This is a genomic window from Sphingobacterium sp. UBA7631, from assembly GCF_002483935.1.
In the GTDB taxonomy this organism is placed as follows: Bacteria; Bacteroidota; Bacteroidia; order Sphingobacteriales; family Sphingobacteriaceae; genus Sphingobacterium; species Sphingobacterium multivorum.
The window spans coordinates 230,687-286,442 of record NZ_DLIX01000005.1; the positions used below are offsets into that span (position 1 = coordinate 230,687).

68 protein-coding genes and 2 tRNA genes (2 of these 70 cut by a window edge) are annotated in these 55,756 nt (G+C 38.3%); 15 read left to right on the forward strand and 55 right to left on the reverse strand.

Translation table 11 applies throughout. The features are described from left to right. On the forward strand, window positions 1–343 hold the 3' portion of the coding sequence (locus B3P16_RS09415) for a VOC family protein (protein ID WP_046674543.1). The gene continues 23 nt to the left of window position 1, outside the view; 343 of the gene's 366 nt are visible here — the last part of the coding sequence; its start codon lies off the left edge, out of view; the stop codon is at window positions 341–343. A 72-nt stretch (window positions 344–415) separates the two neighbouring features. On the opposite strand, the gene B3P16_RS09420 is transcribed toward B3P16_RS09415, so the two are convergent. The 3 genes from B3P16_RS09420 to B3P16_RS09430 form a co-directional block, all read right to left on the reverse strand. Beyond that, on the reverse strand, window positions 416–1,642 hold the full coding sequence (locus tag B3P16_RS09420) for a DEAD/DEAH box helicase (RefSeq protein WP_046674542.1): 1,227 nt from the start codon (window positions 1,640–1,642) through the stop codon (window positions 416–418). A gap of 143 nt (window positions 1,643–1,785) precedes the next feature. After that, window positions 1,786–2,973 carry a Na+/H+ antiporter NhaA gene (nhaA, locus tag B3P16_RS09425; protein WP_115045740.1) on the reverse strand — a complete coding sequence of 396 codons (1,188 nt, stop codon included), beginning with the start codon at window positions 2,971–2,973 and terminating at the stop codon, window positions 1,786–1,788. A gap of 496 nt (window positions 2,974–3,469) precedes the next feature. After that, window positions 3,470–4,450 carry a hypothetical protein gene (locus B3P16_RS09430; protein WP_115045738.1) on the reverse strand — a complete coding sequence of 327 codons (981 nt, stop codon included), beginning with the start codon at window positions 4,448–4,450 and terminating at the stop codon, window positions 3,470–3,472. A gap of 569 nt (window positions 4,451–5,019) precedes the next feature. Between B3P16_RS09430 and B3P16_RS09435 the strand changes: the two genes are divergently transcribed. The 5 genes from B3P16_RS09435 to B3P16_RS09455 all read left to right on the forward strand — a co-directional run bounded on the left by B3P16_RS09435 (window position 5,020) and on the right by B3P16_RS09455 (window position 7,771). After that, window positions 5,020–5,316 carry a hypothetical protein gene (locus B3P16_RS09435; protein WP_286842644.1) on the forward strand — a complete coding sequence of 99 codons (297 nt, stop codon included), beginning with the start codon at window positions 5,020–5,022 and terminating at the stop codon, window positions 5,314–5,316. Window positions 5,317–5,730: 414 nt separating this feature from the next. Next, the gene (locus tag B3P16_RS09440; protein ID WP_286842646.1) at window positions 5,731–6,003 is read left to right on the forward strand and encodes a hypothetical protein; all 273 of its coding nucleotides are present in this window, start codon (window positions 5,731–5,733) and stop codon (window positions 6,001–6,003) included. Window positions 6,004–6,136: 133 nt separating this feature from the next. Next, window positions 6,137–6,454 (forward strand): hypothetical protein, encoded by a 318-nt coding sequence (locus B3P16_RS09445; protein WP_286842649.1) that lies wholly within the window; start codon window positions 6,137–6,139, stop codon window positions 6,452–6,454. Next, window positions 6,451–6,771: a hypothetical protein gene (locus B3P16_RS09450; protein WP_286842652.1), complete on the forward strand. Its 321-nt coding sequence runs from the start codon at window positions 6,451–6,453 to the stop codon at window positions 6,769–6,771. Before B3P16_RS09445 ends, B3P16_RS09450 begins: the two co-directional genes overlap by 4 nt. Window positions 6,772–6,967: 196 nt before the next feature. Then, window positions 6,968–7,771, forward strand: coding sequence for a DNA cytosine methyltransferase (locus tag B3P16_RS09455; protein WP_286842653.1), 804 nt, complete (start codon window positions 6,968–6,970; stop codon window positions 7,769–7,771). Window positions 7,772–7,857: 86 nt separating this feature from the next. On the opposite strand, the gene B3P16_RS09460 is transcribed toward B3P16_RS09455, so the two are convergent. Beyond that, window positions 7,858–9,243, reverse strand: coding sequence for an ATP-dependent nuclease (locus tag B3P16_RS09460; RefSeq protein WP_286842654.1), 1,386 nt, complete (start codon window positions 9,241–9,243; stop codon window positions 7,858–7,860). 218 nt (window positions 9,244–9,461) lie between these two features. Between B3P16_RS09460 and B3P16_RS09465 the strand changes: the two genes are divergently transcribed. After that, window positions 9,462–9,917 (forward strand): hypothetical protein, encoded by a 456-nt coding sequence (locus B3P16_RS09465; protein WP_286842656.1) that lies wholly within the window; start codon window positions 9,462–9,464, stop codon window positions 9,915–9,917. A gap of 119 nt (window positions 9,918–10,036) precedes the next feature. Here the strand turns inward: B3P16_RS09465 and B3P16_RS09470 are convergent, their stop codons facing one another. Beyond that, a complete protein-coding gene (locus B3P16_RS09470) occupies window positions 10,037–10,459 on the reverse strand; it encodes a hypothetical protein (protein WP_286842658.1) in 423 nt (140 codons plus the stop codon). 2 nt (window positions 10,460–10,461) lie between these two features. After that, window positions 10,462–10,731 carry a hypothetical protein gene (locus tag B3P16_RS09475; protein WP_286842660.1) on the reverse strand — a complete coding sequence of 90 codons (270 nt, stop codon included), beginning with the start codon at window positions 10,729–10,731 and terminating at the stop codon, window positions 10,462–10,464. Window positions 10,732–10,765: 34 nt separating this feature from the next. On the opposite strand from B3P16_RS09475, the gene B3P16_RS09480 reads away from it, so the two are divergent. Then, entirely contained in the window at window positions 10,766–11,452 is a 687-nt protein-coding gene (locus B3P16_RS09480) for an SOS response-associated peptidase (RefSeq protein ID WP_286842662.1), read from the forward strand. On the opposite strand, the gene B3P16_RS09485 is transcribed toward B3P16_RS09480, so the two are convergent. Further along, window positions 11,445–11,633 (reverse strand): hypothetical protein, encoded by a 189-nt coding sequence (locus B3P16_RS09485; protein ID WP_286842664.1) that lies wholly within the window; start codon window positions 11,631–11,633, stop codon window positions 11,445–11,447. The two genes, B3P16_RS09480 and B3P16_RS09485, sit on opposite strands and share 8 nt — an antisense overlap. Window positions 11,634–11,738: 105 nt before the next feature. On the opposite strand from B3P16_RS09485, the gene B3P16_RS09490 reads away from it, so the two are divergent. Beyond that, the gene (locus tag B3P16_RS09490) at window positions 11,739–12,158 is read left to right on the forward strand and encodes a hypothetical protein (RefSeq protein WP_286842667.1); all 420 of its coding nucleotides are present in this window, start codon (window positions 11,739–11,741) and stop codon (window positions 12,156–12,158) included. 781 nt (window positions 12,159–12,939) lie between these two features. Here the strand turns inward: B3P16_RS09490 and B3P16_RS09495 are convergent. The 9 genes from B3P16_RS09495 to B3P16_RS09535 all read right to left on the reverse strand — a co-directional run bounded on the left by B3P16_RS09495 (window position 12,940) and on the right by B3P16_RS09535 (window position 27,015). Beyond that, window positions 12,940–13,590, reverse strand: coding sequence for a hypothetical protein (locus B3P16_RS09495; RefSeq protein ID WP_286842670.1), 651 nt, complete (start codon window positions 13,588–13,590; stop codon window positions 12,940–12,942). Window positions 13,591–13,734: 144 nt separating this feature from the next. Beyond that, entirely contained in the window at window positions 13,735–14,070 is a 336-nt protein-coding gene (locus B3P16_RS09500) for a hypothetical protein (RefSeq protein WP_115046185.1), read from the reverse strand. Then, window positions 14,070–14,711: a glycoside hydrolase family 19 protein gene (locus tag B3P16_RS09505; protein WP_286842672.1), complete on the reverse strand. Its 642-nt coding sequence runs from the start codon at window positions 14,709–14,711 to the stop codon at window positions 14,070–14,072. Before B3P16_RS09505 ends, B3P16_RS09500 begins: the two co-directional genes overlap by 1 nt. A gap of 12 nt (window positions 14,712–14,723) precedes the next feature. Further along, complete coding sequence (locus B3P16_RS09510; RefSeq protein WP_286842675.1) at window positions 14,724–17,285, reverse strand: phage tail protein; 2,562 nt, start codon at window positions 17,283–17,285, stop codon at window positions 14,724–14,726. Window positions 17,286–17,288: 3 nt separating this feature from the next. Beyond that, window positions 17,289–17,630 (reverse strand): hypothetical protein, encoded by a 342-nt coding sequence (locus B3P16_RS09515; protein ID WP_286842678.1) that lies wholly within the window; start codon window positions 17,628–17,630, stop codon window positions 17,289–17,291. A 6-nt stretch (window positions 17,631–17,636) separates the two neighbouring features. Further along, window positions 17,637–20,747, reverse strand: coding sequence for a hypothetical protein (locus B3P16_RS09520; RefSeq protein WP_286842680.1), 3,111 nt, complete (start codon window positions 20,745–20,747; stop codon window positions 17,637–17,639). A gap of 2 nt (window positions 20,748–20,749) precedes the next feature. After that, entirely contained in the window at window positions 20,750–20,947 is a 198-nt protein-coding gene (locus B3P16_RS09525; protein ID WP_286842683.1) for a hypothetical protein, read from the reverse strand. A gap of 1 nt (window position 20,948) precedes the next feature. After that, window positions 20,949–21,863 (reverse strand): hypothetical protein, encoded by a 915-nt coding sequence (locus tag B3P16_RS09530; RefSeq protein ID WP_286842685.1) that lies wholly within the window; start codon window positions 21,861–21,863, stop codon window positions 20,949–20,951. Between the two features lies 1 nt (window position 21,864). Beyond that, complete coding sequence (locus tag B3P16_RS09535; RefSeq protein WP_286842688.1) at window positions 21,865–27,015, reverse strand: phage tail tape measure protein; 5,151 nt, start codon at window positions 27,013–27,015, stop codon at window positions 21,865–21,867. A gap of 162 nt (window positions 27,016–27,177) precedes the next feature. Between B3P16_RS09535 and B3P16_RS09540 the strand changes: the two genes are divergently transcribed. From B3P16_RS09540 to B3P16_RS09560, 5 genes are all read left to right on the forward strand, one after another. After that, on the forward strand, window positions 27,178–27,450 hold the full coding sequence (locus B3P16_RS09540; RefSeq protein ID WP_286842690.1) for a hypothetical protein: 273 nt from the start codon (window positions 27,178–27,180) through the stop codon (window positions 27,448–27,450). 58 nt (window positions 27,451–27,508) lie between these two features. Continuing rightward, window positions 27,509–27,582 (forward strand) — tRNA-Asp (locus tag B3P16_RS09545). A gap of 286 nt (window positions 27,583–27,868) precedes the next feature. Next, window positions 27,869–27,959 (forward strand) — tRNA-OTHER (locus tag B3P16_RS09550). Between the two features lie 282 nt (window positions 27,960–28,241). Next, window positions 28,242–29,009, forward strand: coding sequence for a hypothetical protein (locus B3P16_RS09555; RefSeq protein ID WP_286842693.1), 768 nt, complete (start codon window positions 28,242–28,244; stop codon window positions 29,007–29,009). Between the two features lie 3 nt (window positions 29,010–29,012). Further along, window positions 29,013–29,498: a PIN domain-containing protein gene (locus B3P16_RS09560; protein WP_286842695.1), complete on the forward strand. Its 486-nt coding sequence runs from the start codon at window positions 29,013–29,015 to the stop codon at window positions 29,496–29,498. A gap of 109 nt (window positions 29,499–29,607) precedes the next feature. Here the strand turns inward: B3P16_RS09560 and B3P16_RS09565 are convergent, their stop codons facing one another. Continuing rightward, the gene (locus B3P16_RS09565; RefSeq protein WP_286842697.1) at window positions 29,608–29,859 is read right to left on the reverse strand and encodes a hypothetical protein; all 252 of its coding nucleotides are present in this window, start codon (window positions 29,857–29,859) and stop codon (window positions 29,608–29,610) included. A 247-nt stretch (window positions 29,860–30,106) separates the two neighbouring features. Here B3P16_RS09565 and B3P16_RS09570 point away from each other — a divergent pair, with 247 nt between their 5' ends. Next, window positions 30,107–30,766 carry a DUF4145 domain-containing protein gene (locus B3P16_RS09570; protein WP_286842700.1) on the forward strand — a complete coding sequence of 220 codons (660 nt, stop codon included), beginning with the start codon at window positions 30,107–30,109 and terminating at the stop codon, window positions 30,764–30,766. A 96-nt stretch (window positions 30,767–30,862) separates the two neighbouring features. Here the strand turns inward: B3P16_RS09570 and B3P16_RS09575 are convergent, their stop codons facing one another. The 38 genes from B3P16_RS09575 to B3P16_RS09760 all read right to left on the reverse strand — a co-directional run. Then, window positions 30,863–31,612: a Rha family transcriptional regulator gene (locus tag B3P16_RS09575; protein WP_286842703.1), complete on the reverse strand. Its 750-nt coding sequence runs from the start codon at window positions 31,610–31,612 to the stop codon at window positions 30,863–30,865. Window positions 31,613–31,728: 116 nt separating this feature from the next. Further along, window positions 31,729–32,049 (reverse strand): hypothetical protein, encoded by a 321-nt coding sequence (locus B3P16_RS09580; protein ID WP_286842705.1) that lies wholly within the window; start codon window positions 32,047–32,049, stop codon window positions 31,729–31,731. A gap of 3 nt (window positions 32,050–32,052) precedes the next feature. Beyond that, complete coding sequence (locus B3P16_RS09585; protein ID WP_286842708.1) at window positions 32,053–32,265, reverse strand: hypothetical protein; 213 nt, start codon at window positions 32,263–32,265, stop codon at window positions 32,053–32,055. Next, the gene (locus B3P16_RS09590; protein WP_286842710.1) at window positions 32,255–32,548 is read right to left on the reverse strand and encodes a hypothetical protein; all 294 of its coding nucleotides are present in this window, start codon (window positions 32,546–32,548) and stop codon (window positions 32,255–32,257) included. The genes B3P16_RS09585 and B3P16_RS09590 overlap by 11 nt, the downstream gene beginning before the upstream one ends. Window positions 32,549–32,774: 226 nt before the next feature. Beyond that, the gene (locus tag B3P16_RS09595) at window positions 32,775–33,353 is read right to left on the reverse strand and encodes a hypothetical protein (protein ID WP_286842712.1); all 579 of its coding nucleotides are present in this window, start codon (window positions 33,351–33,353) and stop codon (window positions 32,775–32,777) included. A 116-nt stretch (window positions 33,354–33,469) separates the two neighbouring features. Beyond that, complete coding sequence (locus B3P16_RS09600) at window positions 33,470–33,934, reverse strand: hypothetical protein (protein WP_286842714.1); 465 nt, start codon at window positions 33,932–33,934, stop codon at window positions 33,470–33,472. Between the two features lie 40 nt (window positions 33,935–33,974). After that, window positions 33,975–34,109: a hypothetical protein gene (locus B3P16_RS09605; RefSeq protein WP_262885293.1), complete on the reverse strand. Its 135-nt coding sequence runs from the start codon at window positions 34,107–34,109 to the stop codon at window positions 33,975–33,977. A gap of 74 nt (window positions 34,110–34,183) precedes the next feature. Beyond that, a complete protein-coding gene (locus tag B3P16_RS09610; protein ID WP_286842718.1) occupies window positions 34,184–34,684 on the reverse strand; it encodes a hypothetical protein in 501 nt (166 codons plus the stop codon). A 66-nt stretch (window positions 34,685–34,750) separates the two neighbouring features. Next, window positions 34,751–35,299: a hypothetical protein gene (locus B3P16_RS09615; RefSeq protein ID WP_286842720.1), complete on the reverse strand. Its 549-nt coding sequence runs from the start codon at window positions 35,297–35,299 to the stop codon at window positions 34,751–34,753. A 39-nt stretch (window positions 35,300–35,338) separates the two neighbouring features. Next, window positions 35,339–35,779, reverse strand: coding sequence for a hypothetical protein (locus tag B3P16_RS09620; RefSeq protein ID WP_286842721.1), 441 nt, complete (start codon window positions 35,777–35,779; stop codon window positions 35,339–35,341). Between the two features lie 2 nt (window positions 35,780–35,781). Further along, a complete protein-coding gene (locus tag B3P16_RS09625; RefSeq protein ID WP_286842723.1) occupies window positions 35,782–36,099 on the reverse strand; it encodes a hypothetical protein in 318 nt (105 codons plus the stop codon). Between the two features lie 133 nt (window positions 36,100–36,232). Next, a complete protein-coding gene (locus B3P16_RS09630) occupies window positions 36,233–36,520 on the reverse strand; it encodes a hypothetical protein (protein ID WP_286842725.1) in 288 nt (95 codons plus the stop codon). Continuing rightward, window positions 36,514–36,843, reverse strand: a complete 330-nt coding sequence (locus B3P16_RS09635; RefSeq protein ID WP_286842727.1) for a DUF6706 family protein — start codon at window positions 36,841–36,843, stop codon at window positions 36,514–36,516. Before B3P16_RS09635 ends, B3P16_RS09630 begins: the two co-directional genes overlap by 7 nt. 13 nt (window positions 36,844–36,856) lie before the next feature. Further along, window positions 36,857–37,270, reverse strand: coding sequence for a hypothetical protein (locus B3P16_RS09640; protein WP_286842728.1), 414 nt, complete (start codon window positions 37,268–37,270; stop codon window positions 36,857–36,859). Then, window positions 37,263–38,369, reverse strand: a complete 1,107-nt coding sequence (locus tag B3P16_RS09645; RefSeq protein WP_286842730.1) for a major capsid protein — start codon at window positions 38,367–38,369, stop codon at window positions 37,263–37,265. The genes B3P16_RS09640 and B3P16_RS09645 overlap by 8 nt, the downstream gene beginning before the upstream one ends. A gap of 20 nt (window positions 38,370–38,389) precedes the next feature. Further along, window positions 38,390–38,761: a hypothetical protein gene (locus B3P16_RS09650; RefSeq protein WP_286842732.1), complete on the reverse strand. Its 372-nt coding sequence runs from the start codon at window positions 38,759–38,761 to the stop codon at window positions 38,390–38,392. Window positions 38,762–38,770: 9 nt separating this feature from the next. Further along, a complete protein-coding gene (locus B3P16_RS09655) occupies window positions 38,771–39,502 on the reverse strand; it encodes a hypothetical protein (protein WP_286842734.1) in 732 nt (243 codons plus the stop codon). 140 nt (window positions 39,503–39,642) lie between these two features. Further along, on the reverse strand, window positions 39,643–40,425 hold the full coding sequence (locus B3P16_RS09660) for a hypothetical protein (protein ID WP_286842736.1): 783 nt from the start codon (window positions 40,423–40,425) through the stop codon (window positions 39,643–39,645). Between the two features lie 475 nt (window positions 40,426–40,900). Beyond that, window positions 40,901–42,433 carry a phage portal protein gene (locus B3P16_RS09665; RefSeq protein WP_286842738.1) on the reverse strand — a complete coding sequence of 511 codons (1,533 nt, stop codon included), beginning with the start codon at window positions 42,431–42,433 and terminating at the stop codon, window positions 40,901–40,903. Window positions 42,434–42,456: 23 nt separating this feature from the next. Then, a complete protein-coding gene (locus B3P16_RS09670) occupies window positions 42,457–43,968 on the reverse strand; it encodes a terminase large subunit domain-containing protein (protein ID WP_286842741.1) in 1,512 nt (503 codons plus the stop codon). Continuing rightward, window positions 43,969–44,721 (reverse strand): terminase small subunit, encoded by a 753-nt coding sequence (locus tag B3P16_RS09675; RefSeq protein ID WP_286842744.1) that lies wholly within the window; start codon window positions 44,719–44,721, stop codon window positions 43,969–43,971. Beyond that, window positions 44,718–45,092, reverse strand: a complete 375-nt coding sequence (locus B3P16_RS09680; RefSeq protein ID WP_194932877.1) for a hypothetical protein — start codon at window positions 45,090–45,092, stop codon at window positions 44,718–44,720. The genes B3P16_RS09675 and B3P16_RS09680 overlap by 4 nt, the downstream gene beginning before the upstream one ends. A 56-nt stretch (window positions 45,093–45,148) precedes the next feature. Next, window positions 45,149–46,618, reverse strand: coding sequence for a replicative DNA helicase (dnaB, locus tag B3P16_RS09685; RefSeq protein ID WP_286842748.1), 1,470 nt, complete (start codon window positions 46,616–46,618; stop codon window positions 45,149–45,151). Next, a complete protein-coding gene (locus B3P16_RS09690; protein ID WP_286842750.1) occupies window positions 46,615–47,490 on the reverse strand; it encodes a Lin1244/Lin1753 domain-containing protein in 876 nt (291 codons plus the stop codon). Before B3P16_RS09690 ends, dnaB begins: the two co-directional genes overlap by 4 nt. Before the next feature lie 2 nt (window positions 47,491–47,492). Further along, window positions 47,493–47,669, reverse strand: coding sequence for a hypothetical protein (locus B3P16_RS09695; protein ID WP_286842753.1), 177 nt, complete (start codon window positions 47,667–47,669; stop codon window positions 47,493–47,495). A gap of 245 nt (window positions 47,670–47,914) precedes the next feature. Continuing rightward, window positions 47,915–48,349, reverse strand: a complete 435-nt coding sequence (locus B3P16_RS09700; protein WP_286842756.1) for a hypothetical protein — start codon at window positions 48,347–48,349, stop codon at window positions 47,915–47,917. Then, window positions 48,342–48,917, reverse strand: coding sequence for a hypothetical protein (locus tag B3P16_RS09705; protein ID WP_286842758.1), 576 nt, complete (start codon window positions 48,915–48,917; stop codon window positions 48,342–48,344). The genes B3P16_RS09700 and B3P16_RS09705 overlap by 8 nt, the downstream gene beginning before the upstream one ends. A 2-nt stretch (window positions 48,918–48,919) precedes the next feature. Further along, entirely contained in the window at window positions 48,920–49,099 is a 180-nt protein-coding gene (locus B3P16_RS09710) for a hypothetical protein (protein ID WP_286842760.1), read from the reverse strand. Beyond that, window positions 49,089–49,559, reverse strand: a complete 471-nt coding sequence (locus B3P16_RS09715) for an ASCH domain-containing protein (protein ID WP_286842761.1) — start codon at window positions 49,557–49,559, stop codon at window positions 49,089–49,091. Before B3P16_RS09715 ends, B3P16_RS09710 begins: the two co-directional genes overlap by 11 nt. Next, window positions 49,556–49,753 carry a hypothetical protein gene (locus B3P16_RS09720; protein WP_286842763.1) on the reverse strand — a complete coding sequence of 66 codons (198 nt, stop codon included), beginning with the start codon at window positions 49,751–49,753 and terminating at the stop codon, window positions 49,556–49,558. Before B3P16_RS09720 ends, B3P16_RS09715 begins: the two co-directional genes overlap by 4 nt. Further along, window positions 49,753–50,163 (reverse strand): hypothetical protein, encoded by a 411-nt coding sequence (locus B3P16_RS09725; RefSeq protein WP_286842765.1) that lies wholly within the window; start codon window positions 50,161–50,163, stop codon window positions 49,753–49,755. The genes B3P16_RS09720 and B3P16_RS09725 overlap by 1 nt, the downstream gene beginning before the upstream one ends. A gap of 176 nt (window positions 50,164–50,339) precedes the next feature. Then, window positions 50,340–51,026: a hypothetical protein gene (locus tag B3P16_RS09730; protein ID WP_286842767.1), complete on the reverse strand. Its 687-nt coding sequence runs from the start codon at window positions 51,024–51,026 to the stop codon at window positions 50,340–50,342. Window positions 51,027–51,036: 10 nt separating this feature from the next. Continuing rightward, window positions 51,037–51,771 carry an MBL fold metallo-hydrolase gene (locus B3P16_RS09735; protein ID WP_286842770.1) on the reverse strand — a complete coding sequence of 245 codons (735 nt, stop codon included), beginning with the start codon at window positions 51,769–51,771 and terminating at the stop codon, window positions 51,037–51,039. Beyond that, window positions 51,771–52,850 (reverse strand): recombinase RecT, encoded by a 1,080-nt coding sequence (locus B3P16_RS09740; RefSeq protein ID WP_286842774.1) that lies wholly within the window; start codon window positions 52,848–52,850, stop codon window positions 51,771–51,773. Before B3P16_RS09740 ends, B3P16_RS09735 begins: the two co-directional genes overlap by 1 nt. 171 nt (window positions 52,851–53,021) lie before the next feature. Beyond that, on the reverse strand, window positions 53,022–55,139 hold the full coding sequence (locus B3P16_RS09745; protein ID WP_286842777.1) for an AAA family ATPase: 2,118 nt from the start codon (window positions 55,137–55,139) through the stop codon (window positions 53,022–53,024). Between the two features lie 12 nt (window positions 55,140–55,151). After that, window positions 55,152–55,379, reverse strand: a complete 228-nt coding sequence (locus B3P16_RS09750) for a hypothetical protein (RefSeq protein WP_286842780.1) — start codon at window positions 55,377–55,379, stop codon at window positions 55,152–55,154. Continuing rightward, window positions 55,376–55,672 (reverse strand): hypothetical protein, encoded by a 297-nt coding sequence (locus B3P16_RS09755; RefSeq protein WP_286842783.1) that lies wholly within the window; start codon window positions 55,670–55,672, stop codon window positions 55,376–55,378. Before B3P16_RS09755 ends, B3P16_RS09750 begins: the two co-directional genes overlap by 4 nt. Next, on the reverse strand, window positions 55,644–55,756 hold the 3' portion of the coding sequence (locus B3P16_RS09760; RefSeq protein ID WP_286842785.1) for a hypothetical protein. 145 nt of this gene lie beyond the right edge of the window; the window shows 113 of its 258 coding nt (coding positions 146–258); its start codon lies beyond the right edge, outside the window; it ends in the stop codon at window positions 55,644–55,646. The genes B3P16_RS09755 and B3P16_RS09760 overlap by 29 nt, the downstream gene beginning before the upstream one ends.

Below are 55,756 nucleotides of genomic sequence, written 5' to 3' on the forward strand. Positions count from 1 at the left end.
CAAATTTGTCAACCAGCAGATCCAATACCTTGAGTTTGTATCAAGCGACCTTGAACGTGCCAAAGCATTCTACTCAACGAGTTTCGGTTGGGAGTTTACGGATTACGGACCAGCATATACGGCTTTTGGCGGAAAATATGTTGATGGTGGTTTTACACTTGGTGACCCCAGAAATGGCAGTATTCTCGTCGTTATCTATGCCGACGATCTACAGGCTACGCGTGATCAGGTTATCCGTGCTGGCGGGACCATATTAAAAGATATTTTTAGCTTTCCCGGAGGAAAAAGATTTCAGTTCCAGGATCCTGATGGATATGAATTGGCCGTATGGACTGTTGAATAAAAGTTAAATACAATATATACTCAAATACAAAGCCCCCATATTTTTCTCATATGGGGGCTTTGTATTTTAAAATCAGGCTCTTTTAGCTTTCTGATAGTTTTTATTTTTATTCCTATTGAAACGCTTCTTCTTATGCTGTGGATTCTTTTTGGCAGGATTGTAAGTAGGTCCCGCTTCAAACCCCTCTGGCAATGGAAGTTGTTCAATCGGATAACCTATTAAATTCTCGATCTGAGCGAAACGGTTTTGGTCTTTCTCATTGACAAAGGTAATGGCTGTTCCTGTAGTTGCTGCCCGTGCCGTACGTCCAATACGGTGTACGTAGTCTTCCGGATCCGGTGGAACATCGTAATTAACGACCAAACTGATCCCCACCACATCGATACCGCGAGATATCACATCTGTCCCTACCAGTACCCGTACCTGACGAGACCGGAATCTAGCCATGATATCTTCCCGTTTCGACTGCTCGAGATCCGAATGGAAACCCTCCGCATCAATCCCCTGCTTCTGTAATTCCTGAGCGAGAAGTTTGACCGTAGTTTTTTGGGACGCAAAAATAATAACAGATACATAGTTCGGATCCTTCAGTATATTCTTCAGAAGCTCCATTTTCTGTTGATCATACGCAAGATATACACGTTGATCTATCCCTTCCGAAGGTTTAGAAATGGCAATATTAACTTCCACAGGCTCTTGCAGAATTTTTCGGGCAAAAGATCTGATCTTCATCGGCATCGTCGCCGAAAACAAAAGCATCTGCTTTTTCTTCGGTAGATAACTTACAATACGTAAAATATCGTCTTGAAATCCCATATCCAGCATACTATCGGCTTCATCCAAAACAAAGTGCTTTAAATGAGAGAGATCAATCTTCATGGAGGTAAGATGGCTTATCAACCTTCCCGGCGTAGCAACAATAATATTTACCCCCTCTCGTATGGCCCGTTTTTGCTGTTCATACCCCATACCATCACCACCACCATAAATGGCTATGGATGTTGCACCCGTATAATAAGACATGCCCATAATCTGCTGGTCAATTTGCATAGCAAGTTCCCGGGTCGGAACAAGGATAATAGCGAGGATAGATTCCCTTGAATTCCGTGCTATTGCATCGAGGATCGGCAACATATAAGCTGCTGTTTTACCTGTACCTGTCTGTGCACAGGCAATCATATCTTTTCCCTCTTTAATAATCGGGATGGTCTGTTCTTGGATCGGCGTAGCCTCCTCAAACATCATACTTTCTAAACCTTCTTCCAAAGCCGGAACAAAGCCAAATTCATCAAATCTCAACGTATTGTTTTTATTGTTGTGCCCTAAATTACTAAATCTAATTCATAAAAGTCTAAAATTAATACCTATAGCTCGTTATCCGCTTTCAAATAGATGCCCAAATAGGATTAATCTTTAACCTTCGACTGCTATCTATTCAAAATCTAATCAATAACCCCTGTTTTCTTTGTAGCTGACACAGCGCTCAAAACGACGTAGCCTAGCAGGCCGGCGCATAAAGAAGCGATCAGAACCGCGAACTTGGCCTCTTCAATCAGCATGCTATCATCAAAAGACAGTATCGAGATGAAGATCGACATCGTGAAACCGATTCCCCCCAATAAGCCTACTCCAAAAATCTGTTTCCAGCCAGCCCCTTCCGGTAATTGCGCAATCTTCAACTTCTTCGCAATATAACAGATCAAAAATATACCAATTGATTTACCAGCGATAAGACCAAGGATAATACCAATCCCCAATTTTGAAGTCAAACCACCAATCATTTCCCCATGGATTGGAATAAGCGTATTCGCAAATGCAAACAGCGGAATGATAATAAAATTGACGGGTTTGGTCAATAGATGCTCCAATTTTTCCAGGGGAGATTCTTCCGCATCCGGTGTTGTTGGTAACGTCATAGCCACCAACACGCCAGCTATTGTTGCATGAATTCCCGAGTGGTGAACAAAGTACCAAATAAATAGACCCGGAATAAGGTAAGCCCATATCGCTTTAACGCCCAGTTTATTCAACACGATCAAAAACAGAAAGATGCCTAAAGCAATAAATAAATAGGTCGCATGAATACCATTGCTATAAAAGATCGCAATGACCAAAATGGCAAGTAAGTCATCAACAATGGCCAGAGCAGCCAAAAAGATTTTAAGACTGGCAGGAACCTTATTTCCCAGAAGCGTGATAACAGCTAAAGCAAATGCAATATCCGTCGCCATAGGGATACCCCAGCCGTTTGCCGTATTGGTTCCCTGATTTAATACAAAATAAATGATGGCTGGCAAAAGTGCCCCACCAACCGCAGCCAAAATGGGCAGGATTGCTTTACTTGGCGATGAGAGTTCACCCTCTACAATTTCACGTTTTATCTCGAGCCCCACCAGTAAAAAGAAAATAGCCATCAAACCATCGTTGAGCCACAATAACCACGAATATTTTAAATGAACATAATCGCTCTCAAAGCCTACTTCCTTGTTCAGGAATTCCATTACACTGGCATACAAAGGTGTATTTGCAACGATCAATGCTAGAATAACACAGGAAAAAAGTATAATTCCACCTGCAAAGCTGGATTTTAAGAATTCTCTAAAGACAGTTAAATTGATAAGTTTTGACATGATTTGAATATCTAAAAACGCTTACAAAGGTTCACAAGATACGATTTTTAGGACCATTTACCGAATTCGAGCGACGATATCCCGGGCTATATCCAATGTAGCTACCCTTTTATTTTTCGAACCTAACAAATCAAATGGGAGAAACAGACATTATACATTAAATTTTTATAAAAAGCTTTGTCATTTTTTAATGAAATAATTTGGCTTTGTTGCAAAAAATACTTAGCTTGCTACTATAGTTAATAAACCGTTTATTATGTGCAAGAAGTGGATTTTCATGGTACTTCTTTTCGTGGCAAATTTTACATATGCGCAGACGACAGAGGATAAAACCCAACATTCAGGTTCCCATTACATTATTTTAGCAATCATCGCTATTATTGTCATTGTTTATATATTATACAGGAGGCAAAAGAGGAAATTTAATGAATANNTATTCATTAAATTTCCTCTTTATACCCTTCTCTTTCCTATCGACCTTTCAATGCCTCACATCTTAATCACGAATCGGTTCATTCGTTTGTGCTAATCGTTGCGATCCCGTATTTGCCGGACATGCAATATCGTCTGTTGCATCGTATACAAGCTTCTTGCCATTCAATTTTGTAATCAACTCTTGAGGGACATACACCTGAACTTTGGTAATCGCATAACCACTTGGAAAATAGCGAACATAATAACCATCGGGGTGAAGCGTCCAAATACCACTTGGCACGTCCGTACGAGGTTCAGCCATACCAGCTAAGATTGCATATTGTTCAAAATCAGCGTACGAATAGTTTCCTGAGGAAACGAGCTGCCGAATATTATTTTCCGCTTCAAAGATTGTCTGTACTGCAGGAGGCATTTGGTCTTTTGCCTTTTGGACAACATCGAATGGCAAAACGCCGAGCGCACCACCTTCCAAATGCAAAATTTGTTCAGCTGTAAGCAATTTTAAGGCTGTCTCTTTCACCGGACCCGAATAATCAATAAATTTTGTCTTCGCTATGATCGTCCACAATAGCATCTGTATGTCAGATTGTGCAACTTCCGGGTGCTTTTCAGCACTTTTCAAAATTGCAATGACCACTTCTCTCTTCTTGCCCAATGTAGGTGCATACATATATCCATCACCTTTTGAAGGCGCATAAGTACCTGCTTTCAAGCAATAGCTCTTATTGGTCATTTCAAAATGTCCAGCCTCCAATAAGTAACCATCATTGCCATTCTTTTGCAAATTTTCTAAAGGTTTATAAACAGCCGTATTTTGAAAATCGGGCATTTGCTCCCCCTTCCTATTTACATCTTCAAAACTTGTACTAATCGCTTCTGGTTCCTTTAGTAGTTTATCCAAACCCAACATTTTGCTTCCCTTGGAAGCAACGGCTTTGCTTGCCTTATCCAATAGCCCTCCAAATTGAGCCGAGGCTCCTTGGATATTAAATAAAAAAGCAACTGTAAGTATAACGACACCGGTTATTCTATTTCTTTTCATAATTGATTTCATTTCAGCTCTTGTCCACAAAAAAGAAGCCAATTTAAATCACCAACACAATATTTATAATTTATTAATTCATTGTTTGCACACATTGCCGGATTTCACACGTCATTTCAAGATCCTCTTCATCCTTTGAAATTTCAGACCATACAGGTTTTCAAAAGAAGCTAAAAACAGTTGATTTCCCCAACATTACTCTCCGCAATTTCTCCTGAAACTGATCACCGTAAATAGTTAAAAATACAATATTAAAACGTATCTTTGCAGCATGATTAATGTGTCAAATCTCTCCTTTTAAATCATATATAACTAAAAATCAAACATATAATTTCAATAAAATTTACAGTTATAAATTATTTGTAAATTTTTCAATTGTATATCAATTACTTACAAAACAATACACATTATCCATTTGGATAATGTGATATAAGTTTCAATATTTGCATCATCATCATTCAAGAGTGCAGAAATTGAAATGATAACAGAAAGAAATTTAATAGCCTGATTGGGGGCGGAGGCTGCACTCCTCTAAACCCGATCAGGCTTTCATTTTTTAAACTTTAATTATGGGAACAACTAACCACAAAGGCATCCCAGTTACAAGTTCTGTTTATCCGGAAAACTGGAATCCAAATTCAGTAGACAGCTACAATGATTTCATCTCAAATGTGATCAAGCAAAACATGGCCAATGAGGGATTGATTGAGGATCCAAGCATAGTATTCTTTAAAATAAGAACTAGCCAGCCCCTACTTATCAAAGAACTCATAAGATTTACTTTATGTGACCAGGAATTGCAAATGAGTCAGTTGCTTTACTCAGCAAAATTATTATTGAAAGGAGGTTCTAATGGCCCTGTTTAATACTCTAAGAAAACCATTGCTAAAATTATCGGAGAAACGTGAAGCAAAACAACAAAGGATAAATGAATACAAATCACTCCTCTCTTTAATGTCTTCAGTTGGTATAGTAGTTTATGAAGGTGTCCCCTATCGATCAATAGCCGACTTTACTATAGATTTTTTCAAAAACTGAGTTGAAATGGAAGAGCAAAAAAAAGAAAGAGAAGTAGTGCTAACTACTCTTAGTGTCGAACCAATTGAAGTTAAACCAGGAGTATATGATATTGCTCCAGAACGAGAGGAGGTTATAAATGAATAATCTTCTGAAAATTTATAATATGGCCTACCTGATATCAGTAATTGGATCTTTTGTATATGGAATTACTGTATTGGTCGTGAAAACATTTATGTCATCGAGAAAGGAGACCAAAGGAAATGGATAGATCACAACAATTATCAAACTGGCTTACATCAAAAAAAGAATTAGCCAAAAATAATGGCGAGACAATGTTTCAAGGCATTCCAGATTCTTGGTTTGAATCTGCGAACTGGTGCTGTGAAAATGGGCATGTTTATTCAATGTACTTGAAATCAGAAAAATATGGATCTGTCTGTTTAGGATGTGGTAAACCAGTCTTTTTATTCCCAAAAAATGCAACAATTGAGGAATATAGTGAAGTTATTGAAAGTGAGGCAGGAAATGGCTAATCTATTTACCAATAGACTTTCCTAATTCTTCAATTATGTATGGAACTAAAAACAATGCATTAGCAATCATAATAATAGTTCCAAGTCGGTAAATAATTGTATGCCTTTTCATAACACCAAAATAAGAAAACAAATGGAAAAAATATATAGACAGGTAAGCGTAAAGGATCGTTTGCCTGAGAGAGATGGAATGGTTGTCTGCATAAGTGCCGACGGACAGCCGTTCATCACATTATACAATGTTGGATTTGTGATAAGTAGCTCTGCAGATTATTGGCTTGAAGTAGTAGATTTTCCCAACGTAAGCCACAAGAAGTATTCAGATCCTGATGAAGATAAGTACCGCGAACATAGTGATATATATGATGAAGGGTATGCAGATGGCGCAAATGATGGTTACATCGACGGATTTAAGGAAGCAATTGAAGCAATTAAAGGTGAAAATAGATGAACAAAGGAACTTTACAAGGTGGCAAGCCATGCTTATACTACCGAACGGAAGTAGTAATCACCATAAGCACATTTACAACAGCTTTAGCTGATTATTTATTTAGCCAAGGAGATGTAGGTGAATTGGACAAGTTGACCAAGAAGCGAGCAGAAGAAATTTTAAAGACGCAAATACGGCTGTATGGTAAACAAGGTGAACATCCTGATGGATTCTTTGAATCAACGGACGAGATCGGCGAGGAATATAATGAAACTGTAGATATTGTCCATAATTGGATAATGAATAAATATCCCCATTTGATAGAACAAACAGCATGACACCCCAGGAAATAGGCGAACTAATCGAATTAATAATAGGCGATATCCTCACATTGGAAGAAGCAGCGTCGATAGAGTGTGTGAGTGCGGATGCTTTACAGAGAGTGATACAAGAGGTGATGACTTTTCGGTCTAGCCATTCTCGTAATAATTCGGTGGTTTGCCTTGAACTTGGAAGTTTAGAAAGGAGAAAGGAATGACCCACGGATCATTATTCAGCGGAATCGGAGGATTTGATTATGCAGCCGAACAATCCGCCATAGAAAACATATTCCACTGCGAGTGGATATACAGCAAACGCAAAATATTAAAACATCACTTTCCAAACTCATTTAGTCATGGAGACATCACAGAAACAGACTTCACTGTTTACAGAAATAGAATCGACATCTTATCCGGAGGATTCCCCTGCCAAGACGCAAGTATTGCCAAACAAGACGGTAAAGGTCAACAGGGGTTGCAAGGCGAACGCACAGGCCTATTCTATCACATGTGCCGAGCTATTTCAGAAATCAGACCAAGATATGTTATTGCCGAAAATGTCTCTAACATTCTTAAAACTAACGGAGGGCAGGACTTTAGCGCAATACTCACCGAACTATCCGGAATGGGGTACAATGCAGAATGGAGAATTTGCCGCGCGTCAGATGTCGGTGCGCCCCATCACAGGGCTAGGCTGTATTTGGTTACTTACTCCAACAACATCAGACTCCAAAAGGGACAGACTTTCTTTTCCTATGTACGCGAAACGTCATCACAGATCCCCTGGGTCATTGGGGGAACATCTGTACAGACTTTTCGGGGCGGTGCCTGGAAGGATCAACCCCCAGTTCTATGCTTGGATGAAGGGATTTCCAAAGGAATGGATTACTCCGGACCATTTATAAGAGAGTGTTTTCATGGATATGGAAATGCAATAGTGCCTGAGATAGCAATCAGAATTTTTAAACGAATAAAGGAAATTGACGAAATGTTTAACCCCCACCCTAGTATAGTCTAGGGTGATAAAGAAGAAGAGAGACAGATGTGTTTAACTTTCTGTCTCCATTCTATATTTATTTGCGGTATCATTAAATCAAAAAAAATCTATTTGTCGTAATATTGATTTATTTGAGTAATTATCTGAATCATGTCAGCAATATATTCATCTTTCAATTTTTTTTTCTCAGTATCATATAATCCACTCATTGCCGGTCTTGCCTTAACTTCAGGTTTATCCCTCACATCATCTGTTGGAATAACTTGAAATTGATAATTTTTGAAGAGATCAGACAATTCCTGAACGTCTTTCTCAACGTTGTTATCAAATAAAACACTGATGCGTTCGTAGCCTAAATCGTTGAAGATTGATAAAATATGCTTAAGATTTTGTGCTCCACCTATACCCCATCCAAAAAAGCTTCCTTTTAATACAATACCTAAATCACTAAGTATTTTCTTATAATAAATAACATCATCTTGACCTTCCACTAATATTACATTATCTTGCAAAAAGAAAATTTCTTTTGCATCAATCCCTAGAATATGAGGATTATTTTTATTAGATAAAGTTGATGAGATAAACTTAACCCGATCTTTACTTAGTGGATATATCTCAGTGCTACTATTGTTTCTAACAATTCTAGCTAGGTTACCTCCATTTATTAAAGAATCCCAACTGATGAAATATCGAGAATGAGTTGAGATTATTATTTGTTTCGTTTTAGAAACTTCCAAAAGTAAATCGAGTAGATTTCGCTGTAAGCTGGGATGTAATGATAACTCGGGCTCGTCAATAACAATTACATCATTGTCTCCTGAATCGTAAATCGCATCTACAATCGTGAACACACTAAGAATCCCTTCTCCAGTACCTTCACTGCTGTGAGTATCCCCTTCTGAAATAAATTTTATATAATACTGACCTTGATCAGATTGCTCAATAGTCCAAATGGGAAGTGGATTTATAACTTTAGCTAAAATTTCATTAAAAAGCGTTGGATTTTCATGAATTTTAAAAAGTCTATAAGAAAAATGGTCATAATTAGCGGTGCGCTGCGGCTCCAAACCAAATGACGTTAAGAACATATTTCTGTCATGTTTTAACTGTCCAAAATATGGATTAAATGTTCTACGTGATTTTATAACGAACACACTAAGATCAATATTACCATGGCCAGAGAAATGCTTTTCAGTTTCGCTTCCACCTTGTTCACTAGACTTGATAATAAATTCATCATCGTTTTCAAACACTAATTTTAAACAAATTTTATAATCAGTATTCCTATTTCTTTTGCCTTCGGGAAAGCTAGGTAAATGGTTTCTGGAAATATTTAGTGCAGTCAACGCTTCTATAATAGTTGATTTCCCTGAATTATTAGGACCAACCAATGTTGTCAATCCGCTACCAGGCTTGCCATTTGGAATACTAATATTTAATTGCCCTTCTTTGGCAAATCCCCTTAACCCTGTTATTGATAAAGATTTAATCATAAATTTTATTTATTGATATTAATTTATAAAATAAAAATATTAATACTGAAACATTCAAGAAAATTATTAGTGGTATTATCCGTTAACGGTATGGATACAGCACACAATACAAATTTGCAAAGCGTTATGGATTAATCCAGGAAAAGTAGGTGGAGGTTATATTTTGGTTTGAAACTATTTAGTATGTTTGCGACATTTACCAAGATTTATAAATTTATATGATAAAGTTTTTAAAAAAATATCCTATAGCAATTTTTATTATAGTAATAATAATTTGGTTCGGAACCTACTTTTTAATGAAGCAAATTGACAGACCAAATGAGGTTGGCGATTCATACGGTGCATTAAATACACTATTTTCAGGGCTAGCATTTGCAGGTATAATAATATCTATTTTTATGCAAAATCAAGAGTTAGCTATGCAAAGGGATGAGATTAAATTAAATCGAGATGAATTGATTGAAACTAGAAAGGAAATTTCGAATCAAGCGATCCAAATGACAAGGCAAGCGGAAAATTTAAAGATATCAGCAAAACTGTCAGCTTTAAGCACGCTTCTTAATTACTATTTAGAAGAGCAACGGAAAAGTCCAATGTATCCCAGAAAACATCAAAATAAAATTGATAATTTGATTCGTGAAATAACTCAGATAAATGAGATTAAGATATTATAGTAGTTTGTTAAAAACATGTGCAAATTAATTCAGAATGTCGTATTACTCGAAAACCGAAAAAGAAACTATGTGATTTCTATTTGCAGCCGCGGTAAATAACAAAAGCCTAGACCAAAAATCTAGGCTTTTACTATTGGATCTACCCAATAAATCTCGTGGTCGGTCAAATTCAGCACCTCCATTGGCGAAACATTACATTCGATAATATCCTCCAATCCATCCCCAAGTATTACCGCCAAATCTCCAGAAGGCACTACTGAACCTCGCAATATTGTACCCTCATCCAACACATACAGGTCGGAAGTTATCATATTGACCCGATTCTTAGTGATCCATTCGCGAAACTCTTCCTTAAACATCTTCTTAACTCGGCCTGCAAGGTCACGTGCGGCTTGTAGTTCATCACTAGCAACGTCGGGAAATTCAACATTTAAAAATGCTTCGTACATATCCCATTTGCCTGTGCGGATTGCTTCATTTCTCAAATAAAGCTTGCGCCCGTATTCTCCGACTTCATTAAAGTATTGTTGCAATGTTTTCATATCTATAGTTCAATAAATACACTTCCTTTTAGGTCTTCTTCACGAATGTTGCTCAATGCATCTTGGATTACCAAAATATGAGGCTCCTTAAATGGTACTGCCGTAATTCCCTCACAATCTAAAGCAACCAGCCATTCAAAAACATTCGGTACCGTAATAGCTTTCCACGTTACATTTTCGTTATCCTCACAGTCGGATGGAGCAATTAGGACATTATATCCTTTTCGCTTTAGCTCTTTCAAGACTGAGTGAGTAACCTTTTCAAATCGCATTTTATTTGTTACTTTTAATTAAATATACAAAATTATGTGTTATCATACTTCCACGCCCAGCACAGCACAGTTAGTTAAAGAGTTTAAAAACCTTCAGGTGCATTACCAAAATGAGGAAATCTTTCATGTTAGTGGCTTTACTCGCCCCTACCTCCCTGTAACACTAAATGAGGACCAGGAAAGTGTGGTGCCTGCTCGATGGAAGCTTATTCCTTTTTGGGTAAAAACCGAAGATGATGCAGCCAAATATGCTAACACATTGAATGCCGAATCTGAGTCTATTTTTGATAAAGCATCGTACAAGCATTCCATACTCAAAACTCGTGGCTTACTCTACGTCAATGGCTTTTACGAACCCCACAAAGTAGCCGGGCAAAAAGACACTGAAAACTATTACATATACACGCCAACAAAGGAAATATTCACTATTGGGGTGGTCTATGCTAATTTTAAAGATTACGAGACGAATAACGTATATCCGACCTTTTCAGTTATCACTACAGCTGCCAATCCATTATTGGAAGAAATCCACAACGAGAAGAAGCGTATGCCATTAATCATACCTCCGGATCGTCGCGACGCTTGGCTAAACGCTAGCACCAAGGAAGATGTTCAGCAACTAATGATCCCTTACGACGGTGAACTTGGAGCGCATAAAGTTTTCCGTGTTACTGGAGCCAAAGGAGACACTAACCGCCCTGACATTCAGGACGCTATTTAAGCTTTTTTCTTCTCTCCTTCACAACCCATTTTATAGCGGCTTCCAATTCGTCAGGCCATTGCTTTAATCCTTCTTCCAGTATCTTAGCGCCAGTCTCAATTCCAACGTTTTGAGCGGCAAGTAAAGCCGATTCTCTGACATGATCGACATAGCCTTCAGGTGGTTGTTTGCTTATTTCCATAATTCAAATTTAAAATTATTCTTGACAATTTACTAAAAATGTTAGTAATTTTGTTTTATGAAACCTCTTGAAATCTTCTGCCGAAATCGTGTTATGTACGTTCAAATGAGCATACATGATAAGAGTATGGGCATGAAAGACTATCATCTTTACAACAAAAACGGTCTTGCTTTTTATGTTTTCAGGAAATCTCAAGGGTTTTGGGAACTAGCATACGGTGAACTTGCTGATGATATAAAGGAGGCGTGCATTGACGCCCTTATACTTCGCTTTGATACAGATGTGCCTGAGCTGTTTTATTACCAAGGCAAGCGCCAAGTAGTCGAAGTTCGCGCGAAAAAATATAGCCTTTGGCATATCTACCTAAACAACTCCTATGTTGGCAGCATCGAGCATGACAAGTATTCAAAGGCTTTCGATTATCATATTGAAGATAACAGCTTATTAACCGACGACCACGTCCAAAAGTATATTGGTATGATCCAGAGGGGCGAATTAAAGTGGATAAAGGATGATATTCGATAATTTTGAGGTCAATGGTGAGCCACAGGTATTAGAGATTTGCCCTCTCATGGGTGGCTATTTTCATGTGTACATCAATAGAAGGTTTGTGACCAGCATATCAATGACAACTGAAGGCTGGCGCGTTCATTTCAATAATAACTCTTGGCTTACCAAAGATGAAGCGGATATAATGATAGAGTTGATTAAATCGGGGGAAATTCCTACACAATAAAAAAGGACTAATCTTTCGATTAGCCCCTTAACTAAATTATAGACAGATCCATTTAGGACCGGAATATACATCTGAAAAATGGCCAGGCCTTAAAACTGACCATACAATTAAATCACTCAAATTGAACTGATACATTTTGAACGATCTTCAATAAATATACAAATCCTAAAAGGGATTGGTTTGAAAAAAATAAAAAAAAGCCTTGAGTGGGGAACCCAAGGCTTTAGCCATTATTAACCTATATTTTTGAAAAGTATCTATAGTACAAATCTAATTCCACTTTTGTTTAAAAAAAAGGCCGAGACTGAGAATCTCGACCTAGACATGTTTTATAGTTACCTATTATTGAGAATTTGTATAACAAGTAATATTTAGAATTGTTTTGCTAAATAAAAAAACCTTGAGTCTGGGAGAGATCTCAAGGTTTGTTAAATTCTGCCTACTTTGAAAAGTACCTATAATACAATATCGAATAACGTTTGGTTTTAATAAAATAAAAAAAGGCCGAGTTACCAGACTCGACCTTAACAAATGAAATGTATTTTACCTTTGATTCAGACTTAATAACAGCTAACTTGTTGTTTTGTTTTCTTCCTTTGGCTTTTTTGGTCGAAATCCGAAAAATAAAAGCAATCCAATAACAAAAACCAAAGCACCTATTCCTAGCCAAATCATCATTGAACCTTTTGGCTCTTTTTTCACATCCTCAATCTTTGCTGATTCTTTCTGCCGGTGTTCAATTGAAGTTGCTACCTGTTTTTCTATCTTCTCGTTTCCCTGCTTTTCGCTTTTCTCGCTGTAATCTTTATTCTCGGTTACAGTTTGCTTAGTATGCTGGGTAATCTTTTCTCCGGGAGATTCCGACCGCACGCTGAATACCTGCCGCAAAGTATCGAGCTGTACCAATATCTTAAAACCAGCGCTGTCTTTAAGTAATATCTCCGCTCCTGAAAGTGCCTTATCAACAGGTACCGATCCGCTTACTTTACCACCTTTTTTTTCGGTCGTTACCGTAGTTTCTGTTTCCGTAATGATTACACCCTTATCAACCGTTACCGTGCGTTGTAGGCTATCTTTTTGCGTTTTCTCGGACAAGGAACTGTCGCGCTTGCTGACCACTTCTAAAGAAGATTTTTCTACGTGCTTGGTTGACTTTCTAAATAGCCCACAGGAAGCAAAGGTGATCACTATGACCACCGATGCAATTAGTTTATTTAGCATACTTCAATATTGAATTAAGCTCGATAACCGACTGTTTCAGGCTGTCCAAGCTATTTACTAAATCAGGCTTATTAATCCTTTGCTTTCCATTTGATGAGATCAGGGTAACCGACCCTAATAGCATCAATAACAATACTAATTTTTTCATCTTATTACCTCTCTGATGATCTGTTTAATTTGACTGGTAGTCGTGTCTACCTGCTCACGCATAGGTGCTGTTTGTTTGCTTACCTCCTTCTCTACCGCTGGCCTAAGTTCAGCTGGTAATTGCTTACGAATCTCATCCTGCACCTGTTGGCTAGTAGACTTCAATAAAGCAATATTCTCATTCTTTGCTTCAATGTATAAGCAAATGAACAATATCAGTAATGCAGACACAAAAGCACATAAGAAAGCCATTGGATTGTCCTTTATCCATTGTGTAAACTTTCCTACACCATTAATCTTTCTGTCGATGAAATCATCTTTTTCCTCTGCCATTATTTCCACAAACTAGCATAATAATTAACCTTAGCCCGACGATCGTCAAGGCCGTTATATCCCCCATTTACTGCCTTGCATACCGCACGAATACTTGCTTCCGAAAGATCATTAGCCTTGGCCCAGATGTTCTTCGCATCGAACTCGCGAACTGCGGTAGTAAAGTAGTAGGCCGATTCTCCGATCAAATCGGGATTATCGTACAGATCTTGACCGCCGTACCGCTTGTAATCTGATCCACCTGTTATCTGTAAAGCTCCGCCACCTCGATACTTCCAGCCGTCACCCGGGAGAGTATTACCAAGCTCGGCCGCCTTGCGTGGATTACCCAATCCATATACTCGTTCCGCTAGTTCCCAAGGATTGCCTGCCAATCGCCCAGCTTCTGCCACGGTGACTTTTGCCGAATGCCGTCCAACACCGAATATTTCCATAATTCGTGGAGCTGTATAATTCATATTCTCCCGGACAATCGTAAATCCTCCGCTTTCGTGATGGATGTTCGCGAAGAAATGAATTGTCTGCACACGTGTTTTGCCGGACTTTGATGCAAACTTTGACAACGTTTCTTTTCCTATAATACCGTCGGCACTCGCACCCACGGATTTCTGTAATTCCCTTATTCTATCTTTTGCTGTCATTTTCTTTGTTTTTTATGATTCCCAAAATCTTTCTACCAACCATCCTTTTTTATATGTAAGCCTAAGGGTTCTAAAACCTCCAGCATCCTCTTTCCATGCTTGAACCTGGACAACAGTATCCAATCCTAAACTGCCTTCAACCTGAACATTTCCCTGTGGTACTCGTAACGCTATATCATCATTACTATTTGGAGATCCATATGCTTCTGTCGAAAACCCAACATTTGGACCGCGCCTACTTGGATCAGTATTCTTAGATTCTGATTGAATTTCAATACCAATTTGACTTGTTGGTGAAACGTTCATTAAAATGACCTTCTTAGATTTCAATGCATCTGAAGAAGCATCATCGCTCATATTAGTACGATAGAGAAGTGATCGTGGTGTGAAATATAGATTTGAATCGGTTTCATTTGGAGCTCCAAAATAGATCGCATTTTCCATGACGTTGAAAGTTCCAATAATTCCTCTCAAAGCTTTAAGTTGTCCATTGTTCAAAATTTGAAAAGGTGCGTTATAACGATCTTCTTCATTTGCACCGGCCCAGAACCGAATTGAATCATCCCCCTCGTCCGATAAACCACTAATGCCAGCATTTACAAAACCGTCGCTTCCGACTGTGATGATTTGCGCAAAAAGACCTATTACGTCAATAAATTCAGCCCCGATCTTCCCAGTGCGAATCGTATCTCCATTGATATAGGTCATTCCATTAGTGAAAGCGTAATCCCTACGTCCTTCTAAAACGTTATACAGCAAACCACAATTGAAGTGATAAAATCCAGCTTCCGACTCTGTGGGTATTGGAGTTTCAGAAAGTACCCATTGTCCTGTGAGTTGAGTGCGTGAACATTTAGCTGATAGGTAGTAGCTTTTGGTTGGGTCCAATCCTGCTTGCGTCATACCTCCAATCTCCCAGATATACCCCAACCCCTCAATCTGTACCTCTCGATGGATCAATTTGCCCGCAGTGATCTGAATCGCATTCGGATCATTACCGACATTTGGGATAATGCGAACTCCATCCAAATAGAAGTTTTGTGATTTGGCCCCAACCGAAAGCATGAGTGTTTCGATACTCAAAGGCTTAATGTTGACAGGATCGAAATAGTTCCCTTCAGGATCGAAAATCTTTCCCTGCAACTGACGCATACGCAAAGCCTGGCGACGTTGTTCTTCGGCTTTTTGACGATTTACCGTTTTCACCTCTTCCTTGACCTTGCCCGTATCGATCACGTTTTGCGTTTCCTGTGTATAAGTTATCTTATCAGAAATAACAACCGTACATTGGTTCGGATTGACAAGCGGGAACGAGACGGATGTAACACGAATCATGTCGTCTATTCCCAACTTATCATCCTTCAAACGCACTCGGTCTCCCGATTTTAAAGTAAAAGCATTTTCCCTCATGTACTTTTCGTCAATTTCAACTCGGTAAGGAGGTCGTGTGAGAGTTTTAAAGCTTTTCTCAACTTCTTTGAAAAGTCTGTTTTCTGCATCCGTGATATAAGATTGCGGCTGCTTGATTCCGATCAGGGTATATTTATCTCCTGCCTGTGGAGTAAAAGTCTCATTCGGGGTAACATATCCGTCTTGTTCGGTATTTGTTTTTATGCGGATCGTCTTAGAGGTGTTATTATAAGAGGAAATTTCAAATTCCTTACCGCCAAGTTCACCTGTCTTGAAAACTACTTTTGCCGTTTCGCCTTTGATAAAATTAGGATTTAGATCAAAATCAAGCGAGCTATCAGTAAGTGAAAGCCAATCAGTTGATACAGCTGTCAAACTTCCTGTGCGCTCTGGGAATATATCATCAAGAACAACACTTGTTTCTCGGCGACGCTCTCCAGTTGCAAGTGGGCGCTCAATCATTCCCCCTTCGAACTTTAAGCGTTTGGATTTGTTACGATAATCCGCAGGAATATTCTTGGTACCACCAAAACCATAGATTCTGTTGTACAACGGGGTATCCAAAATTCCGCGCTCTACGGAATATAATCCTTTTGTCCGTCCATAGGCAAAGCTGATATTTGTTTTCTGGCCTGCCTGTTTTGTAAGGTTAATGGTCTTCCCATCACCGGAAAACCAAAATTCAAGACCGAGTTCCTCGGCAATTTTCTGTAGGGCACCTTTACAGGAATATCCTTGGCTATCGGCGTAGAACTCGATGTTCTTTTCCTCCATTACCTCACAGGTTCCAACCATCCATCCGCTATCGTCTACATTCATACAATCAACGATCAGCTGCACAAATGTTTGCGGAGTTCCCGGAAAGGAAAACTCGATTGCACCAAGATGCTTGAAGGTGATATCTTTCAACCAGTAAGAAGGGTGCTCAAAAGTGATGTTATACTGGATGACGGCCGAACGTGTCAGCTGATATGGTACATTTATCGTGTAGCTTACGCCATTATAAATGATGTAATCATCGACTTTAATATCCAGGACAATTGGTGAAAAGAACTGACATTGAATATCAAATCGGCCCATACATTCATCAAAATAAACTGTATTTTCGTCTATCGGAACCACTACTGTAGCGGCACCCTGCCTATATAATTGAAGTGTATTCATAGCCTAGCAGTCCTCGCAGCCTTCAAATTCAGGCAGCGTTTTTAAATATTGATAACCCTGCCTACGAACATTTACATCAGTCTCCGATCCATCTTCGTTAACAGTAAAACGATATTTAGAAGGAGGAAAATTTAGCGGGACAACATCTTTATAGACCATAGATCCAGATTCAGTATCCTCACTCCGATCAATAGGCGAGTAATATCCTAGTGAGATATCAACCGTATTTGCATCTCCTAAATATCTATCAATACGAATATACACCTCTGATACACCCTCCAATTGCAATAAATTTATTATAAATCCAGGTGTATGGTTATTCTCCAAGTTTAATTTTAAAGCCATAATATTTTATATTAAAGATTGTTGCCCTGCCAACTTTTGATTTTCCAACTCTGTATTTTGAGAAGCTTTAATAGTGTTCACCAAAGGGATTATTTTAGTATTTATGAAATCAACCAATGTTGTAAGATCTGTTGATGATGTATATTCAAGATCAGGCAAAAGTATATTTGATTGGGCCATTGTAGCATTTACTATCCCCTTTAAAGAACTGGTTGCAGGTAATAAAGCACCTATTTCGTTCCTGCTTAATAACCCTATTTCTCTCAAAACAACATTATCTACAAGAGCATAAGAACTGTCTTGAAGATTGAGTCTTTTAACAGTTAAGCGACGGGAAATCGCCGAAAGAACTGGAAACTCGTAATATTTATAGGAATTTGTTAAAAGCATTGTTGTATCGGCTCCAATAAGCCCATCAACAGATATTGATATACCTGACTTTGAACCCTTTGCATACATAGAAAGATTGTATTTTCTGCCTTGAGTCATCACCAATTGATTAATATCAACGTAACTCCCTACTGAATCACACTGAATTTTACAAGCGTATTTACCACTGTACGCATCAGTAGATGCTGATATGGAAGAAGATCCCTCAACGATTTGGCCCCAGTTAGCAAATATCGGGGTTCCTAAACTTTCGAATCCGCCATTATTTATTGAAGGCGATATTATTGAATTTGGTCCTATTACAGAATCTGTACTAAATTGTTCGAATAAGATCTTAACAATATCCGATGATATATCATAGTTATAGACATTTAAAGCAGCTAACCTTCCAACGTAATTAGGCGAAGTGATAATTAAACCACCAAATATTACTTTACTACCATTAATTGATACTAAGGCCGCATTTATACTTCCTGTAGTGATAAAAGATACAGCGGTGCCATTTACAAAAATATTTACAGATCCTCCACCCCTACAGACAACTAAGCTGCAAATTCTTCCACCATTGTTGATTTGAAAGTTCTTTACTTCATATAGAGCGAAAACACTTAGTGAAGTGGAAATAAACTTTATAAACAAGCTTCCTCCATCAATATAGGCTCTAAGGGAATTTGGTGTTTCAGAACTTAAAGAGGAACTAACATTATAAAGAGATCTATTCCCTGTAGCAGGAATATCACATACTAGATTAATTGAGAAGCTGCCAGTACCTATCCCTGCAGTTAGATCACTCATAGTTTCTGTAGAATTTACGAGCTTAGAAGATCTGGATTGCAACAATATTGATTCTAAATGAGAGTCGAAAACAGACGTAACGCCATGTTCCGGTTTAACCTCTTTCGGTAATGCAAGATTTATTCCATGGTTAGTTTTATAGTTTAAAAATAACGGGTTGTCAGATAACTTTTTACAGGTAATTCTTGGCAATGCAACTACTCCACTGGGTTGGACTACTTTTAAATCCTGTATCGTAATTCCTGAATACTCACCTGCAAGAGCAGCTGCTTCTGAACCAATACTGAATTCTACACCACATTCTGAAGGTAACAGTGTTGAGTTATCCAAAAGCCCACTTATCTTAATATTCTTTAGAGAAGTCAAAGCACTATATGTCTGTGCAATTACACCATTTGTATATTTGGCACCTTTAGCGTAAAGTTTAACCGTCACACCTTCCATTTCTGCTGGATAGTCTATTTCATATCCCGATAAACCGACCATCCATCTTGTAGCATTTTCAGAATGCGAGATAGATGGTTTCATGTCACTTCCGGTATCTGTGATCGTTACATTTACGTTTTTGCAGCCAAAAAGAACATTTCCAACATTTTGGAAACCTATCAAACAGCCAGTAACATCATAATTCTTAAGATATAAATCAGCTGTAACATTTTCACAGCCGACAATATAACCTCCTCTATGAGTGTTTTCAGCAATTACTTTTACATTAGAATTTTTGCCTGATTTTGCTAAATAGAACGGGTACCCTATATCCTTTCCTGTAACAACAATACTTAGGTTTGAGGAATTTCCCCGATCGACTCCTGATTCTCCTGAAACAAGTCCATACGCCACTCCTTCACAGTTTATTGTTCCTTTTATATTTGATCCGCCTTGCAAGCGAACAACTGCCCATCCCATACGTGCCTGAATAGGCTGGGGTTGAACAGTACCTTTGAAATTTATAGTATTGATATTGATATCTTCACAATCAACAAACGAGAACAACCGTTTTGAAATTGAACGTACTCTTGCTTTTCCAGTACTCGAAGCAATATCCGGTTGATATTTTAGTATATATCTAAAAGATGTTGCGCTCACAATTTCGGATACAGGGTAATATCCAGAATATTTCGCATCATCCGTATCCTTTAGGCATACGACTACCCCGATTGATAAACCATGTGGCACACTACTCACGGCGGTTACAATAAATGATTCTCCAGAAGCCACATAGCTCAAATTTACCTCAAAGAAATCTTTGAGATCGTCTACTAGAAATACTGTTTGACTGGCCCTGATCTCAAATTTCTTAAGACTTTCCATAAAAAAAAGTGTTCCTTCATTATCATTTGAGACCTTCACTATCCCGCTAGGTAGACTTAATTCTCCAGTTTTTTTATCGTTAAAATACTCTAAAACTCTAGATAGCGCAACGTTGTTGTTCGCTTCTCCGTCGGCCTTAACACCGGCATAAAGACCATCTACAACATTGTCCTTAAAAAATGCTTCTAATTTGATACCGCTTGTCTGAATAATATTAAATCCATTATCCTCGCTGGTGTTATCAGTTAGATAATAATCTATAGGTGATGGTGTGTCCCCCTCAATATAGTAGCCTGATAACCTAATTCCTTTATAATACCTTACAATAAGTAAATGTTGATTGTATAAAGAAAGATTACGTAGATCAGCAATTGTTTTTATTTCTAAAAAGGTGTGCCCCCAATTAGGTTTATTTTCCCTTAAATATTCACCAGTCTCTTTATATTTACTATAAATACCCCACTGATCCACTTTTGAATCATCCATAGGACTTCCATCGTACCAGGTAAGCACAACAGTATAAGATGTGGTATTATTATCAATTTTGCTCTTTACATTACTGATAACAATAGAATCAGGATAAACCCTTCTTATCGGCTGGTCAATTAATACTTCTGCCATAACTATATTCCAAAATAATCATCATAATATGCTGGCGCCACGGTTGCATCAACAGCGATCTGTTCCGCTAATGTTGGTAATTCAACCTGTTGCACCTCCTTGGTTATTCCATTAACCAATAATAGCTTGTCAGCCGGCACTAAATCAGTCCTAACCTGTGCTTGACTTACGTCTTTTGTTCCTTCTCCTACTTCTGCCATGTTAAAAACCTTTCAATAATTCGGTCAAAGGCTGACCATGTTTATCCACTAATATTAAATTTGTGCTGTCCGTCAATAGATTCCAGTTCTCAAGCATTCTAATTTCTGCGATTGGCAGCGATAGGAATCCTGTTACCCTATTCTGAGTGACTCGCACGTCAGTAACTTTAAATCCGTCCTTAACAAAAAACTCCCTGGTCGTATTATCATCCAGTCTAAGCGTACGTGCATTGGGACGCGAAAACAGATATTGCAAGTTGTTAATGCATGACTTGAAACTGTTATAGCTGGGGTGATCTACAAAGAAATCAATTGTAAATTCCCTCATGTTCCGACGGACTGGGCCAATTCTTTCCACTCCGTATGCTGTTGTTTCCCATTGCTTAGATGCCGGACGGTTTGCCTGATCCTTGGTCAGCATTTTTACGATACCTAATTGCGAGAAGGAATAGTTGTCAATTCCAACACCGCCGGAAGTAATGGTCGGAACTGCACCTGCCATCTCCACGACCGGCTGACGAAATTTCAATTCAATATTTCCAAACCCTTGATTTAAGTATGATACTGGAGATGCTTCCAATAATTGTACATTCCAGGTCCCGAATTCGCTTGACAATGGGAATACCGATCCCTGTAAAGTGTCGATGTAATCGTAAAGAGACTGGATAGCGCCAATAAAATTCCCACGGTCGCCTTCAGCTAACCAACAGTACAAGGAAATATCCCTACCACCGAAAAAGATCTCATCTGCTCTCAAGTATGGTTCAACTCCGTTTTCATCTTCCCAATCATGGAATACTTTACCAATACGAACAGGCATATCCCAGCAGCCTGCAATAGCGATGTTACTACCAGTCTGTCGGCCTGCGACAAGTCCGAAATCCTCTATTGGTTTGTTGTTGATTTTGTATTCCATACTATCCTCCGTAAGCTCTATTAGATTGAGGTGATGTGTTTTTATTGATGCTTCTTAATTCGGAAACAGCATTTTTAAGTTCTGTAACGGTGTTTGCAGTATTTGTCTGGATTGCGTTCAGAGCAACGAGAGAATCATTGGCAATCATAACTTGCTTCACTAAAGTCAAACCTTGAGATTTGCTCTCATCAAACATCCGTTTGTTCAATTCAAAAGTTGAACGATATAATCCGGTCAATTCGCTAGCCGTTGCTTCTGTAAGTTCTCTTTTAATTGAGCTTTTTAAACCGGAACCACCTTCTTCCCCTTCATATCCGATGAGGTCCATCATAGCTTTGTATCTCTTATTGCCGGCTTCGGCTAGCGCTTTATATTCAGCCTTGAGAGCATCCGATTCTGTTTTTGTTAAATCACCATCATCCATGGCCTTTAGCACATTGTCATACCAAGACTGCATGCTTTCGGTCATTTTTCCATCTTGAACCAATCTGAGAACTGCTTTTTGCATGTGCTTGTAAAAAGAATCAGAAATGTCACCGAAAGTCAAATCAGCCTGTGAAAATAGATTCCCAAATTCATCTTTGATATCGTCAAGGGAAATTCCGGTTAGCGCTTCCTGAAGTGCGGTTTTTAATTCCTCCGCCTGTTCTTTGGCGTCGATCATACTATTACCAAACTTTTTCACCTCCTCAGGAAGTCTAGCCCATAATGTCGGCTGTTTTAACAGTAAATCAGACCACTCTTGACTTGACATATTGAGAAGTTTTTGCCGACTCAATACATCGCCTAGTTCCTTATCATACTTATACCAGTTCGAGCGTTTAAACAAGGAAGCCCCCTGGGAAAACCAAGCTTCAAGACTTTTTCTATTAGCAATTGTTTTAGAGTTTACAAGTTCAAGAGCTTCATTATAAGCATCGATCGCGCTTTTGCCGGACTTTACTGAAAACAATTCTTTTTGCTTATCAATTAGGATATCGAATGTCTCAGACAATGACTCATAGTACTCTTGCTCCTTTTTTAGAGCTTCGTTTCGTTTTTTTGCAGCGCCATCGATGAAAGAAAATACAGCTTGTACTACTGCTAAAGCAGCTTTAACGATAGCCAATATGACAGACGCATTTTCAGCCTGACTCACGGCCAATGCTACAGCTGTCGCTGTAATCTGAACAGCATCTAAAGTCGCTAGAGCAGCATCACCAGCATCCCCTAAAGCCTCTTTAAGAAAACTTGCAGAATTCACTGCCTCTGCGACAAAGTCAAAACTTTTTGCCGTTGCTTTAGAAAGGTCCCTCCAGTTTTTCTTAATTTCTTGCGAACTTTCTTTGCTATCTTTTGAAGTACCTTTAAAAATTGAACTTAATGCTTTTCCAAACTCTCTAAAAGGGTTCTTTTCAATTAACACACCTTGTGCTTCTTTCAACTGTCTTTTGATTCTAGCTAAATCCACTGGATCAAACTTGCCCTTAAGTCTTTCAAAGTCTGTTTCAATTTTTTTAAGCAATTTTTCAATCTCTTTCGCACCGATCTCATCCATACCAGAAAAAACCCTTTCCCATTCAATACTTCCGGTTAGTTCCTCGGCTGCGGTTTTAGAAACATCTAAATCTCGTTTCTTCGTAAGTTTTTCCTCCCTCTCAGGAGTAAGCTCGTTTGCATCTCGCAGCGCTTTAAGGTTGTCTTGGTATTCTTTCTCAACACCAAGAAGTTTATCATTTAAAGATTTAGCAGACTGCAAAGCACTAACAAGCTTCTTATTCTCTCTTTCGCGATCCTCTTTATCCAAAGCGTCCAATAGCAAACGAAGAGCTTTAGCCCTTTCCTCCTGGGCCTGTGTAAGCTTAACAGCAGATCCTTGAAAATCACCGGATGCACTCGATTTTTCAAGTGTGATCAAATCCATATACTCTTTCTGCAATCGCTCCTTATATCCCTTAAATGAAGCTAGTTGACCAGCATAACGCTTATCAGCTTCTGTCTTGGAAGTTTGCTCCGCATATGCATTATATTCATCCAGCAACTGTTTTTGAATTGTAAGGGATTCTGTTAAACTTTTAGTGTCTTGTCTCGTGGTTGCTTCAGAAACTTCAAAATTTTCCGAACGTTTTAGCCCACCTTCGTCAACTCGTAATCCTTTATTCTTTGGATCAGCATAAAATTTTCGGACCTCCTCCTTGATTTTGGCGTATTTGTCCTTTATAGAAGCTACTTCTGATTCATTTCGAGTAATTTGATTTCTAGACGCAGTCTCATTAATTTTATCAATTTCAAGCTGAAGAGATCTTTGGCGCTCTGTTGATCTTCGTGTTTCTTCAGCTGCCCTTCCAGCTGATTTAGCAGCAGACTCATCTTTGCTCAACGAATACTTATCCACATTCTTTTGAGCTTCAGCCAACTTTTTAGAAAGGGAATTCCAAATATCAGAACCTTTTTGAGAGACTTCTAATGCTTCTAACGCTTCCTGAGTATCATTAACGATCTTCTCCCAATACTCTTTGTTTTTCTTTACAACTTCGTCTTGTTTATTATTACCGGTGGGTTTAGGAGCTTCGCCAATTGTGAATTTTGCAAGGAATGCGGCATCTTCAGGCAATAAATTTCCACCTAAATCTTTGGTGCGTTGCATATTCGTCTTTAATTTATCAGTCAGGATAGCTATACGCTGCGTTCTATCTTCAATACCTTTTAATCTATCTTGCTCATTTTGACCTATTCCAAACAACTTAGAGATAAATGATGTGCCTTTTTGATTATTTAAACTGTTATTTTGAATACTAATTAATTGATCTCTCTGTCGCTTCAATTCTTGTCTTTCCTCACCTAAAGCATTCCTGTTAGATATATTCATATCCTTAACAAGCTGTTTTTGAGCATCATTGAATTGAGTAATTTTTGATTTATTGATATCAATTATTTCTCCATATTTATTGAACTCAGTGATAGCAGAAGGAATAAGCGTTGCTACTTTTTGAATTATATCTCGCAGTTCCGTATGTTCCTCTTTGTTGAGGTTGGTTTTCGATTTTAATTCATCATATCTTTTCAATAATGGCTTTACAGCACTTTCAGTATATTTTGTTTGATTTTCCAGCTTATAATAACTGTCTACCAGTTTATCTGATGCTAATGAATTGGTTGACATTCCGTCTATCACATCGGCAATAAAGCCAATAACAGCAACACTCGCTTTCCCAATACGGCCTTGTCCATTTTCAATGCCTAACACTAAGTTATCCCAAGCTATTCCAATACGCTGGGTTTGGTTTACTAATTTCTGGGCGGCAGTCGCGAATTCTGCATCCATAGCCCCATTAGCGTCTTTAACCTGATTCATAGCTTCAGCTAGAGTCGCATATCCTTTTGAAGCTAATGAGCCGATCACGTCACGATCCTTCTGAGCGGTAATTCCTACCGCTTCAAGACTTTTATTGAAATCAGCTGCGGTTGTACTGGTTCGATTTAAACCTCCAATGAAATCCATTAAAACGCCAGAAGCGTCCTCTCTAAAACGATTACTTAATTCAGTTTGGGTACCGCCAACTAATCTTAAAACTTCATCAACACCTTTCCCACTTCTTATTGCTTTTTCTAAAACTCCAAGGGTTCTTCCAATAGACGACCCTACAAGTTCAGCCTCCACTCCGACGGATTTTGTTGCAGTGGCATATGCAAGAATTTCTTGTCGACCAAGCTTATATATTCCGGTCGATTGAGCGATACGGGTAGCATTGGCAAGAATCTCAGATTCTGTTGCAGGGAAATTGTTTCCTAGCTGAACTATCTCGTCACCAAATGCTTTAATATTTTTAACACCTCCGTCAACAAGCTGCAGAAGCCTAGCTATCTGCGATGCACCTTCCTCGCCCGAAATATCAGATGCGGTCTCCAGTTTTGCCAAAGCTTCACTAAATGCCAGGATATTTTGAGAACCTTTAACCCCTAACTGGCCCGCAACTGAAGCATACTCAAGCAGCTTATCGGTAGAGACCGTTTTAAGTGATCGAGAAAGACTAATTATATCATCTGAAAAGGATTTTAAAGCAGAACCAGTAAGGCCAGTAGTTTTGCTTACATTTAACAGACCATCATTAAAATCAATAACTGTTTGCTTATTTGATTGGAACAGTTTGTATAAGGCTGTTAGAACAACTATGGCTATACCTAAGGGTGAAATCAGAAATTTAAGGACGCTTTTACCAACACCCATAATTGCTTCTCCTAATTCCTTAAATGCCCCAGGCTTTCCAGCAAGATCATCAATAGACGTTCCAAAGGCCGCCAGACTACTGTTAATTTGACCAATAATCGGTATAATATTTTCTAGAGCGCTCGCATAATCACCCACATTACGTTGATGGAGTCCAAGAGTGGCATCAATTTTCTTTATCCCCTTATCAAGATACTGTGTTTGGGCAACAAGTCCCCTGGCCTTATCAGCCAATTCTTTGTATCCAGCAGTATTCTTTTTGCCTTGACCTTCTAGATTATGCATTTCAGCCAATACATCCTTGGCTTCTTTACGTACATTATTAAGAGCTTTGTTCAGCTGATAATAAGCGCTATTTTCCTTTTCAAGTTCTTTACGTCTTTTCTCTGCGGCCTTTCGTTGCTTTTCTGCTTCACGTTCGGCATCCTTTCTAGCCCGCTCAGCATCACGAAGAACTTTCTCAGCAGCACGTTCCTCTGCATTAACTTTACGTCGAACTTCAGCTTGCTCTTTAAGTTCCTTGTTGTAAGCCTGCAGTTCAATTTGACCCTGCTTGTACTGAATGTTTAGCTCTTTTTCAGTTTGAGTAAGCCCCTCGGTCGCAGCTTTCTTTTCAGCCAGAACAGTCTTTGCATCCTGTTCAAGCTGCTTAAGCACATTTAAGTCAGAAATTTCCTTCGATCTTTCTTCCCTCAATCTTCTTAAAGATTCAATATTTTCGAGTTGGGCGGCTTTTAAATTCTTTTGCTCGTCGGACAATTGCTTAACGGCAGTAGTAGACTTTTTGGCCTCTTCCGCCATTCCTTTGATAGGATTAGCAGAAGATCCTGACAGTTTTTTAATCAAGTTCTTCTCGAATTTATCAGACATTTCGGCTTGAAGCTTTGCTAAACCAGCAAGCTTTTTCCGTAATTCCGAATCATCACCGGTAAATCTAAATTTCACGTTTGGCATACACTCCAAAGGTACCTCGACGTGGAATCTTAATAAATTACAGAACAATGCAAACCAACTATTTGCATAATATTTGATTATCCATTTGGATATTTCATTATATGTTTATATTTTTGAATCAATAAGTTCATTGTTTTACTAAACCATTTAAGAATGAAAAGATTTATTGCAATTGCATTAGTCGGAATGTTCTCTCTTTTTATGGTTGGCACTGTGTACGCTTCATTCGATAAGAATAAGCCCATTGAGCTAAAGAAAGGTTCAGATAGTCCGCAAATGGTGGCTATCCTTGACGGTGTAACACCTTCCGTTGAACCTCAATACGGCAAAATGGTCACTGTATTATCAGAAGACGAAACACTATCGGGATATCAGTCTGATATTACTCCGAATGCCAACGGGCCACCTACTATTAGAATGTTATAGGTGTTAATTAAGAGAAAATAGAAAAGCCAATTTTACGGAGTTGGCTTTTTTGAAAAACGGTCTATTGGCTCAGTTGGTTAGAGTGCTCGGTTGTCAGCCGAGAGATCACGGGTTCGAATCCCGTATAGACCGCGAAAGATTGTTCTTTGAAAATATAACCATTGGTTGGTGAAACGTAATGATTCCGAGATGCAGAGTAGGAGCCCAACCGATGGTTTTTAAAACATAAAGCAAGGTGGCGGAGTTAAACGCATATCACGGTCACTGGTTCCGTAGGCGGGGTAATAAATCAGACCACGAAACTAAGATATTTTTGCAGGTAGCCATTCCTGCCCTTGCTTTGAAAGATGTTTTCATTAAATCTCCCATTTATTGGGAAAAGCCCACTTACAGCCGTGAGGTTGGATCGTGGGAACCTGGGGAAGTCGTCTAGGGGAAGGACACCATTGGTACTAGGATTGAAAAATCGATAACCCGTGGCGACACTGGTTCGAATCCAGTCTTCTCGGCAACCATTGGGTGGTATGCATACTTGTTGGTAGAAGCATATCGTCGGAGGAACCATCAGTATTATCTGCTTGAAGGATATGGCAGCCTGGAAAGACAGGCTTTGTTTAGCACTTTTCATAATTTAGGTTTATAATTGGTTTAGTTTAAGGCCTGACACCTCCCAAGTGATCAGGCTTTATTTTTGCAATAAAAAAAACACACAATTTTTTGGAAAAATTATATACAATATCTAAGGAAAATTATATATTTTAAAGTTCAATAGTATTTTGTTATTTTGTAGTGTGGAAGAACAAGGTTACATAGAATTAAGGATTGATAATATCCAAAAAAAATTAAATCCAAAAGATGTAGATATTACTGATGTTAAATCAATAATATCTGACATAGAGACCTTTTTGTATCCCACAAAAGAAGAAAAGAAAACCAGACCTCATATATCATATGATCTTCAAGAAGGATCTGCAAAACACAAGTTCTTTTTGCCTATTTCTGCTGTTTTACTGTTTAATGGGCTTACTACGGAAATAAAGAAACGAGACAGTATTGATTTTTTGGATTATAAGAGACAAGAGATAATTGATAGGTTTCAACGTATCGCTGTTAAACATGGTTTAATAATAGAATTTAATTCTTCTCTATCTTCTGAATCTACACTTGTTATTGATTCAAAATCTGATTTTAAGTTGATTACTCCTAAATATTATGAAAGCGAGTTTTATTTATATGGAGAAATATATCAAGAGGGTGGCAAAAACCCAAATATTCATATTTCGACTACGGAATATGGTAATTTGACAGTATCAGCTACCAAGTCACAAATAGTTGAAGGAGACAAAAAGTCGTATAAACCATATGGTATCAAGGTTATAGGTAAAAAAAGCCTAGAGGATGGTAAAGTATCTGATCTAAAGCTATTGGAATTCATTGCTTATAAACCGGTATATGATAAATCTTTATTAGATAGAGCTATAGAAAGTGCTTCTAAAAATCTAAGCAAAATCAAGAATTTAGACAAATGGATAGAAAATTTAAAAGCAGATGGAATTTAAGCTATGATAAGTAAGATAAAAACCATTTTGCTTGACAATTCCTTTGTTACTAGACTTCTTAAGTCTGATGACGAGTATCATAAAAATGTCGTTGAATATTACGAATATTTTTTAAATAATGATGTAGCAATGTATCTATCGACTATTGTAATTAGTGAATACTCTGTGGGTGACGATCCAAATAACTTATTGTCATTAAATTCATTTAGAATACTTGAATTCGATTATAATGATGCCAGAATATCTGGAGAATTTTTTAGTTTTTTAAAGGGAGAAACGGCTCTAAGGGAGTCAGTTGAAAGAAAGGTCATAATAAATGATTTGAAGATTTTTGCCCAAATAAAAGCGAGGGGTCTTGATGCATTTATTACGAAGGACGCTAAAGCTTTTAAGCAAATGTATACTCCACTTAGAGACAACGGAATGGTTGGATTTCATTATTTTGATTTATCCTTGCCCTTGAAAGAACTTTTAGGGACACTATTTTAATAACTTCATAACTTCCCAATACGGCCCCTTCTGAAAAGTTCGGGCTTTTTCTATTGCCTTTCAACTTTGAAATCCCCCAAACATCACACGATGCTGGGGGATTTTTTGATCAATCTAAATTACCAAGTGATTCAAACTCAATTTTCCGGTCCTCTTTGTACTCTTTCAGGAATACAAAATGCTGATCTAAAAAAAGTTCTTGTACTAACATTTCCAATCCTATAGAAACTTTTAAGTCCCCATTTGTAGTAACAATTTTTGTAAATTCATCATTAGCTTCTAAGCGGATAATCGAACTTACTGAAATTAGCATTGTTGGAGGGTACAGTGGCTTTTCAGACACATAAAAAAAACTTGCCATAATTATTTAATAGATTAATTATCCAATATAGTCTATTCACAGGATATTTCATAATATTAAGTAATATTTAAACCTCCTTAGTTTATATTAAAGACAAAAACCTGCATAAAAACCGGTATTGAGTACTTTTTACTCACAAAATCAACCAACTTTTCGACAAAGGAATAAAAACGCTTGTTATTTTGATTTTTATTATTTTTACCATTTTGGATATTTTAGTATATTAGAAAATTAATTAATCCATAAAATGAATTACAAACCTTTAAACTATGAAGAGTCCGCCGCAAACTGCCCTTTATGCGGGGCATATTCAAGCTTTTCATGGGGTAGAATGTTTCTTCAAGTGACATATGAATCTGCAGATGAAACTAAATACCATTCTGGTCGATGCGAGCATTGTAGAAATTTGACTATATGGGAACGATCGGTCTCCGGATCTCCCGCAAGAGCGAATTATAAATTGATTTATCCATTTTCTGGATCTATTCCTCTTCCAAACGAAGACTTGCCTGAAGAGATTAAAAATGATTATATCGAAGCGAGTGTAATAGTAAACTTGTCTCCTAGAGGTGCGGTAGCTTTACTGAGACTGGCTGTACAAAAATTATGTAAACATTTAGGGGAAAAAGGCGAAAATATAAATGCTGATATTCGATCTCTTGTTTCAAAAGGACTAAACCCTATGATTCAAAAAGCACTCGATGCAGTTAGAGTGACAGGAAATAGTGCTGTGCACCCTGGCACAATAGACTTAAATGACAATAGGGAAATTGCAATAAAAGTCTTTGGCCTCATTAACGTGATCGCAGATGTAATGATAACTCAGCCCAAGATGATTGAACAATTCTATGATGAGACATTGACCGAAGGCGATAAGGCCGCTATAGATAGACGAGATAATAAATAAATAAAGGCCTTGAATAAGGCCTTTGTTTTTGCTCATACTTGTGAAACGCAAAGATAAACAACTGACTTACAGACTCGCTAATTTTAACATCTGCATCTATACTAATTTTACATCCTTTTTAGGTTTTGGATCTGATTTGAAGATAGTACTTAAAAATCCTAGGCCCCTCTGTGTCACTAGAACTTTAATTATCATGAAACTCTCATGGTTTTCACGCTCAATCCATTTCTCTTTAAGTTGAAAGTACCCCCTATCAATATATAGCTGTTTTGGCTCATTTTTTTGCTTGAAGAATACACCATTATCACGAAGTTTCTTAAATAGGGTATTTCTGCCAAAAGGTAGTTCAAGTATTTTTGCGCATTGACCTATGTCAACCTTTTCGTCTGTATCCAAAACACGGTTAAGAAACTCAATTTGGGGAGCTTGTTTATTTAGCTGCTTCTGTTGCTCATCAATAACCTTGTATTGTTGGGCAGCAAGTAACAATGCTTCATACATATTTCCAGGAACAGGAAATGCGTTTAGGTTTTCCAATTCCTCCCATCGATTTATAAGAATAGCTCTCGCTTCATCATTAAACTTTGTGGCTATATATAAACATTCCTTTTTTGAAAGTTGAAATTCAGGTCGTTTTTCTCCTTTTCCGTCGATGTAATCAACGAGCGAAAATTTCCGTCGGTTAACTTTTTCCCAAGCGACTTCCATTTTTCGAATAGCCTCCAAAATATCTGAATGTCTTTTTCCGGTCATTTCCGCAATCTCCCGGCTTGACATAGTTTTTTCCGAATTAATGTTCTGATTTCCTTGACCAGAATCATTTAAATTTTGTATGTTTGTGATCATGTTTTTTTTGATTAAACAGGCTTGCACCTTGGGATGGAACAGCCTGTTTTTTTTATTAACTTATCCAAATGTATAAACTTTACTTAACTTATCCAAATGGATAATATTCAAAGCAATTACCCTATATATTTCTTAGCTGTATTTATCGCGTTCCCGATCTGATAAAAAGTATTCCACCCTGCCTTTTCCTTTAATAGATCAATAAGAGTAGTAGATTCCCCGATTAGATTATCCATCTTTTCTAAAGCCTCTTCATCTTTAATAGCTTCCGCTGCAGTGCTCATGGCTTTCATTTGCCGAGCGAGAAGATTTAATAAATTCTCCACCGACATTCCATAGTCCTCATTTATATGGGACACATTGTCCAAAATTTGGCATACCTCTTCCCGGGCAGACTCAACCTGGTTGGTTCTACCTTCATTTTCAATATGTGCCATAAATTATGCTGCTTTAGACTTCTTTAAATTAATCGGTGTCAATGGATGTCCCAGATCTGCCATAAGAAACTTAAGCTCGATAAGCATATCCACAATTTCACTATTAAAATCTTCTGCTGTCAGGTAGTCTTCCAGGTCGAAGAATCTATCGAATAATCCGACAAGAAGTTCCTCAATCTCACAAAGAGCTTCAATAGCCATTTTCTTAGATACCATGGTTAGCTCCTTCCTTGATTTTCTCAGCTAGATTTTTGATAAATGATGAATTTATTCCTAAACGGTAGATAAGCTGCATTCCTTCTGAAAGAACCTCTGCATTGCCTTCTCCGTCGTTGAAGTCGACAAGGGCCGTGATTACAGCATTGCTTCGATCTGCTTCCATGCAGTCATTGAAATAATTAATTTGGAAGAGTAGGTTCTCTAACCGGTCGATCTCCTCTGGAGATAACATGATGGATATTAGGTTATCCGTTTGATTGGGTGTTGTTTGATTTCGCATTTTACCAACAATTTAATCAGCAACAAAAAAGCCCTGCCGAATGTGGGACTGCGAAATCAAACATAAGTAGTCCGAGGACTAAAATATGAACCACACCGACAGGGTTAATCTGTATATTACAACAACATCTGATGTTGACTTATTTCTTATAAAGTTTATGAGGCCTTTACTACCTATATTTGATTTCGCATTTCAAATATGCAAAATATTTTTTAAAACGCAAAATTTATTTCATACTCTTTCTCAGTTCTTTCAATTCCACTGAACCTCTAACAGTAAATATAAATTCTTTCTTAATTTTCTCCCCTTTCTCATTTTTAAGAACCAAAACCATTGACACCTTTTCCGACCCTTTTCCTCTTTTGAATATATTATTAGCCTTCTTATTACTAAACATATACCAAATTGTGCCATAACTTTCTAATCTTGTTTTATTAAAAAGCTCAAGTCTTGTAGACGTGTTAGGTGCAATTTTAATATCTTGAATTGATTTATCTTTATCAATCATTAATGTAGTCTCAGATATAATTGATTCCGTTGTTCCGTCTACAATGAAGTAGCTATCATTGTATGAAAAATGTAACATCTCATCTGATTTATTAGCAATACTAACAGTTACACTAACGTCAGAAAGCTTGGTTAATCGAAAGATCACACCGTCTAAACTATCCGTATACCCTATTGGAGATTTATCCTTTATAGTCACTAAAGTACCATTTATTGATTCTCCGATTTTCGTTAGATCTTGTCCATTACTGCAAAGAAAACACGCTACTAACGAAAGTAAAACCAAATACTTTTTCATAATAAATTTATATTTAAGCTAAAAACTCAAATATAATTAAAAACTTCAAAGAACGGCGAAACACGTTTTGTACGGCACAAACATATAAATTTATAACATATTATCCAAATGGATAATCATATTATTTTTTTAAGGAGCTCCAAAGCCTCATAATTCTTTATTTGAGAAGGAACAACTGTCAATACTTTCCAACCGAGGGATTGTGCAAGATTAGATTTTTCATAATCTCTCATAATTCCAGTCCCAGAACTATGGCCGCTATTTCCTTTGGCCCACACACCACCATTTACCTCGATACCGATTTTTAGCTCTGGAATTGCATAATCAAAACGATAAAGACGATCAACTGAAAAAAAGAATTCCGGCCAAAGTTCGATTGATAGTTCTGTTTTGATCAAATTTATGAACGGATCATTATATTTTTCCTTGTTTCTTATATTTCGAGTATCATCAATCCAACCAGTGCGGATAATTTTGGATCTTGTTTTCTTTTTCGGCAATGACGATAAAGCTTCCTTTGAACCTGGAGGAAAGTAAACGTCTCCTACCCTAACAAAACCACGTTCAGATATATCTTTCACAATTGACTTTCCTTGCGCGGATCTCCCCCACTTTCCCATACTAAACACCTAATCCTTGATCCAACCTTTTACCGATATCGAACAGAGAGATATTGTCATTAGTCCCAACAGTAGGACTATTCGATCCTGCAGATGATCCCGATTTATCAACTTCTGGACCTACAGCATTATACATGATGAGATTTCTCCAAGTAACTCCCCATTTAATATCATATTCAGTACCGCCATAGTATTTCCAGGTATTTGAAATTAGGTCGTAGGCTGTTCCTCGCCCAGGATAGTTTTCTCCAGTTCTTTCAGATCGATTAGGGATCCCGATATAGCGAAAAAAGTTTGTACGTCTAACCTCCGGTAGACTTCGTTTACAGCTGCATGTAATTCGGATGGGGTGAAATGATAATTTAATGCTTCGATAAGCCATTTAGGCGGATCTGTTGGTTTATTATTCAATCCGACAGCTAAGAACTCTATAAACAATGGGATGTTGTTCTCAATCATCTTATAGATTTCCACATCAGAAATTTCTTTCGCGCCTTGCAACCGGCTAATAATACCTAATATGCGGACAACGGTACCGGGATACAACTCCGAAACATAAATCTTTTTAGAATAGAAACGAGGAATGATAAATAGAAATGAAAGCAATTTGGTGTACCATGACTTGTATTGCTTTTGCAATCGTACTTTTTTGATAAGCACTTTTTGGTCCGAAAGGGATTGGACCATATCTTGTTTTACTGAATTATTCATTTTGGGTTAGGATTAATAAAGCCCTACTAACCGCCTAACCTCCGGCTTTCAGGCTTATATTTTAAATTACCCTTCTGGAAGGGCTGGTGCTGCATCAACGAATTTGTATCCCCAAGGAGAAACAGCATTTCCTGTTGCATCTACTGGAGTAGTTACATCTGCGTTGTAGCTTAAAGCCAAGAAACCATTTTTAGTGATCGCATTCACAAAGCCTGCAGATCCTGCTAAAGCTGGAGCTGACCAAACCATCTTTTTACCTTCGAAAGGCTTAGACGTTAGGCGAACTGCTAAATAGTAAATCTGCTCACTATCTGCAGGGGCTTTGAATTCCGTTGCATCAGTTGTTACTTCTCCTTTGAACAGAAGGTTTGCTGCATCTATTTTTAATTCCAAAGAATTAAACGCGATAGTTGCTGGATCCGTTTCTCCTGGAAGAACCCAGCGGACACCTGCCTTGTCTTCAACACGAACACGGGTTTTATTTAATGGTGGAATAGTGAGGTTCACGCTCCCCATTTCTATATCTCGAACGGTAACCCAACCCGTTGTTGGCATTGCGCCGTTCGCTGCCATCACTGCCAGTTCAAGACTTTCGACACCTGTTACTGCTGCCATATTATTTTGATTTGTGGCCAAAGGCCGTTAATTATTCAATTATTTGTCTCTACGTAAATAGAAATATCTGATCACGATATTGTAGAACCAGTTTTTACCATCTGGGATAACCTCACCTGTTGTTTCAACCTCAGTGAAAAAATCGTATCCCCGGAAACCGTCCAAAACCTCAATTAGAAACTTGCCAATCTCTTCCATTCTAACGGTATCCGGCTGCCCATTATCCACTGTATTTGGAATACCAGCGGGAATAGCAGCTAAATTTGGAATATGGAGATTGACATTGATAATGTTCTCAGTGATCTGAGTTGCGGATGGTACAATACAATTTATTACGATATCTTCCTTCTTGGAATTCAGAATACGTAGAATCAATCGGATTTCTCCCGTAAGCCCAGTATTACCTGAAACATCAGCAAGCTCTAAAGCTTCCTTGACATCTTCCATCGAACCGATCGCAGTTTTAATTGCCTTATCCATTACTAAATAGTTCCAATTTCTTCAAAAGCCTCTTTCAATATGGAGTCAAGGTTTGTTGTAGCGCTCAGCAACACATCATATCCTCTACCCTGCACCCAGCTCGCATAATCCATTCCCGACATTAGAACTACTCCCCAGCCACTCGATTCTCTTAGCTCTGCCAGAGCAAGAGAAATTCCTTCCTTCAATCCTGTAGCCTTGTCCGTCCCTTTTACACTTTCCCTAAAATCACGATGGACGACTTTCCCGTCACGGTAAATTATAAATCCTGTTGAGCTGTTAAGATTTCCTGTATGATCCTCATACGGCTTTGTCTCCATCTTCTTCCTCACTTTTTCAACCCCCACACTCAGGACCTTAATAAGGTGTTTTAACGTTTCAGCATCAATCTCCTTCTGTATCTCTTGCGCTAAAACATTCATATCAGTTACAATCTCCAATCCTATCTTCATCCTAAATCCTCCCGAAGCAATGTAACTGCCCAATATGAAACTCCATTAATTCCTGCTGACTTACGAACTGGTATCCTGATCGATCAAAAGCATCAATCAATGTTGCGGTTGGTATAGGCTCAGTCCCTTCAGGGAATGCTATATCGTACTGAAACAAGATCTTGTTACCATCCTGACCAATAAAATAACGGCCGCCATAGCTGGGCTTAAAACGGCATTTTACCTCAATGGTAATTCCACCAAGATCATTGTATTTCAACGCATCGGGATATTGTTCAAAATCTACCATAAGTCCGAAGTACTTTCAATCACAGGGTCATTATCTAGTTCATTGGGAACACCCCAACGTTTTAGAAGAACTGAGCGAAGCTTTAACCAATCATCAACATCATTTTGAGTAACTTGAAAATCAAGTTCCTTGATTGACTTGCGGCTCGTACAAATCCAAAAAAGAAGCCCTGCAAGAGCTAAATCCATCTTCTTACTATTTTCCTCGGTAGTAGGATCAAAATCGTGTTCAGGATCTAATCCTGCTTTTATCAATTGAGTTGATAATACTCCCTCCGGGACCTTTTGACCGAACTCAAACTGCAGGGCTTCTCTGTTATTCATGATCAGATATTATCTATGATTTTTTTACTAAACCGCGATCGATAAGATTTGCCAAACGGTCCTCATCGAAGTGAGAAACATCGGCGCCACGATCATAGACTTCACCGTCATCTTTCTTGGTATTACCACGGAAAGGATCGACAACGACGAATTTTGGCTCAGATTTCTCAGCTTTACTCTTACCCTTCTTAGCAAGATCCTCTTTGAGTTTCTTGATTTCAGCATCTAAAGCGGTGATCTTTTCATCCTTCTTAGCAGATTCGGCTTTTAACTCGCCATTCTCTTTTTGAAGATCTTCGATCAGTTTAGCATTTTGGTTTTCCGACGGTTGCTCTCCGCCTTGAGTTCCTCCTACTTTAGGAGAAGCGGCTGGAGCATTTGCCCCAGCACCCTCAACTTTAGTTCCTTCAGCCGACATATTATCCACCTGGTAAAATAGTTTTTAGAATGAATGTTGATTTAGCATTGAACAATACAGGAGAGTCATAAGATGTACCTTTAGTCACTACAGTGATAGGATCTTCCAAGCCCCAAGTTTTGATTAGCACAATGCCAGATTTAGTTTTTTGTGCAACACCTGCTTGGACATACTCGTCAGCAGATAAGGTATATTGTGTTTTACCCAATTGTTCCGTTACTGAAAAAGTAACATTACCCAGTTCCCAACCACTAACAACTTCTTTAGTACCATTTTTGCGCTCTTGAACCATAGCGGATTCCCAAATTTTAAAAATAGGCAAACCACGTAATTTCAGAACTCTATTGATCTGCTCTAAAGTTGGCTCTTGCTGCAAATTCAATGCATTATCGATGTACGTTGCGGTAAACTTCTGTACGCCTGGATTCATTGCCATTAATGCAATTGTCTCTTCCTCACAATAAGCAAAATTTGGAGGAGGTAATTTTGCAGCTCTGTAACGAGCTTTAATACCTTTTATGTCACCAATTATATCTGCTGTCGGATCTGTCCAGTTTTTCGAAGCGTTAACATTATTCCCAGAAGGAATTTCGAAATCAACATCATGAGTTGTCTGAATACCTTGCTCGTTATTAACTTGTGTGAGCTTGTATTTACCGGTTGATGCTATTTGTTTCGCTAACCACTCATTCCTCGCCTCAATACCATTACGAACAAAAACTTGATCCTCATAATGCCAGTCTAAGATTCTTTTAGCCGCTTCTCTTCGCGTTTCACCTGCCGGTAAACGTTTAACTGAATCTTCAAGCTCACGCAGAGTATTGAAGTCAGTTTCTACTTTATCCCGAGCAATTTCAATCTTGGGCATATCGCCTTCAATTTTAGTCGGCAAATCCCGTCCAAAACGAGGAGCAGCACTATTGAAGTCGACAACGGATGCCATAACTTTAGCTCCAAATTGAGCTTCTATAGCTGACCATTTTAAAGTGGGCTGATATTCTAAAGGGAAAACGCTTTGATATTGCAACGTATCAAAAGGATACGTAGACACATAAGCTTGAGCGTCAGCCTTACGAAATTCAGGCACCAATTCTTGTACATTTATCATTTGATAAGATTATACTTTAATTAAACAAAAGTGATTCTTGGAAGAGCCTCAGCCAATTCAGCGGCAATTGCTTGCAATCCTGCTGATAGTGCTTTAATTCTTACTGTGCCACTGATTACTACTCCATTTGCAAGGGTATTACCATCAGATACTTCTGATGCCCTATGCGTAAAACCCAATGGTTTGATAGCGCCATCGACTGCAGTCAATACTTTTCCAATACCAGTGGATGCATCCCGACCAACCAAAGAGCCTTCTGGAACATATCCATCAGGGTAATCTGCTTTAGCTACATCGAGGGTCATTCCACCAGGAAGAGTATCAATGACGTTTTCGAAAACGACCTTATTGAAACCTTGGGTACCTGATCTTTTTACTCCTTGTAATCCCATTTAAAAAGGTTATTGTGCACCGGCTTTTGCCTTAGCTTCTGCCTCGCGCTGGTTAATAATTTCTTTCATTGCAGGAGACACCTCGTCATCCTTCAATTTACCACCTCTGCCACCTAAAGACGGAGCATCCGCACCTAAACCAGCATCTGAAGCCGCCTGAATTTCATCAGCAACATCTTGCTCAATATTTGCTAAGTAGTTGTTGAAGTCATCGTCGCTGTCTAATTTCAAAATATCGAAATCACGAAGAGTACGGGTTTTAAAACGTTCTGGGGCTTTGTCTAATTTGGCTTCAAGTTGTTGGCGTCTAGTTTGGGCAACTGTGCCTTTCTGAATTGAGGAAATAGTGCTTGTAAGGGTTTCAATAACCTTATTTTGGTTTTCAACGTAAGTATTGAACCATGAAGGTGCTTGATCACCTGTTTTCTCAGCAGCCTTAGCAGCTTCTTCCGCTGCGGCCTTCTCTTCTGCTTCCTTTTTCGCCTTGGCTGCTTTTTCTGCATCCTCTTCCTCCCCAGCTTTGCTTTCAGCGTTGCGTTTAGCATCGTCCAGGGAGGCCATTTCCTTGAAACTAAAAATCTGGTCTAGTTTGTCTATCTCACCGTCGATATCGTCTTCGTTAGTTACGATTGCATCTAACTTGTCCGCTAGTCCGTTGATTCTGACATTTGAAAGGTTTGCGGCACCCACAGCGGTTGCCTTAGCTTTCAATTTTGCGATAATCTTTGATTTAAGTGACATAATTTTGTGATTGTGAGTCAAGTCCGAGTAGCTATTTCGTGCCTGCCTCGTTTAAAACTTATAATCACAAAATTATATTAAGTTATCCGATTGGATAACAAAGAGTATAATGCAAAGTATATTTTTGCATTACATTATTATTAATCCTTATTTCTACGACTGTTTCCAAAAAAATTAAACGTGGCGATTGCAGCTACCAACCCAATAAGCCCGATATTAAAATTGGAGCTTCTATCAAGCTCAGCAGAGGTTCTAATATAAAAATCATTTTGGGAAGACTTTATGGATTCAAGTTCCTTTTTTATAGATGCTATCTCAATAAACTTTTGAGGCGTGTCTTCTAACAAATTGTTTATACGATTAATGTTTGAGTCAATTCCCTTTATTCTTTCATTGACATTAATTAACCGCACATCCACCATTTTCATATAATTATTAGAAACTATCGTATCGCTTTTCATTTGCTCTTTATAAAACCAAATTTCATTGTTAATTTTTTGGTTAATCATTGAATCAACTACCTCGACTGGGTGAGTTGGATCTCCAATAGGTAAAAAGTCAGATAAGTTATTTTTTACAAAAATAAATCTAAAACTTAAAGCGACAATCACCCCAATTGCTAATGATACTATAGCACTAGTGGCTTTATATTTACGAACCTTTTCATTTTTTTTATCTTCCTTCTTGTCTAAATATATTGGATTTAAGCAAACTTCTTGGCTTAACCGATCGTATATAATTATCCCTGATTTATCAAGAATATCAAGTTCCCTATTTAATTCTTCAAAAGTAAACTGTTTACTCTCAATAAGTCTAGCAATCCTTTCAATTGAAACCCACGACTTACCTTCATTATACTCAAATTCTAGAATACCAGTCACCAACTCCCTGATAGACAGTTTTTTAAATTGTTGCTTTTCCATTATAGTTAATAAATTGTTACGAATATAGTAAAAATAGCGTATCTGTTGTTTATATATAGTTAAATCCAAACCTGTAGCATAGAAGTGACCTTCATGTTATACCACTTTAGAAAATAGCTTCCATTCATTTTAGACACTTCATTTGGGGCAGTGAGTTGGAAGCTATTTCCATGAATATCATAAACCATACCTTGGTGATACATGAACAGGTACCAGACTCCCTTTTTATGATTTACGCATCGCATGATGCATGGGTAAGGTGTTTCAGGATCGAACTTAATGAAACGTGGGTTAGTATTGAATCCAAGTTTTCTAAATACTTGGACATAGGTTTGTCCGGACCAACACAACCTCTTGACTGACTTTACTGCTTCATTTGATTCATCAAAGTCCAGTCCAGTCAAAGAAGATATGACGGATTGATTATACAGCCCGTCACCGTAGAACACAACTTCAATTTCGTATTTTTCCATATCTAAGCCACCTCAATCGGAACTTCTTCACTATTAGCGGCCTTTTCCTCCTCTTCGATCTGTTTAAGCTCCTCTTCTGCATTTTTGGTATAAGGAGAATAACCAACAGCGGACTTCTGAGAAAGAACTTTAGCGCCCCCGGCAGCCTTTTGGAGCAATCCAATAGTCTCAGCGTCGTCATTGATGCGGTAGATAGGAATATCATAGGTGATCGACAGTGATTGTTCAGCCTTAACAAGCGAAGTATCAATAGCAGCCGCAAATGCTTTATTCAAATTGATATCGCGCTGAGTACATTGGCCGTATTCTCCATCAATCTCATCTTGAGCAGCTATGTGTGGATCCATGAAAACCCGATCATAAGCTACTCCGGACTGAGCCCCTATCCCTTTTAAATCTTCCATTGCCATTTGCGGCGTTTGAGTACAAGTAAAGATAAACTTAACCAAAGTATCAATTTCGAGCTTTACAGCTTCAGTAGCTTGTTCCCAGGTTACATACTTAGCATCGCCATTATCACCTGTTATTTGAAGGCTTTTTCCTTGTTCCCCTTTTTCGAGCACCTTCGCTCCAACCTTACCAAGCATTACGAATACCGGCGAAGCGTGATAATCGTTGGTGTCACCGAAATTGGAAAGAAGTGTTTCAAGTCGTGATATTGACTTTTGAACATCTGCCCAGGGCGGCTCTGGCTTGGAATAATAGACAACAGGAATCTTCTTGTATGAATGAGCAATAGTTTCTTCCAAAATCCATCCAGCATCATTATCGGCTTGTTCGCCTGTCCGCGCTTGGCGGAATTTGAGAATAAAAGTATCTGAATAGATATCAAGGCGTTTATCCTTTTGCTTCGCTTTCTGAGCCAATTCGGTAGTATCGGTAATACCTGAAAGTTCGGATAATCCTAGTGCGGATTCATATGCAACGCCGAAATACACCATGTTTCCGAGGTCATCAAAAACAGGGAGTAGATTATAACCAAGCTGTGGAGATAGGATCTTGCATCGCATTCTAAAGTTTCCTTTCGCGCCAATAGACTTCCAATATTCAGGATCAACGGGTTCGGAGTACCAAAGCTTTGCAACCTGCAATTCACTGAGCAACCTACGAGCCACCTCTTTTTCTAAAAATTGGAGCTTATTATCTTCCCGAATCTTTTGGACCATAGCCAATAAACGCTTTTCTTGATCATCGACTGGATTCGCTTCTAGCTGCATCTTACCAACGTTCATAAAGGATACCCGGCGCTTTACTATCAACTTTTGCAGAGGAATTCCGATGCGGTTAACTTCGATACGTTCAGTTTTATATTGAGTCTGTCCATTTTTTAGAATAGGATTCCCGTCACCATCCTTGACAACACGCTTTACCCTTTTCTTAGGACGAATATTTTCATCAAATATTTCATGCTGAGTAACATCATACTCTGCAGCAGCTTTGTCATAGACAGGAGCTAAACTTGTACCAATAGCATCCACCAAAGCTGGAAGAACAGCAGGTTGAATAGATACGGTTGTGCTTTTTTCTTTTGCCATTTTAGTATTGTTAATGGTTAGTTTTAAAATAAATCGAATACTTCATCACTGGTTTCCTCTTCAACTGAAACTAGGTCGAAGTATTTCCTCATCAATATCAAATCGCGCCAATCTGGTGATCTCCCAATCTCTTTCTTGACTTCTTTTTTGGGAAGTATTCTAAGCTTATTCTCATCATCAGATTTATACGTTTTCAACCAGGAAAATTCTTCTTGTATCTCTTGCTGCTCAGACTCCGATTCAATGCATTTAAGTAAGATCTGATGGCCGGCAATATCATCAGCTAAGAGATATGCACACTGAGTTTGAAGGTTTTGATAATTCTCTTTTTGTGGAAGATCATCCCGGCTATCTCCGTAGAACCTGTTTTCATTTTCTTTAGCTTCATCAGTGATAATAGCAGAAGCATTATTCACAAAGCCAAGGATGCCGCATACATCTACGGTTCCACCACCAACACCATCCTCGTCTGCAATACAGTGATGAGCAGGAATACTCCATTTAGCGCGCATGGCGTTGATACATGCCTGGATATCCAAAGTTGAGGACATCTCGAAGGAATGACATTCCATTAAAATCCAACCCCACCAAACACCAATACGGGCCTTATCCGATCCAAATCGAGCGATATCCGCAGTGATATACCATTTTGGTTTTTCAGCCATTGAATTGTACTGCGTCCAGATATGGGTATTGGTGAACATGGCGATAATGTCATCATACTTGCACATTGCATTTGGATCATCATCATACTCCCAATTGCCATGGAGCAACCGCTCTTTCTTTGCTTTGTCTTTGGTCCTCTTCAACCTTTCAACGTACCCTTTATCGATGTGAGGATTGTCCTGAACAAAGGCTGCCAAGTACTTCATTATCGGCGGCAATGTTCCCTTTTTATTTGGAAGATAGAATGTTTTGTACATCCAGTTCTTCTTAGGGTTACAAGTGATGAAAAGCTTACCAATTAAATTGTATCTCTCATTGTACTGCCTTCCGATACGAGTTTTAAGGACATCATAAGCACCAAAATCAATCTCTCCACCCTCTTCAATCCATCCGCCAGTATATTCAGTTGATCCAAAGCGCTCGTAAACAGGATCTCGGGGAAGAAATTTCAATTCTAAAAGGTCAATGCGACTACCGTTCTTGAATTGAATAAAGTTCTTTTGACCGTTGTATTTGAAATCAACACCATTTCGGAGGCCATAGGCCATGGCAACTTTAAAGAAGGTGATCAAGGTAGATTCAGTGATACGCTTAAGCTCTTCACGACCGATAAACCAACGAGTTCCAGGATAATTCCAACATTGGAACATTAACCAGCAGCATCCAGTCCAAGACTTTGCACCACCGGCGGCTCCACCGTAAAGAAATTCTTCTGTTTCATTATCCGTTAGGATTCTGAGCGCCTCTTCCTGCTTTTCGTGTTTGCCTTTGGGAGTTTCGACTATAAAGTCAAATATCCCTCGTTTGAAGGATATTCCTTGAAGCTGTCTAACATCAAGATTGGACAATATAGCGTCGACTTCATTCATCTATTGGGACTTCCTAGCATTCATTAGTTCACGTATCGTATCATCACTCAAAGAATCCGGATCGATCTTATTTTTATCGTCGACGACAAGCGTTTCTGAATACATACCATTGACTCGGGCAAGTTTATCAAGCATTCCATCAACAGCGTACATTTCGACTTTAGGGCCAAACTCTTTCCATTCAAATGATTTAATCCTACCTCCCTCTTTATCCTTAGCGAGTTTAACTAGGTCGATCTCTACTGATTCATAGGTTTCAACTTCACTATCATCAAATGTTGCGGTAGGATCTAGCTCAAGGTCAATCTCAGCACGAAGTATGGAATCTTCCAATGGAAGAATATTTTGCTCGATGTACTTATCGCGCAAATCATCGGTTAAGCCTTTTCGATCAAGGTACATCGCATGTCGTTTGATTTCAAGTTTCTTTCTTTCAATCAGCAAATGAAGTGACTTTGGAACATGCTTCGTTCTTTCACGCTGAACGATTTTCATGTAATCGTTGATGTTCGATCCGGCAATGTCTTTCATCATCTTCATCACCTGGTCCGAGTCCATCCGAGATTCTTTCAATCGCGCGTTAACCAAAGTCGAAATTTCAACATTTTTCAACAGTCTTTGCCCTTGAGAATAAGCTGTCTTTTCGGAATATCCTGCTGCCTTAGCCGCTTTAGTTGCATTAAAATGGATCAAGTAATCATCTACAAACAACTGTTGCTTAGCGGTTAACGTGCTTTTAGACTCATCACTCATGAGCTCCTCCCTTCGACTACTTGGTCAACTATATGTTTAAACACCTTATCCACCTCATAAAGCTCTCGGGCTACCTTAATCCGGTAAGATGATTGCTGATGACGTTTCAAACAAAGCTTTTCTTGAATAATCTGGGCAACTCCGTATTCAGACTTTTCCGAAAGCAGAATAGCTTTAGGGGAAAATAAGAGAAGAATTGCTGCAGTGAAAACAAGTTCAGAATTGGCTTTCTTGGTTGATGGCTGGATATCTTGGAAGATTTGATCGACGACTGATAGATCAAGAGACCGGGGCTCTAACGCCTTTCGGTAACCTTCAAAATCAATCTCAGGATTATTCTTCATAACCAATTTCAAAACCATCTTATCCATGGAAACAAAACTATAAACTTATTTCTATTTATCCAAATGTATAAGTTTCGAAAAAATTAAAAAGGTCCGTCATCTGGTAACATTGGACTATCCCAATTTGCAAACTTTGACATGTCGTTGCTTGGAAGCGGATCCGGTTTATCGACAAATGAGAAGTCGGTTATCATCCCGTTTGGCTGAAAATCGTCTTCAAGCTCTTTAAAATTAGTTGTCCGGCCGACAAAACCCATTTCGCAAGTGGTAACCGATCCATTACGATTCTTGGCGATAATGAACTCAGCAATACCTGCAGTGGATCTGCCTTCCTCATCTTCAGTAATTCCGTAGTATTCTGGACGGTACAAGAAGCCAACTATATCGGCGTCTTGCTCAATCGATCCTGATTCCCGTAAATCTGAAAGCATAGGGCGTTTGCTGTTCCCTGGTCGTGATTCTACTGCGCGGCTAAGCTGCGAAAGAGCCAAAACGGGAATATTCAATTCTTTTGCCAGAATCTTGAGGCCACGGGATATTGTACTGATTTCATCCAAACGAGATTTCCCCGGAACAGAGATAAGTTGCAAATAATCGATAACAATCATTTCAACTCCATACAACCGCTTCATCCTTTTCGCTTTTGCTGATAGCTCGACCAAGGTTAACCCAGGCGTATCATCCCAATGAATTGGCAAAGATTTCAGCTGCTCCTTTCTCGAATGGAGCTTATGCCATTCATGATCTGCAAGGTTTAATTTTTTGATTTTAGTCAAATCAATTTCCGTCTCAAAGGAAATCATCCGTTCTAGCAATTGGCTTTTCGACATCTCCAAAGAAAATATTGCCACCGGTTTTCCCGACTTTGCTGCATTTACTGCTTGCTTCAAGACGAAAGCCGTTTTTCCCATGGCCGGCCTAGCCGCGATAATTATCAAATCTGAACATTGCCAGCCACCAGTAGCTTCGTTGATGTTTTGAAAACCAGTATTTACCCCTGTCACATCTTGAATTCCCAAATCAGCTTTCCTAATCATCTCGGAGAATAATTCCTCCAAAGCATCGGCCTGCTTTACCTCTTTTTTTGTCGTCACATGGTTAACCAAATCGTCCCTCTTTGTCTCATAGCTCGAAAGGATATCAAAAATATCATTCGTTTCATCATAGCACTTGTCAATCGTATCATGAGAAACTTTGATAAGTTCGCGCTGCATGAATTTTTGTGCAATAATTCGCGAGTGATATTCCATGTTTACTGAAGAGACAACGCGATCTGTAAGCCCTGTAAGGAAATAAATACCTCCTACTCTTTCGAAATTACCATCCTTCCGAAGTTTAGCCATTAGCGTCATCAAATCCAATGGACTGCCAGAAACAGAAATTTCCTGACATGCTTTAAAAACGATCTGATGCGATTCCCGATAGAACATTTCCGGTCTCAGGATATCAGCTATGAACATGAAAGCATTCGTTTCACTGATGCATGCACCCAATATTGCTTCTTCCAAGTCCACTGCTTGCGGCGGTAATTTTCCCTCAATTTTGCTTTTCATTTCAATCCGTGTTTCTGTTTTTGATGATCAGTGAATTTCGTTGTATCCCTCCAACCGTTGTTTAGCCATAGCCATTTCCCTGAATTATCCGGAGGAGTAGAACAATCAGCTAACGTCGCTGCTGAATGGACTATATTCGATCCTGTACCGTTGTTTGGATACTTCTTCGCATACCATGAAAAGAAATGCTTTTTGAATTCAGATCGGTCTGTATGGAATTTATCAATTGCTTTTTGGAAAGTAAAGAATTCCTCAATTCGAATTTTGACATCCTTTGGATCTGGAACCTTTGCGACAGCTCCAATATCCATCAAAGAATTTTCATCATTGATGATCGAATCTTTTACCTCCTCCATCGATTCAAATCCCCTTTTGAAAACAGGAATCGGTGCAGAAGAAGGAGAAGTATTTTCTTCTTTATCTATTTCTTCTTTTATTTCTTTTTCTTTCCTTTCCTTTATAGCATTGCTGTTGCTTTGCGTTGGTAATGCGTTCGCATATTTTTTTGATGCGTTCGCATTAGAATCGGGCTTATTCCATCTTTTAAGGGCACTTTCCTTTGCCTTCTCAGACTTTGCATTTCGCTGATTCATCCTCCTTAAAACTGATTCTGACCAGAACCTCTGACCATCATTTTCAAATAATCCAAAGTCATTTATCAAACTGTTAATGCACTCTTCACTTGTGCGCAATGCGAACGCATAGCTATCGCAATCCGAAAGCATAAGGTACCCACCTTGTTCGTATAACATTTCAATTAGGTCCCAGTATACACCTTTCCCCTCCTGCTTTAATTTCATTAATACTTTGACCAATTTTGGATCGTTCCTAGACCCATAGTCATGGCTGAAATAGAATGATTCTTTTGCCATTATTATCTCCTTCTCAAAACTGTGCGTTGCATAAAATAAAACCCTCTCTTTGCCTTATCAAACTCAAGGGTAAGGAATAGACCAATCGTCATAAATAAGATCGCTATACCGATTAAAAATAGGCCGATCAGAAAAATAGGAATATAAAGGATTGCTCCGACTTTAATCAGCTTTTCCATACTTCTTATTCTTTAGATCAAACTTATTTTTCTCTCGTTTGGAAATGGCTAGTTTTAATGATGCGTCATCTTCTGTATAATCAAAACCGAATCGTTTTTTCATCCTAATGATGTCCCTTAAAGCCTGTACTGTTAACTTACTTTTAGAAAGAGCATCAAAATTACTATCGAATTCAATTCTACTTATGTACCAATAACAGTAATCTATTTGTCCGCGATAATATATCTCTCGCTGTATTTGATCCTTAAATCTCATTAGGACCTCCTTTCACTGTATTGTAATCAATTGCTAGTCCTTTTCCAATTAGGCCAAATACGTCGAAGTGCCACGATATTAACTTGACAACTAGATAATAGTCCCATGATAATGGATTACAACTCCAAAGGGCACCATCTACCAGAAGATATAGTTTTCCGTCACCACCTATTTGTGTGTATTGGTCTATTCGATTATTAGGCTTAAATCTTTCACCATTATGCTCAATCTCATTAGTAAGGTCGGATAGTGGGCGCAAGATCAATTTATATTCTGGTATAGCGTTAGCCCCATAACAAATTGTATCTAGGCATATACCTATATCATCAACCCATCCGACTACCTTAAAAATTCCATCCTCTGTTATTACCTCAACCCCATACGGCAAATAAGGCGATAGATGTTCCAGTGATAGCTTATCCATTCAAAACCTCCTTCTTCAAAGTGACTCTTTGCTTTCCTTGGAACCAAGTATTTGTTGATTCTGCTCGCAAAAAATCATTGAATTCTTCCAATTTCCTTTTCATCTCATCACTTGGCTCCCATTCATCATGTACAACATCTGCAAAATGTTGGTAATCTATTTGTAAGAACGAAGATTCTTCACAAACACATAACATGAGGTCTTCAATATTTAAATCCTCTTGTTCATCTATATACTCTTGGATATCATCGACACTAAAGAAATACTTATCATCATTAAAAATACATAGTGGAGTTTCACCATCCCATTCTATGAGGGCTAATTTCTCATATCGTTCGAGTTCATCTGCAAACTTGCACATAGAACATTTATTGTTGAATGAATATTCCTTTTTGAACTCGTTTCCACACTTTACACAATTATCATGTGTAATAAAATTTTCGATTGATTGATAGCTTACTTGCGTTAGGTTGATCGGTTTACCATCAATTAAAACACAATCAACCTCAATTGTTCCTTTTTTAATTTCTAGATCTTCACGTCTGACCTTCTTTATTTCGTTATTCATGATTATTTCAGTTGTTTAAACAGGATTCCTGTGTTGAAAAAATATTCCATTTTACCGTTGTCATCTTCAATATAAAAACCGCCCTCACCATCACTGACGCCAGTATATTGTTCTCCTTTTGTGAATTCCATCACCTTGCTACCATCTTCGGAGATAGCTTCGTTTATACATTTAAATTGCACTAGACACCTCCTTTCTATCAAATTCCCACAGGGACAATTTGCCTTTTACATTTAAAATAGGCTTCTCAAACAATACTGGGTTCGCTAATACCCAGTTGTAGATTGGTTTTTTATTCCTGTTGGGAATAAATTCTTTTGTGTTGCAATCAGTTATTCCCTCTGTCTTCTCAGCCCAAATACTAGGATGATTAATTACACAGTCTACAATATCAACGGTTCCGATAATAGCTGATTTTGGATAAGCAATACTCCTAGAATCTAGTTGACAAAAATCTCCCAATACCATTTGATCTATCTGATCATGTGTCAGGTTTAGAGTTAGATTACTGAATGATGGCTTGCTACTGGCATGTATGTAGATCGTACCACGGTATTTAGTTGCCCAGGTTCTATTTTCAATATCCTTTATACCATGAGCAATAAGGCTTGCCCATGGTTGTTTTATGCTTAATGCTTTCATGATTTGATCTCCTTTACTTCATTTTCACCATCCAACTGAATTTTGTTCTTTTCAAGATAAGATGTCAGAGCTTTCACATGGGAATCAGCATCGCTCAGTTCTAAACCAAATTGCTTATTCACTTCTTCAATTGACATATCCGATTCGAACGTTAACACGAACCGACAGATCCCTTCTAATTGTTTCCTTGTCATTATTTCGATTCATTAATTTGTACAACACCTTTTAATATATCGCGGATCTCCTCATAAGTTGATCCAGTCATTTCTGCGATGGAACGGATGATTTTGTTCCGTTTGGACCTTGGGAGCGTGATGCTTTTGAACTTGCTATTTTCCTCTACAAGATGAGCGATATAACGCTTTTGGTTGTAGATCTTATTAGCGAGCTTTTCATTTTCCTTTTTTTGCTCCCTAAGCTCATGGTGCTTATTGAATTCGACCCGAATAGATTCACCGAACTCTTTGTTCATAGCTACATTGAAAAGCTTTACAGCGAGATCAAACCCCAATTTATATTCTCTACTGAAATCAGGTTCTACGAGCGTCTTACTGAAAGATTCAATTCTGTTGTGGATCCTGAGTAATTTTTGATAATTGTGCATGGTTATTGAAAAAGCCCTTATCAGGAATCCCCAGCGTCTCACTTCCGGTTCATCCCAATAAGGGCTATAATTTCTTTGAATTGCGCTAAAGTGAGACGTCGCAATTGACTAACACTTCAAATGTAATAACTTATTTCAACTTATCCAAATGGATAAGTTGAAATAATAAAAAATATTTAATAATCGTATCTTGACCAACAAGTATCAACATTACTCTCATCCAATTCAATTGGGCATTTTGAAGCATAAAGATTGAAAATAAAGTGATCAAATGTCCCGTGAATAGATGAGGCTCTCAAATCTCCAACCTTAGGGCTCCACCCTTTGATTTCAAACATCCACATATGGCCATCTTTTTTATCTATTGAAAAGCGATATGCACATTGATAACGTTCTTTTGACGATTCTTTATCAAAATGGACATATATTGAATTATACCCGCTATCCTCAATATGCAAGGATATATCTACTTCGTCATCATCTAAAGAGTCCCATTCACATTCCCTGTACTTCGCAATGATCTCAGATAGTTTATAAGTTCGCTTTTCAAATGGCGCAATAATCTGACTAAGGGTTTCTTCAAGTGGTTGGGAAATATGTTCCAAAGTAGCTTCCTGAAGCTTTTGCTTAACGATGTCCGTAACTATTTGCTGATAACCAAGCGTTGAAACAGTACTTAAGTCGATTTGAAGTGCCGATTGAACAATCTCTTTTAGATTTTTACCAAAATCAGAGTACTCTCTTAGTGCGTCATGAAAAAGACTTTCGATTGTTTTTTCAACATTTTTGGCTACTATTTCTTGTATTTTGCCAGATACTACAATGTTATTTAGTGCCAGCTGCACCTGATCCTGTATATTCATAATTTTATTTTTAAAATGGTGTATCGTTAAAATTTTCAATTATTAATCCTTTGGTAGCAATAGTGACGGATTTCAAAGTATGCTCTTCGATGATCTTCTTAAATAATCGGGAATCGCTATTCCGGTCCGACAAGTGAATCAAAACAATATTATTGACTTTAGTCAAATCATTAGCTTTTAGCGTCTTGATAGCTGTTTCTACACTCATGTGTGACTTCAATACTCTATTCCTCAAGAAGGATTGGTCGCGCAACTTATCGTCTATGATGTTTTGAGAATAATTCGCTTCAATCAATACATTGGTAAGCCCTGGGAACTTGTAGTCACAATAGATTGTATCTGTAAGGAACAATGTTGTTCCCATTTCCGGATGACGGATCAAGAAACCCAAAGGTTCATTAACATCGTGATGAACATCAAACCCTAGAATATCAAAAGGACCTATTGAAAACTTCTCTCCTTTATTAATAGGCTTCAAACGGTAGGTCTGGAACTTAAGAGCTTCTATTGTGCCGGTAGATGCGTATATATCCAAACCATACTTGGCAGCATTTTCAGCGCCTTTGCAATGATCTCCATGCTCATGGGTAACCAAACAGCCCACAACATTTGACAATTTGAAATTCAAAGCCTTTTTCACTTCATCGAATTTGACACCTAATTCGACAATGAGAGTTTTCCCCTCATTGTCGGTAAATAGGTAGCAATTACCCTCACTATTACTATTTATAATGTGCAATTTCATTAGAAGCCAATTGCAATGTGTTCATCGTCTTGCGGATTTTCGTTCGGCTGAATAGCACTCGCCGGGGTATTCGCTGAAATAGGATCAGCCTTCTTTTCTTCCGTATGAGGAATATCAATTACCTGAGTATCGGAGAAACCCAATTCCTGCTTATTAGCATTATTGGCAATTTCAGATTTAACCTGCAGTAAAGTTTGGTCACTTCCCGTAAGGGAAAGAGATTCGGTTTGCATCATTTTTACCAAGTGATCATCGATCTTCTCAGAATCGATTGCAATGGCGCCATACGCCGCACGCTTGATTGTCTTTTCAATCATCTCCTCTCTCCATCCCTCAATATGCTCAGTACCCACTTTTTTACCATTCTCCCACTTTGCTTTTTCTCCACCCCAGAACTCAGCAGCTGCCGATTTGGGAATACGTTTCTCGATGTCCTTCATCGTCATAACCTTCAAGCGATTCTTTTCCGGTTCATTATGGTAAACGTGATAATAAAAACCACCGATTACCTCTCCGCGATCAAAGTCGTTTACGATATCGAAATCATAAGATTCTACGGTGTTATCCTTGTTCTTTTTGTACGACTTGAAAACATCATTTGAATAAACAAGTTCAACAATAACATCGTCAGGCATATTGAATCCGTACTTAGTGGCTTTGATTTGCATTCCCTCGTACCCAATAATGAAACCTATATCGAACTGACCAGTTTTATTATTCTTGTAAGGGATAAGGTTAACCTGATTATCTTGTAGAGGATCCATCCCTATACTAGAATAAGCAACAACGTCAAGGGCAAGTTGGGCCATGTTAACGTTTTTCCAAGCAAACTCAATAGGATCGCGATACTGCTCAGATTTTCCGAGTCTCTTAAGTTCGTTCTCTTTCAGTGTCATATCCAGTTTAATGAAGTAATTTTGGATAAGTTTCTTTTGGAAGGAAGTCAACTGAATACCACCTGCAGTTGCTGAGAATTCCTTCATTACTGCCTGAGTGAATCTTTCTGATTGAGTGGGTTGCGCTACGGCAACTTCTGAATTACTATTTGTAGTCGCCGGTGTTTGATTGTTGTTTGACATCTTTATTTTCTTTTATTATTTTGTAAATACAGTGTTTTAATTGTTTGGTAGGTCTTGGCATTTTGATTTTACTGCACCACATCAATACTCCATTGTCATTTTCTTTATAAATGCATTCATCACATGATACCAACCCAAGTGATTGAAGTGGTGCAGAAAACTTTTTCGCCATTACGCTGCGCGTTCGCTTAATTTCCGATCAATAAATGCGTCGAAGGAATTTCCAGTCTCCTCTTTATACCTTTCGAATTCTGCAAGGAATTCCGGACTATACAAAGGCAATCCAACGTTCAATTTAGAGAATGGTGATACAATTAAGTTTACTACCTGTGCAGCTGTTTCTGGAATAACAGAAATAGACTCTCTGTTGTCGAGGAATACCGGAGCAGTTACCTTGTAATGAGCTGAAAGTGTATTGATGATATCAATTCCTACCAAAATCTTACCAGCAGTATTTAGGTCAGAGAATGGCACCCCGTTGAAAGTAGCTTTACAAGTTGGCTCTTCACCGCCATTATTAAGCTTGCTGAATAAAGTAAACTTGGCATACTTGAAGAGACCATTAACACGGGCTTCCAATTCTTCCGCTTTGGCTTTTTCGTATTTCTCGGCAGAAAACTCCAGTTTTTCAAGATCGGCCAGTTGCTGGGACCATCCCCTTTCTTGGTCTTTTAGCTCCTGAATACGAGCATCGGCGCGAGCAATTTGATCGCCAACAGTTAATTGACGTTTTAAAGAGTCAATTTCAGCATTAACGGTAGCCTTTTGCACTCTTAAGTCTCCCAAATCAATGTTTTCAGGTTTTTCAAAATTTTGGCCTTCAAGTGTAGAAATTTTTGAAATTACATCTTGATATAGTTGATCCTTGGAAAGGCGGCTATCCACTGTTTCAATTGACGATGTGGTCGTGCCTTGAAAAGCTTCTAATTTAAGCTTAGCCTCAGCTAAAGAGGTATGAATTGTAGCTATCGAATTATCCAAAGCTTTTTTAGTTAATTCAAATTGTTCGATAGCGGTCCGGCCTTCTTCATCTCTTCGCTCAAGATCCTTTTTCAATCCCTGTCCCTGGACATTAATGCCGGCAAGCTCATTTTTCTTCCTTAAAACGAAGGCGGCTTTTACCTCTTCAATTTTCTCAGGTTCGAACTCTCTACCACATCCGGAGCAGCAAGTCTCATTTTCATTTAATTCACGACCATTAACAGATTTGAAGAGTTCACGCAATGAATCCATTCTCGACTGAATATCTTCTTTATCTTTCTCAAGCCTTTTTAGATGGTCGAAATGCGTCTTAACCAATGAGTCTAGTTGATGATTTTGGACGGAAAGCTGAGACTCTAAAGTTGTAACCCGGGACTTCGCTTCGGTTATGCCAGACTGGCTATTGTTGAATTCTGAATTGTAAGCTGCTCTATGATTGGATTCGATATTTTGCTTCTCAATCTTAGCTTGGTGAATAGCATTTTGATTATCAAGAATAGCTTTATTGATTTGAGCGTTGGCTGCATTATAAGCTTCATTCCGGTCCGTAATTTGTTGATCCAATAAATCATATTTCGATTGCAGTTCGGCGATACGATCATTAATACCTTCTTCACTTACCAATTCAGGCTTTGATCTCTGAAGCTCGTCAATACGCCCAGGTATTTGCTCAATATTATCTTTCAACAATCTTTTCTCGGATGCAACTTTAGCCTTGAACTCTTTCAATGATTTTCCGGCAAGATTTTCTAACAATACCTTCAGCTCTGGATACTTTGCAGAAAGGAAATCATCTGTAATTTCCCCAACGATACTAGATAGTGCTGTACGTTGATCCTGCCAAGGCATTGAATTAAAGTAAAGAGGGTTTGTAATTAGCTTGAAAACCTTCTCGTCCAATAGACAATTTACTTTCGCTTGAAACTCTCCTGCCTGTAGAGGAACTTCATTCCAGTAATAAAGGTGCTCGTTTCCGGTAAATTCCGCGATTGCTTCTCCTCTTTTTTTGGTCCACTTTTCACGATGAATGTGACGAATGCTAATTTCTTCTCCATCAACTACGATGATAGCTGATACTTCATTTTCCAATTTATCCGTCTTTTGACCATTCTGATCAAGGGGCTTTATATTAAAGTCCTTGCGATCATTTGAGTCTTTTCCGAATAACAGCCACAGGAATGCATCAAAAATTGTTGTTTTACCAGTAGCATTAGCGCCAAAGATGTTGGTTACCTCTGCGAAATCAATTTTGAAGTTCTTAACTCCTTTGAAATTGATGATTGAAATTGTTTTGATTAGGATATTCATTTTTGAATAGATTTATTTTGTTAATAGACTTATTAATTGTTCCAATTTTTGATCATTATTTATGTTTGGCAGCTCTATATATTGGCCTTTGGTAGTGATCTCAACAGTTTGAAAATTTGTAATTTCAATTGCAAAATTTTCGTTTTCAAACTTGTGATCGATAACCGTTCCAACCTCTTCATCGCTCCATTCATATCTAGAAAATCCTAGATTCTCCAGAGTACTCGCTAAAAAACTCATGCTTTTTTCCCTTTGGTGTGTACGTATGTTGCCAGATTAGCACTCGCTGCTATGGCGTTTAATTGAGTAACATCGATTCCGGCTTCTGTCACATTAAGAACTCCCTCTTGAATCCATCGATCTACTTTTCTTCGGCTTCCAATTCTTCTGTAGGCTTCTTGGTTCGAAATGAACTGAGACATTTTACCTACAGAAATAAGTGCTCTGGTCGCACCGAGTTCCGCTGACTCCTGGAGAAGGGAGATTAACTCAGGTTCAACGATGCTAATTGTTTTGAATCTGTTCATTCTCATCTCCATTTGTTTTCAACTCTGCCTTTACCTCGATGAAACCGGCAACAGCATTTACAACTGTAGTATACCTCATGTACGGTTTAT

What these genes read in the sequence shown, in the direction of transcription:
- nhaA (WP_115045740.1), bottom strand. Translation starts at nt 2,973, where the DNA reads ATGTCAAAACTTATCAATTTAACTGTCTTTAGAGAATTCTTAAAATCC.
- B3P16_RS09430 (WP_115045738.1), bottom strand. Translation starts at nt 4,450, where the DNA reads ATGAAAAGAAATAGAATAACCGGTGTCGTTATACTTACAGTTGCTTTT.
- B3P16_RS09435 (WP_286842644.1), top strand. Translation starts at nt 5,020, where the DNA reads ATGGGAACAACTAACCACAAAGGCATCCCAGTTACAAGTTCTGTTTAT.
- B3P16_RS09440 (WP_286842646.1), top strand. Translation starts at nt 5,731, where the DNA reads ATGGATAGATCACAACAATTATCAAACTGGCTTACATCAAAAAAAGAA.
- B3P16_RS09445 (WP_286842649.1), top strand. Translation starts at nt 6,137, where the DNA reads ATGGAAAAAATATATAGACAGGTAAGCGTAAAGGATCGTTTGCCTGAG.
- B3P16_RS09450 (WP_286842652.1), top strand. Translation starts at nt 6,451, where the DNA reads ATGAACAAAGGAACTTTACAAGGTGGCAAGCCATGCTTATACTACCGA.
- B3P16_RS09455 (WP_286842653.1), top strand. Translation starts at nt 6,968, where the DNA reads ATGACCCACGGATCATTATTCAGCGGAATCGGAGGATTTGATTATGCA.
- B3P16_RS09460 (WP_286842654.1), bottom strand. Translation starts at nt 9,243, where the DNA reads ATGATTAAATCTTTATCAATAACAGGGTTAAGGGGATTTGCCAAAGAA.
- B3P16_RS09465 (WP_286842656.1), top strand. Translation starts at nt 9,462, where the DNA reads ATGATAAAGTTTTTAAAAAAATATCCTATAGCAATTTTTATTATAGTA.
- B3P16_RS09470 (WP_286842658.1), bottom strand. Translation starts at nt 10,459, where the DNA reads ATGAAAACATTGCAACAATACTTTAATGAAGTCGGAGAATACGGGCGC.
- B3P16_RS09475 (WP_286842660.1), bottom strand. Translation starts at nt 10,731, where the DNA reads ATGCGATTTGAAAAGGTTACTCACTCAGTCTTGAAAGAGCTAAAGCGA.
- B3P16_RS09480 (WP_286842662.1), top strand. Translation starts at nt 10,766, where the DNA reads ATGTGTTATCATACTTCCACGCCCAGCACAGCACAGTTAGTTAAAGAG.
- B3P16_RS09485 (WP_286842664.1), bottom strand. Translation starts at nt 11,633, where the DNA reads ATGGAAATAAGCAAACAACCACCTGAAGGCTATGTCGATCATGTCAGA.
- B3P16_RS09490 (WP_286842667.1), top strand. Translation starts at nt 11,739, where the DNA reads ATGAGCATACATGATAAGAGTATGGGCATGAAAGACTATCATCTTTAC.
- B3P16_RS09495 (WP_286842670.1), bottom strand. Translation starts at nt 13,590, where the DNA reads ATGCTAAATAAACTAATTGCATCGGTGGTCATAGTGATCACCTTTGCT.
- B3P16_RS09500 (WP_115046185.1), bottom strand. Translation starts at nt 14,070, where the DNA reads ATGGCAGAGGAAAAAGATGATTTCATCGACAGAAAGATTAATGGTGTA.
- B3P16_RS09505 (WP_286842672.1), bottom strand. Translation starts at nt 14,711, where the DNA reads ATGACAGCAAAAGATAGAATAAGGGAATTACAGAAATCCGTGGGTGCG.
- B3P16_RS09510 (WP_286842675.1), bottom strand. Translation starts at nt 17,285, where the DNA reads ATGAATACACTTCAATTATATAGGCAGGGTGCCGCTACAGTAGTGGTT.
- B3P16_RS09515 (WP_286842678.1), bottom strand. Translation starts at nt 17,630, where the DNA reads ATGGCTTTAAAATTAAACTTGGAGAATAACCATACACCTGGATTTATA.
- B3P16_RS09520 (WP_286842680.1), bottom strand. Translation starts at nt 20,747, where the DNA reads ATGGCAGAAGTATTAATTGACCAGCCGATAAGAAGGGTTTATCCTGAT.
- B3P16_RS09525 (WP_286842683.1), bottom strand. Translation starts at nt 20,947, where the DNA reads ATGGCAGAAGTAGGAGAAGGAACAAAAGACGTAAGTCAAGCACAGGTT.
- B3P16_RS09530 (WP_286842685.1), bottom strand. Translation starts at nt 21,863, where the DNA reads ATGGAATACAAAATCAACAACAAACCAATAGAGGATTTCGGACTTGTC.
- B3P16_RS09540 (WP_286842690.1), top strand. Translation starts at nt 27,178, where the DNA reads ATGAAAAGATTTATTGCAATTGCATTAGTCGGAATGTTCTCTCTTTTT.
- B3P16_RS09560 (WP_286842695.1), top strand. Translation starts at nt 29,013, where the DNA reads ATGATAAGTAAGATAAAAACCATTTTGCTTGACAATTCCTTTGTTACT.
- B3P16_RS09565 (WP_286842697.1), bottom strand. Translation starts at nt 29,859, where the DNA reads ATGGCAAGTTTTTTTTATGTGTCTGAAAAGCCACTGTACCCTCCAACA.
- B3P16_RS09570 (WP_286842700.1), top strand. Translation starts at nt 30,107, where the DNA reads ATGAATTACAAACCTTTAAACTATGAAGAGTCCGCCGCAAACTGCCCT.
- B3P16_RS09575 (WP_286842703.1), bottom strand. Translation starts at nt 31,612, where the DNA reads ATGATCACAAACATACAAAATTTAAATGATTCTGGTCAAGGAAATCAG.
- B3P16_RS09580 (WP_286842705.1), bottom strand. Translation starts at nt 32,049, where the DNA reads ATGGCACATATTGAAAATGAAGGTAGAACCAACCAGGTTGAGTCTGCC.
- B3P16_RS09585 (WP_286842708.1), bottom strand. Translation starts at nt 32,265, where the DNA reads ATGGTATCTAAGAAAATGGCTATTGAAGCTCTTTGTGAGATTGAGGAA.
- B3P16_RS09590 (WP_286842710.1), bottom strand. Translation starts at nt 32,548, where the DNA reads ATGCGAAATCAAACAACACCCAATCAAACGGATAACCTAATATCCATC.
- B3P16_RS09595 (WP_286842712.1), bottom strand. Translation starts at nt 33,353, where the DNA reads ATGAAAAAGTATTTGGTTTTACTTTCGTTAGTAGCGTGTTTTCTTTGC.
- B3P16_RS09605 (WP_262885293.1), bottom strand. Translation starts at nt 34,109, where the DNA reads ATGTATAATGCTGTAGGTCCAGAAGTTGATAAATCGGGATCATCTGCA.
- B3P16_RS09610 (WP_286842718.1), bottom strand. Translation starts at nt 34,684, where the DNA reads ATGAATAATTCAGTAAAACAAGATATGGTCCAATCCCTTTCGGACCAA.
- B3P16_RS09615 (WP_286842720.1), bottom strand. Translation starts at nt 35,299, where the DNA reads ATGGCAGCAGTAACAGGTGTCGAAAGTCTTGAACTGGCAGTGATGGCA.
- B3P16_RS09620 (WP_286842721.1), bottom strand. Translation starts at nt 35,779, where the DNA reads ATGGATAAGGCAATTAAAACTGCGATCGGTTCGATGGAAGATGTCAAG.
- B3P16_RS09625 (WP_286842723.1), bottom strand. Translation starts at nt 36,099, where the DNA reads ATGGAGACAAAGCCGTATGAGGATCATACAGGAAATCTTAACAGCTCA.
- B3P16_RS09630 (WP_286842725.1), bottom strand. Translation starts at nt 36,520, where the DNA reads ATGGTAGATTTTGAACAATATCCCGATGCGTTGAAATACAATGATCTT.
- B3P16_RS09635 (WP_286842727.1), bottom strand. Translation starts at nt 36,843, where the DNA reads ATGAATAACAGAGAAGCCCTGCAGTTTGAGTTCGGTCAAAAGGTCCCG.
- B3P16_RS09645 (WP_286842730.1), bottom strand. Translation starts at nt 38,369, where the DNA reads ATGATAAATGTACAAGAATTGGTGCCTGAATTTCGTAAGGCTGACGCT.
- B3P16_RS09650 (WP_286842732.1), bottom strand. Translation starts at nt 38,761, where the DNA reads ATGGGATTACAAGGAGTAAAAAGATCAGGTACCCAAGGTTTCAATAAG.
- B3P16_RS09655 (WP_286842734.1), bottom strand. Translation starts at nt 39,502, where the DNA reads ATGTCACTTAAATCAAAGATTATCGCAAAATTGAAAGCTAAGGCAACC.
- B3P16_RS09660 (WP_286842736.1), bottom strand. Translation starts at nt 40,425, where the DNA reads ATGGAAAAGCAACAATTTAAAAAACTGTCTATCAGGGAGTTGGTGACT.
- B3P16_RS09665 (WP_286842738.1), bottom strand. Translation starts at nt 42,433, where the DNA reads ATGGCAAAAGAAAAAAGCACAACCGTATCTATTCAACCTGCTGTTCTT.
- B3P16_RS09670 (WP_286842741.1), bottom strand. Translation starts at nt 43,968, where the DNA reads ATGAATGAAGTCGACGCTATATTGTCCAATCTTGATGTTAGACAGCTT.
- B3P16_RS09675 (WP_286842744.1), bottom strand. Translation starts at nt 44,721, where the DNA reads ATGAGTGATGAGTCTAAAAGCACGTTAACCGCTAAGCAACAGTTGTTT.
- B3P16_RS09680 (WP_194932877.1), bottom strand. Translation starts at nt 45,092, where the DNA reads ATGGATAAGATGGTTTTGAAATTGGTTATGAAGAATAATCCTGAGATT.
- dnaB (WP_286842748.1), bottom strand. Translation starts at nt 46,618, where the DNA reads ATGAAAAGCAAAATTGAGGGAAAATTACCGCCGCAAGCAGTGGACTTG.
- B3P16_RS09690 (WP_286842750.1), bottom strand. Translation starts at nt 47,490, where the DNA reads ATGGCAAAAGAATCATTCTATTTCAGCCATGACTATGGGTCTAGGAAC.
- B3P16_RS09695 (WP_286842753.1), bottom strand. Translation starts at nt 47,669, where the DNA reads ATGGAAAAGCTGATTAAAGTCGGAGCAATCCTTTATATTCCTATTTTT.
- B3P16_RS09700 (WP_286842756.1), bottom strand. Translation starts at nt 48,349, where the DNA reads ATGGATAAGCTATCACTGGAACATCTATCGCCTTATTTGCCGTATGGG.
- B3P16_RS09705 (WP_286842758.1), bottom strand. Translation starts at nt 48,917, where the DNA reads ATGAATAACGAAATAAAGAAGGTCAGACGTGAAGATCTAGAAATTAAA.
- B3P16_RS09715 (WP_286842761.1), bottom strand. Translation starts at nt 49,559, where the DNA reads ATGAAAGCATTAAGCATAAAACAACCATGGGCAAGCCTTATTGCTCAT.
- B3P16_RS09720 (WP_286842763.1), bottom strand. Translation starts at nt 49,753, where the DNA reads ATGACAAGGAAACAATTAGAAGGGATCTGTCGGTTCGTGTTAACGTTC.
- B3P16_RS09725 (WP_286842765.1), bottom strand. Translation starts at nt 50,163, where the DNA reads ATGCACAATTATCAAAAATTACTCAGGATCCACAACAGAATTGAATCT.
- B3P16_RS09730 (WP_286842767.1), bottom strand. Translation starts at nt 51,026, where the DNA reads ATGAATATACAGGATCAGGTGCAGCTGGCACTAAATAACATTGTAGTA.
- B3P16_RS09735 (WP_286842770.1), bottom strand. Translation starts at nt 51,771, where the DNA reads ATGAAATTGCACATTATAAATAGTAATAGTGAGGGTAATTGCTACCTA.
- B3P16_RS09740 (WP_286842774.1), bottom strand. Translation starts at nt 52,850, where the DNA reads ATGTCAAACAACAATCAAACACCGGCGACTACAAATAGTAATTCAGAA.
- B3P16_RS09745 (WP_286842777.1), bottom strand. Translation starts at nt 55,139, where the DNA reads ATGAATATCCTAATCAAAACAATTTCAATCATCAATTTCAAAGGAGTT.
- B3P16_RS09750 (WP_286842780.1), bottom strand. Translation starts at nt 55,379, where the DNA reads ATGAGTTTTTTAGCGAGTACTCTGGAGAATCTAGGATTTTCTAGATAT.
- B3P16_RS09755 (WP_286842783.1), bottom strand. Translation starts at nt 55,672, where the DNA reads ATGAGAATGAACAGATTCAAAACAATTAGCATCGTTGAACCTGAGTTA.